Genomic DNA, 52,452 nt, shown 5'->3' on the forward strand with positions numbered 1-52,452 from the left:
CAAGCTAGGAACTATTGCTATATCTGAAACACAGAAAATCGCTCATCTAAAGCGCGACATCGTTAACTGAAGACGCCCACGCTCAACTCGAGCATTCTTCGTTCTGTCGTTTCGACATAGCAATAGTCCCTATATCCCAATTGAAGAGGATTCTATCGTGGCTCGTAAAACACCGATTGAGCGCTACCGTAATATTGGTATCGTCGCTCACGTAGACGCAGGTAAAACCACCACAAGTGAACGTATTCTATTCTACACTGGTCTTTCTCATAAGATTGGTGAGGTTCACGATGGCGCTGCTACCATGGACTGGATGGAGCAGGAGCAAGAGCGTGGTATCACTATCACCTCCGCTGCCACGACCACTTTCTGGCGTGGTATGGAAGCGCAATTCCAAGATCACCGCATTAACATCATTGATACTCCTGGACACGTTGATTTTACCATCGAAGTAGAGCGCTCGTTGCGCGTACTCGACGGCGCCGTTGTCGTTTTTTGTGGTTCATCTGGTGTTGAGCCGCAATCGGAAACGGTTTGGCGTCAAGCAGATAAGTATCATGTCCCTCGCATGGTGTTCGTCAACAAGATGGACCGTGCAGGCGCTGACTTCCTTCGTGTCGTTAAGCAAATCAAGACTCGTTTGGGCGCCAATCCTGTGCCTATCCAACTTAACGTTGGTGCGGAAGATGAGTTCCGAGGCGTGATTGATCTTATCAAGATGAAGATGATCAACTGGAACGAAGCTGACCAAGGTATGACCTTCAATTATGAAGAGATTCCAGCAGATATGGTTGATCTGGCTGAAGAGTGGCGCAGTAACCTAGTCGAATCAGCAGCGGAAGCCAGCGAAGAGTTGATGGACAAATACCTTGAAGAAGGTGAGTTGACCGAGAGTGAAATCAAGCAAGCGCTTCGCACTCGTACACTGAATAACGAAATCGTATTGGCCACTTGTGGTAGCGCGTTTAAGAACAAAGGCGTGCAAGCCGTGCTGGATGCCGTGGTGGAATACCTACCATCACCGATCGATGTACCTGCGATCAAAGGCATCGATGAGAACGAAAACGACGTTGAGCGCCATGCTGACGATAACGAACCGTTTTCAGCGTTGGCATTTAAAATTGCCACCGACCCGTTTGTTGGCACGCTTACCTTCATGCGCGTTTACTCAGGTGTCGTCAACTCAGGCGATGCTGTGTACAACTCAGTGAAGCAGAAGAAAGAGCGCTTTGGGCGTATCGTTCAGATGCATTCCAACAAGCGTGAAGAAATCAAAGAAATCCGCGCGGGTGACATTGCGGCGGCGATCGGCCTAAAAGATGTCACCACGGGTGATACGCTTTGTGATGCGAACCACAAGGTGATCCTAGAGCGCATGGAATTTCCTGCTCCAGTGATTCAGATTGCCGTAGAGCCACGCTCTGTTGCCGATCAAGAAAAGATGGCGATTGCGCTGGGTAAACTGGCTGCAGAAGATCCCTCATTCCGCGTCGAAACGGATGATGAAACCGGTCAAACCTTGATCTCGGGTATGGGTGAGCTTCACTTAGATATCATCGTTGACCGAATGAAGCGTGAGTTCAGCGTCGACTGCAACGTAGGTAAACCTCAGGTGGCTTACCGTGAAACGATCCGCGGCAGCGCGGAAGTGGAAGGCAAGTTTGTTCGCCAATCTGGTGGTCGTGGTCAATATGGTCACGTATGGATCAAACTAGAGCCCTCTGAACCGGGTGCGGGTTTTGTCTTTGTCGACGAAATCGTGGGTGGTGTGGTTCCAAAGGAATACATCAGCTCGGTAGCGAAAGGTATCGAAGAGCAAATGAACAGTGGTGTTTTAGCAGGCTACCCTGTACTAGATATTAAAGCGACCTTGTTCGACGGTTCTTACCACGATGTTGACTCTAACGAGATGGCGTTTAAGATCGCTGGCTCGATGGCATTCAAGAAGGGTTCATTAGAAGCACAACCTGTACTTCTTGAGCCGATGATGAATGTTGAAGTCACCACTCCTGAAGATTGGATGGGTGACGTTGTAGGTGACCTAAACCGCCGTCGCGGTATGATTGAAGGTATGGACGATGGTGTTGCGGGTATTAAAATTATCCGTGCCCAAGTGCCACTCTCTGAGATGTTTGGTTACGCTACAGACCTCCGTTCTGCGACTCAAGGCCGTGCGTCTTACTCTATGGAGTTTAATGAGTACGCTGAAGTACCGAAAAACTTTGCAGACAAAATTGTTGCAGAGCGAGGTTATTAATGAAGCGGCTTGATCATTGAAAAAGTGTGTGCTTTTTTTAAAGATCAAGGCGTCGAAATATTGCGCTGACGGACGTTGGCGCATAAAATAGCAATTTCTGGCGCGTCTCGATCAATTCTGATCGTGGCGAATCATAACTAGGAAGGAACACGAACGTGTCTAAAGAAAAATTTGAACGTGTAAAACCGCACGTAAACGTTGGTACTATCGGCCACGTTGACCACGGTAAAACAACTCTAACTGCAGCTATCTGTACTACTCTTGCAAAAGTTTACGGCGGTGCTGCTCGTGACTTCGCATCTATCGATAACGCTCCAGAAGAGCGTGAGCGCGGTATCACAATCGCAACTTCTCACGTAGAGTACGACACTCCAACTCGTCACTACGCACACGTAGACTGTCCAGGACACGCGGATTATGTTAAGAACATGATCACAGGTGCTGCACAGATGGACGGTGGTATCCTAGTTGTTGCTGCGACAGATGGCCCAATGCCACAAACTCGTGAGCACATCCTACTAGGCCGTCAGGTTGGTATTCCTTACATCATCGTATTCATGAACAAATGTGACATGGTTGACGATGAAGAGCTACTAGAACTAGTAGAAATGGAAGTACGTGAACTTCTATCTGAGTACGATTTCCCAGGTGATGACCTACCAGTTATCCAAGGTTCTGCACTAGGCGCACTAAACGGCGAAGAGCAGTGGGAAGCGAAAATTGTTGAACTAGCAGAAGCGCTAGACAACTACATCCCAGAGCCAGAGCGTGCAGTAGACATGCCGTTCCTAATGCCAATCGAAGACGTATTCTCAATCCAAGGTCGTGGTACTGTAGTAACAGGTCGTATCGAGCGCGGTATCCTAAACGTAGGTGACGAAGTTGCTATCGTAGGTATCAAAGACACTACTACTACAACATGTACTGGTGTTGAAATGTTCCGTAAGCTTCTAGACGAAGGTCGTGCGGGTGAGAACGTTGGTGCACTTCTACGTGGTACTAAGCGTGACGAAGTTGAGCGTGGTCAAGTACTAGCTAAGCCTGGTTCAATCACTCCACACACTAAGTTCGAGTCAGAAGTTTACGTACTGTCTAAAGATGAAGGTGGTCGTCACACTCCATTCTTCAAAGGCTACCGTCCACAGTTCTACTTCCGTACAACTGACGTAACAGGTAACATCGAGCTACCTGAAGGCGTAGAAATGGTAATGCCAGGCGATAACATCAAGATGACTGTAGAGCTAATCGCACCAATCGCGATGGACGAAGGTCTACGTTTCGCGATCCGCGAAGGTGGCCGTACAGTTGGTGCTGGTGTTGTTGCTAAGATCTTCGATTAATTCTTACGAATTAATTGAAATCTAGCACTTCTCTTCATTCGTGAAGAAAGCGCGACAAGAAAAAGGGGAGCTTAGGCTTCCCTTTTTCGTTTCTTGACGGCGAGCGAATGAGATGAGTTATAAGAAAAACATCGACGAGAAGAGATGTCGCTATTATTTTTATCGCTAGATCATTAGCTTACTGGCGGCATTGAAAATGCTTCGCTGCTAAGTGAATCAGACCCACATTTCCTCATTTCTTTTATAACCAATCGATCTATATTTTACTCATTTGAGACTGGTAATAAGAATGGTTCTCTTTTATATTCAATCTAGAAGTCGTTAGGTCAGGTAGTAAAATTATGTTCGTTTGTTTGTGTCATGGCGTCTCGGATAAAAAAATCCGCAAGTTAGTTGTCGAAGAGGGCGTGACCGATATAAAAGGAATCAAGAAATGCACAGCCTTAGGCACCCAATGTGGTAAGTGTGTGCGCACGGCGAAAGAGATCATCAACGAATCGGCAGTGAATCTGTTTAAACAAGCTAGCTAATCCACTAGCTAAAAATGTGTCGACTTTTTTGACACCTTCTCATTTGGTTCTACAGTTAAAAGAGCCAAAGAGGAGGGCTTCTGTCATGAAAGGCGATCCAATTATTATCCAGCATCTCAACAAAATTCTCGGCAATGAACTCGTTGCCATCAACCAATACTTTCTTCATGCTCGTATGTACAAGGACTGGGGGCTAAAGCACCTCGCAGACAAAGAGTACCATGAGTCTATCGACGAGATGAAACACGCCGACCATCTCATCGAGCGCATTTTATTTCTAGAGGGCATTCCTAATCTTCAAGACCTCGGTAAGTTGATGATCGGGGAAGACACCAAAGAAATGCTCGAATGCGATCTGAAGTTAGAGCTGATGGCCATACCGGATTTGAAAGACGCCATCGCCTATGCGGAAGACATTCGAGACTACGTCTCTCGCGATCTGTTCCAAGAAATCCTAGAAGATGAAGAAGAACACGTGGATTGGCTTGAAACGCAACTTGGATTGATTGATATGACCGGTATCGAAAACTATCTCCAAGCGCAATTTGTTGATGAAGATTAACTAACGTTTCACTAACGTCACTACCGAAGCTGAGTGTACGCGTTGCCTACAACGCACACTCGGCAACCTAGCCAAGTTTGTCATACCTAACTCATCTTTTCTCTTGATTAAACTGCTTTCTTTCTGTACTATTCCGGCTCCTTAAATCTCAGTCAATTATCTTTAGTTCCTTGCTTCCTCTGGACGACTGAGCCAATTGTGGAAGCTGAATAATCCGTAAGGAGCAACCCATGCGTCATTACGAAATCGTATTCATGGTGCACCCAGATCAAAGCGAGCAAGTTGCTGGCATGATCGAGCGTTACACTGGTTCAATCACTGAAGCTGGCGGTACTATCCACCGTCTAGAAGACTGGGGCCGCCGTCAACTGGCTTACCCAATCAACAAGCTTCACAAAGCTCACTACGTTCTAATGAACGTGGAAGCTGATCAAGCTGTTATTGATGAGCTAGAAACTGCTTTCCGTTTCAACGATGCAGTTCTACGTAACATGATCATGCGTACTAAAGCGGCTATCACTGAGCAATCTATCATGCTTAAGCAGAAAGAAGAGCGTGCTCCTCGTCGCGAAGAGCGTGCTGAAGCTAAGCCAGAAGCAGCGGCTGAGTAATTTCACTTATGACCAATCGAATGGAGCTCAGTGGCACCATTGCTAAGCCTCCCATTCGAAGTAAAAGCCCAAGTGGTATTGAACACTGTCGGTTTTGGTTAGAGCATCGCTCGACCATGATTGAAGCTGACCTACCGAGACAAGTCTATTGTCGTCTACCGGTCGTGATCAGTGGGCAAAGGTCACAAGCATTGACTCAGAATTTAGTACAAGGCAGTAACATTAAGGTAAGTGGTTTTGTCGCTTATCAAACCGGCCGAAATGGCTTTGGGAAATTAGTGTTACATGCCGACAACATTACTCAAATTTAAGATCAGGAGATAGCCCATGGCTCGTTTCTTCCGTCGTCGTAAATTCTGCCGTTTCACTGCAGAAGGCGTACAAGAGATTGATTACAAAGACGTAGCAACTCTTAAAAACTACATCACTGAAGCTGGTAAAATCGTTCCTAGCCGTATCACTGGTACAAGCGCTAAATACCAACGTCAACTAGCTCGCGCTATTAAGCGTTCACGCTACCTAGCTTTACTTCCGTACACTGACAAGCATCAGTAATCGGTCGTTTTATTAAGAAAGAGGATTAAGCAATGCAAGTTATTCTACTTGATAAAATCGGTAACCTAGGTGGTCTTGGTGACACTGCAAACGTTAAATCTGGCTACGCTCGTAACTTCCTTATCCCACAAGGTAAAGCAGTTATGGCAACTAAGACTAACGTTGAGATGTTCGAAGCTCGTCGTGCTGAGCTAGAAGCAAAAGTTGCAGAGCAACTTGCTGCTGCAGAAGCTCGCGCTGAGAAAGTGAACGCACTAGAAGCGGTCGTTATCGCTTCTAAAGCTGGTGACGAAGGTAAACTATTCGGTTCTATCGGTACTCGTGACATCGCTGATGCAATCACTGCAGCTGGCGTTGAAGTAGCTAAGAGCGAAGTTCGCCTTCCTGAAGGTGCTCTACGTACTACTGGTGAGTTTGAAATCAGCATCCAACTTCACTCTGAAGTATTTGCTGCTATCAACCTACAAGTTGTACCAGCTGAGTAATTCAGCCTTAAGACGAATAGCAAAACACCAGCCTCGGCTGGTGTTTTTTTATGTCTGCTATTTTGCTCAGGGTTCTTCTTTCATTTAGAACACAAACAGCAAGTTGACCGAAAACATACTATCAGCTTTGCTTAGCCCTTCTGGAACCTTATCGTGATATTGGCGATTGTGAGTGAGTTTAAGCGCAATATCCTCAGTGATGTTGTTGGTGACACTGATGTCGGTATCGGTTCGGGTGTTACTGTGGCCGCTAACCCAAGTCACGTCCGCGGAGAGACGTAGGTTTTCAAGCACTTGCCAACTGCTGTTGATGTTGCCACGAAAAATCGCTTCCCTCACAATGTTGGGAAAGATGATATCGTCATCATCAATTTCATCTAGGTTGGGTTCTTGGTAGCGATAACCCGGACCGACTTCGACTTCAAGCAAGAAGTCATCCGTGTTTGATAACTGATAACCGAGCCCTCCCGAAAGCGTGTGATCTTTGTAGTACGCGGTGTACTTTGAGTTGACCCCTTTATAACTCGAATAGAGGTAGGTCTTGGGCCCAAGTTTATAGTCACCTTGCATAGTGTAGGTGGACTGCCGCTTGTCTTCTGTCCCATCTTTGTAGAGCAGGTAGTATTTCCACTCTCCGCTGGTACGGTAGCGACCTTTAATGTACTCGGCACTTAAACGAGAGTTGAGCGATTCGGAGTCGGAGTTGCCCTTATGTGCTTGATAGCCGAATTCGACCTCTGTATCCCAGGGGGAAGGTACTTGGATATCCATTTCACTTTGATCCGTACTATCTGCGTAGGCCAAGGACGAGCCTATTAACCCCACGCACAATAACCAAAGTTTTGACACTCAGTACCTCTCGGTCGAAAAATAACAGGGCGCAATAATAAACAGGCTTTGTATTGACTTGGTCAGGGCGGAGTCAAAACTCAAATCGGATCGTTGTTCCTCGCTTGAAACGGGAGACATAGCGATGATTCTCGTTATAATGTTCGGTCAGGAACAAGTTGTTGAGTGAAATCATGGCCCAGAGCAAAGTAGAGAATCGGAACCTTAAACCACGAGACGCCCAAGTCGATGCCATCAAAGTCCCACCGCACTCATTAGAAGCCGAGCAGTCGGTCATTGGTGGCTTGCTGTTGGATAACGAGCGTTGGGATACCGTCTCTGAGCGTGTGGTCGCCAAAGATTTCTACAGTCGACCTCACCGTTTAGTGTTTCAAGCGGTACAAGCCATTTTGGAAGACAACAAGCCGCTTGATCTCATCACCTTGTCAGAATTTTTAGAGCAGCGCGAACAGCTTGATGAAGTAGGCGGCTTTGCTTATCTGGCGGACTTAGTCAAAAACACCCCGAGTGCGGCGAACATCAATGCGTACGCTGACATTGTGGCTGAGCGCGCACTGGTTCGTGACTTGATCGGTGTCGCCAATGAGATTGCCGATGCCGGCTACGATCCACAAGGACGCAGCTCAGAAGATCTGCTCGACTTGGCTGAGAGTAAAGTATTTGCCATTGCCGAGTCGCGCACCAATGAGAATGAAGGTCCGCAGAACGTCGACAACATTCTGGAAAAAACCCTCGAACGTATCGAACTGTTGTACAAAACGCCGCAAGACGGCGTGACTGGTGTCAACACGGGCTTTACCGATCTCAACAAGAAAACCGCGGGTCTACAGGGCTCTGATTTGGTCATTGTCGCAGCGCGTCCATCGATGGGTAAAACCACCTTTGCGATGAACTTATGTGAGACCGCGGCGATGGAGCAAGACAAGCCCGTGCTGATCTTCTCTCTTGAGATGCCCGCGGAACAGATCATGATGCGTATGCTCGCCTCGTTGTCGCGTGTTGATCAAACGAAAATTCGTACCGGTCAGTTGGATGATGAAGACTGGGCGCGTATCTCATCGACCATGGGGATTCTCATGGAGAAGAAGAACATGTACATCGATGACAGCTCAGGTTTGACACCGACGGAAGTGCGCTCGCGCGCTCGTCGTGTGGCTCGCGATCATGGCGGTCTGTCGATGATCATGGTCGACTACCTTCAGCTCATGCGCGTTCCTGCGATGTCGGATAATCGGACGTTGGAAATTGCCGAAATCTCTCGCTCATTGAAAGCGTTGGCCAAAGAGCTCAATGTCCCTGTGGTGGCGCTGTCTCAGTTGAACCGTTCCTTGGAGCAACGAGCCGATAAACGTCCGGTGAACTCGGATCTGCGTGAATCGGGCTCTATCGAGCAGGACGCCGACTTGATCATGTTCATCTACCGTGACGAGGTGTACAACCCAGATAGCCCGATGAAAGGGACCGCAGAGATTATCTTGGGTAAGCAGCGTAACGGTCCGATTGGTTCAGTGCGACTGACCTTCCAAGGTCAATGGTCGCGCTTTGACAATTACGCGGGTCCTGCGTTTGATATGGATGATGAATAATCGATGAGTTACATGAAAGCGGCAACCGCATCGATTAATTTGGATGCGCTGAAACACAATTTGGCTCGCATTAAACACCAAGCGCCGAGCAGCAAAATCATGGCCGTGGTGAAAGCGAACGGATACGGGCATGGACTTCGTCACGTTGCCAAGCACGCTGAAGGTGCGGACGCGTTTGGCGTCGCGCGCATTGAAGAGGCGCTGGGGCTTCGCGCTTGTGGTGTGGTGAAACCTATCCTCCTTCTCGAAGGCTTTTATTCGCCAGGGGATTTACCTGTATTAGTCACCAACAACATCCAAACGGTGGTGCACTGTGAAGAGCAGCTTCAAGCATTAGAAGATGCCGAGTTGGATACTCCTGTTGTGGTTTGGCTGAAAGTCGACAGCGGTATGCATCGCTTAGGTGTCAGGCCAGAGCAATACGAAACGTTTGTTGCCCGTTTGAAGCGCTGCCCGAATGTGGCGAAGCCGCTGCGTTACATGAGTCATTTTGGCTGCGCTGATGAGCTGGAAAGCAGCACCACGCAAGAGCAAACCGAGCTGTTTCTCTCTTTGACGCAAGGTTGTGAAGGTGAGCGTTCTCTCGCCGCGTCTGCGGGTTTACTGGCTTGGCCAGAGAGCCAGTTAGAGTGGGTGAGACCCGGCATCATCATGTATGGTGTGTCGCCATTTAATGATCAAAGCGCGGCGGATCTCGGCTATCAGCCAGTGATGACGTTAAAATCTCACCTCATTGCGGTTCGAGATGTGAAGCAAGGGGAAAAGGTCGGTTACGGCGGCACATGGACTTGCGCGCAAGACACCAAAGTCGGCGTGATAGCGATTGGTTACGGCGATGGCTACCCTAGAACCGCGCCCAATGGCACCCCAGTACTGGTCAATGGCCGCAGAGTGCCGATTGTCGGTAGAGTGTCGATGGATATGCTGACGGTCGATCTTGGCGGTGACGCACAAGACAAAGTGGGTGATGAAGCGATTCTTTGGGGGCAAGATTTACCCTCTGAAGAGGTGGCTTCCCACATTGGCACTATTGCTTATGAACTGGTGACTAAGCTCACTTCGCGCGTTGAGATGGATTACCAAAAGTCTCTGCAAAGCTATGAATAAACTGCGAATGCTGGCCCTAGTGGCCAGCTTTTTTATCGCTACCTTCTGCCACAGCGGCGAGAAAGATTCTGCGTTTTTGCCCTTTTATTTTAGTACCGAAACGCTCGGCAATACCTTCGGTGTTGCTGGGGTGGCGAAAGGCGTAGGGCAACCGCAAACCGTGCTCTTTGGCATGGGGTTGTACTCTGATAAAGCCAGTTATCTTGGTTATGTTGCGGCGTTCAATTACGCACTCTCCCCCCATTGGCTGGTCAGTACGCAGATGTACCAAGCGCGCTTTAATGACAACCCTTATTACCTTGGAGAGCAGGGGAGCAATGCGTCGCCTACGGGGGGCAGCACCATCACCAACGGTGATGAGCAGAACTACCAATTCGAGTTTAAATATTTGCTCCCTTGGGGGCTGGTTTCACAGCAAGGCATGAGTGGTGTGTTTGCGCCATCACGTCCGGTCAGCACCGCCTCACCGTACGACTCTGGCGTCACTTCCATCAGCGTGACGCCGTTTTACTCAGAGCGTCAACTGGATGTCTACACTCAGGCAGAGAAAGCCACTGGCGTTGAAGTGAGCCTAAATTGGGATAACAGAGACAGTGTCCGCAACCCAACGAAAGGCTCACACTTGGCGTTCACGATCAGCATGGGCACAGAGCAGCGTCTTAGCGATAGCTGGATAAAGTGGGAAGCGCAGAACAGCCAGTATGTTGCCCTTGGCCCTTTGGGCAGTTGGTTTGATCAGCAAGTGCTGGCGTTTGATGTCTATGCCGCAGACACGCCGACCTGGGATGCCTGTGAGGGTTGTGCGAGACCGCCAGAGCAACTTCAGGCGCGACTCGGCGGTTTATATCGCCTACGAGGCTTTACCGCTGGGCGGTATCACGGTCGCTCGGCGCTGCACTACTCGATGGAGTATCGTGTCTTACCCGATTGGCAGCCGCTAGAGAGTGTGCCCGTTCTTAATTATTACGATCTGCCTTGGTGGCAGTGGGTACTGTTTGCCGAAGCCGGTCGTGTGGCTGATGAGTTTGATTTAGCCACGCTCCACTCAGATATGCAGTGGAACCTTGGCGGAGCAGTGAGGCTTCAGGTCGAAGGCGTGGTCGTTCGCGCCGAAATCGCGAAAGGAGCGGAAGAAGGCACGTTTCGCGTGATGATCAATCAGCCGTTCTAATCACACCGATGGGCTCTACTCTCCTTGCAGGGTGGCCATAATGGTTCGTGTCCCACCGTTGTCTCGGTGTTCACCCAGATAAATCCCCTGCCATGTGCCCAGTGCTAATCGACCTTGTCGAATCGGAATCATGACACTGGCACCGAGAATCGACGCTTTAATGTGCGCGGGCATATCATCATCACCTTCATAAGTATGACGGTAGTAAGGCGCGTTTTGTGGCACAAAGTGATTAAAGTGCGCTTCCATATCGCTGCGCACGGTAGGATCGGCGTTCTCATTGAGGGTAAGACTTGCGGACGTATGTTGGATGAATAGCTGTAATAAACCGACAGAAATCGATTGAATTTGTGGCAATTGTTGCTCAATTTCATCGGTAATGAGATGAAACCCGCGCGGTTTCGCGCGCAATTGTACTTGGGCCTGAGACCACATAAAGACTCCTTATCTAGACAAACCCGTTGGCAAAATTGCTTAGGGTTAGTGCAGTGATTAACGGTGCAGCATCACCAAAATCAATGCTATTATTCCACGTGCAACGACGCAGTTGCTCGGTTTTGAAGCGGGTAACGTGACCTAACTCAAAGAGAGTGAGGGTACCCTAGGTCATAATGAGCAACTGAAAAAAAATTACAATTATTCTTCATCTTCAAATTCGGGGATTCCACCAGTTTTCGCTAGACTGAATGGAATAAAAACGGACTGTAACATCGGGATAACGACCATGTTGAAAACTATCAATCCAACGCAGACATCCGCTTGGAAAGCACTCACTGCACATTTTGAATCCGCGCAAGATATGGATCTTAAAGCGCTCTTCGCACAAGACCCAGCGCGCTTTGACAAATTTTCTACTCGCTTTGGCGACGATATGCTTGTCGACTACTCAAAAAACCTCATCAATGAAGAGACGTTAAAGCATCTGTTTGCTTTGGCGCAAGAAACGGATCTGGCGTCCGCGATTGAGGCCATGTTCAGTGGTTACACCATCAACCAAACCGAAGGCCGCAGCGTTCTGCACGTGGCGTTGCGTAATCGCAGCAACACGCCAATCATGGTCAATGGTGAAGATGTGATGCCAGCGGTGAACGCGGTTCTAGAGAAGATGAAATCGTTCTCTGAGCGTGTGATTGGCGGTGAGTGGAAAGGCTACACAGGCAAAGCCATCACCGATGTCGTGAACATTGGTATCGGCGGCTCTGACCTAGGCCCATACATGGTGACTGAAGCGCTCGCGCCGTACAAAACACACCTCAACATGCACTTTGTCTCTAACGTTGATGGCACTCACATCGCTGAAACGTTGAAGAAAGTAAACCCAGAAACCACACTCTTCCTTGTGGCATCGAAAACCTTCACCACGCAAGAAACCATGACTAATGCGCACTCTGCTCGTGATTGGTTCTTAGCATCAGCCGGTGATGAAGCGCACGTAGCTAAGCACTTTGCGGCCTTGTCGACTAACGCTAGCGCAGTGTCAGAGTTCGGTATTGATACCGACAACATGTTTGAGTTCTGGGACTGGGTCGGCGGTCGTTACTCACTGTGGTCTGCGATCGGTTTGTCGATTGTATTGGGTGTCGGTTACGACAACTTCATCGAGCTACTGACCGGTGCTCATGAGATGGACAACCACTTCAAGTCGACAGAGCTTGAGAGCAACATCCCAGTGATCATGGCGTTGATCGGTATTTGGTATAACAACTTCCACGGCGCAGAGTCGGAAGCTATTTTGCCATACGATCAGTACATGCACCGCTTCGCGGCGTACTTCCAGCAAGGTAACATGGAATCCAACGGTAAGTTTGTCGATCGCAACGGTGATGCTGTGACTTACCAAACGGGCCCTATCATTTGGGGTGAGCCAGGAACCAATGGTCAGCACGCGTTCTACCAGTTGATTCACCAAGGCACTAAGTTGATCCCATCGGATTTCATCGCGCCAGCGTTGAGCCACAACCCAACTGGCGATCACCATCAGAAATTGATGTCGAACTTCTTTGCTCAGACTGAAGCACTTGCGTTTGGTAAATCTGCAGAGACAGTGAAAGCGGAGTTCTTGGCGGCAGGCAAAACGGAGCAGGAAGTGGAAGCACTGGTGCCATTCAAAGTGTTTGAAGGTAACCGCCCAACGAACTCCATCTTAGTTAAGCAGATCACTCCACGCACATTGGGTCAATTGATTGCGATGTACGAGCACAAGATCTTTGTTCAAGGCGTGATTTGGAACATCTTCAGCTTTGACCAATGGGGTGTGGAGCTCGGTAAACAGTTGGCGAACCAGATCCTACCTGAGCTAGGCGATGACGCGCCAGTGAGCTCTCACGATAGCTCGACCAATGGCTTGATCAACGCGTTCAAAGCACTGAAAGCGTAATGATCGGCTGTTGACCGCCAAGTATGAAAACGCCAGCGATTGTCGCTGGCGTTTTTTTATCGTCTGATTTTGTTTGTCGGCCACTACACCGTGTGGTGAATGGAGGAGCTTGACGCGTCGGTATTGGCACTAAATTTCTGATTGAGGAGCGCCAACAGCTGATCGTAATACTGGGTGTTGGGCTTATTCCCCAGCAGTTTGCACAGTTCGTTGCCGGTAGGGCTAAAACGATAGTAGAGCAGTCTCACGCCTTTGCTGTGCGCTTGCAACAAGAGTTGTTTGCCTTGGTAGGTCAACGCCAGTGGTGAGTCGAGCTCAATCTCTCCCGATTCGAGCTCTGCTGAGTGCATCAGCCCCAGTTCAAACAACACCAATAAACTCGAATAGGGGAGTTGGAAGTTGCCGACATTGATGTTGTTGGTGGTATTTCGCTTGCCAAAACTAAAAATGCCCCCTTGGGCGCGGTAACCGATCAAGAGCTTGCGGCTGTTGTCTCCGCCAAAACTGCACGCCAGTGAGGATGCGCGTTGTAAGATCTGCGCCTCTTTAGGCGTCATATCTTGCAGCACTTTTAGGGCTTTCATCGACGTGGAGCCAGGGTTGGTGACTTCACGCTTCAGCACCTGAGCCCACAAACGTTGCATAGCGCTGTTGTGCACCTCTTGCGCCATATCGAAGAATCGATACAACCAATCTTGGTCAGGATCGCCTGCGGTTTCATTCTTACATGAGGTGTGAGCAAGCTTTAGGATCTGCTCAAGGTTTTTCTGTCTGAGCTCTTTGCGTTTACGCTCGCGCACCAAAGCGCGTTCGAGCGCCGTTTTTTCCGGCGTTTGCGCTTGCAGCATGGCATCCAACCCATATTGCTGGGCGATGGTGAGAATACGGCTGGCGCTGTCTTTGACGTAGCTGGATTTTTTTTCTTGCTTATGGGTGTGGGTGGCGTCGTGCTCAATCACAACCGGCTTATTTGGCTCAGACATGATGATATTCCTTAGCAGTCATATCGTTATTAAATCATATTGCACGCCGATGCCGGATGCTACCCGCCATAGAGTGTGATGCTTATCCGAATAAGATTATAAAAATATCACTATCACGAATGATAATAAGTTGTTAAAATTGTTGCTATTGTTTTGGAGGGCTTTATGAAGTTTTCAAGTGATGAAAAACTGAAAAAGCACCTGCTAATCGCCTTTTTACTCCTGACTTATCTCGGGATCCTAGCGTATCTCTCTCGATATCTGACCTAAGCTGGGCGTTTAACAGGTTGCTTTATTGTTAATGGATTCGAGGGGTTACTGATCGTCGTACTCAGTAATCGCGGTGCCTTCAATCAGGTAACCCGTTTCGGCCAGCTCATGACTCATGGTTTCTGTCTTGAGCGTACCCACCACATAAATCACGTCCCACAGCTGTTGCACTGGTGCCCCTTGAGGGAACTTCACGTAAATGATCTGGTTTGGTGGCGGTGGCGGTACGTGAATACAGGCACCAAAGTAAGGTACAAGCAAGAATTCGGTGACCTTCTCTGCATCCCCTTCTAAAGGAATGACAAAGCCAGGGATTCGCACTGTGCTGCCGTTAAGATCTTGGCGCACGCCGCCAATCTTTGATTGCTCCATCGTGCCACCTGAGTGGTCTACGTTTGGATCCGGCATACCGAATGAGTCAAACTGGTTGCGTTCATTCTCTGGTACGAGATCGATCCACTCTAAGGTTAATGGCTCCGAGGCGTGGCTGAAAAAGCTGGTCATTACCATGCTCATTACCAGCATAAATATAGAAACGATTTTGGTCATAATTACACTCTAATTGTCATTCCATCACTGAGAGATTGCCTGTAGGCGCGCAACGCGGGGATAAAGCCAATGACGGTTCCCGCCAGTTGAACAGCACCAAGTAGCATCAGTTCATACTGGGACAATATCTGCATTTGTAGGTTGATGCCATAGCTTTGTTGGATAATCGGTGCGGCAATGGCGAGCGCGAGATACAAGAAAGCGGTGCCGGTTAAGATGCCGATGAACGTCAGCGTACTGGCTTCTAAGATCAGCAAACTAAAGACATGGCGCGGTCTTGCGCCCATCGCGCGGAGAATCGCCATCTCTCGGCGGCGCTCTTGTAAGCTGGTTAACAGGCTCGACAGCATCCCCAATAACCCGGCGACCACCACAAAGCCAGAGACGGCCATCAGCGCTTGCTCGGCGACTGACATCATGCTCCACAACTCATGCAGAGCGATCCCCGGCATGATCGCGCTGAGCGGCTCTTTTGGGTAGGTGTTGATGGCACGCTGCAAGCTGAAGGTCTGAATTTTAGACTTTAGCCCGATCAGCATCGCGGTGATTTGTTTCGGCTGGAAGTCCATGCTGGCCAACTGATCCGCGTCTGGGTTGTTGCCCATATTGGCGCCGCTTTCCCATCCCACATGAATGGCTTCAATCGCCTCTAGCGAGACATGCACCGTTTTGTCTACGGGTGTGCCAGTAGGCGCTAAAACACCGACGACAGTAAAAGGGGCATTCTCATGACGGTTAAACGCTACGTCACTGATGCCATGCGCAATGATGATCTCTTCACCAACTTTATAGTCAAGCTCTTTGGCCACATCGGCGCCAATCACGGCTTCCAGTAAGGATTCAAACTCGCGCCCTTGCTTGATGACCAGCGGCTGCTTTTGTCCGTATCGATAGTGTTCAAAATAGCTGTGGTTGGTGCCCATCACGCGAAAACCTCGGTGCGAGTCACCTAGCGAGATAGGAATGGCCCAGTCGACCGCGCGATGTTGGCTAAATTCTTGGTAACTTTGCCAATCGATATTATTGGTCGCATTGCCAATGCGAAACACGGAGTAAAGCAGCAGATTGACCTGCCCAGAGCGTCCACCAACAATCAAATCTGTGCCCGAGATAGTGTTGGCAAAGCTGGATTTGGCTTGGGTTCGAATCCGCTCGACACCCAGTAGCAGCACGACGGAAATGGCCACGGTCAAAATGGTCAAGATGGCCGTCATTTTTCGGTTGCGTACACTTTTAAACGCAAGGCTGAGAGTCGGGGTCATACCTGGGCTCCTGCTTGATTGATCTGTTGTAAGTCGAGCGTGCGATCAAATTGCGCTTCTAAGGTCGGGTCATGACTCACAAACAGCAGGGTAGAGTTGGCGTGGTTGACTTGCTCAAGCAACAGTTCAATAAAAGCGCTGCGGTTGTTGTAATCGAGCGCAGAGGTCGGCTCATCGGCAATAATAATTTGTGGCTGACCGATCAAGGCTCTAGCGGCTGCGACGCGTTGCTGCTGACCAATACTCAGTTCAACCACAGGTTTATTGATCAGTGCCTGTGGCAGACGTAATTTATCCAATAGCTGTTTGGCGTTCTCTTGCAATGATGGGGTTACTTGGCTGCGTCTTAGCGCTGAAAACTGGCACGGCAGCATGACATTTTCCAGTACGCTCAAATAGGGCAGCAAATTGAACTGCTGGAAGATGTAGCCTATTTGGTCGGCGCGAAAACGGTCACGAGCACTGCCTGAAAGGGCAGACAGATCATGGCCAAGAACTCGAACTTGACCATTTGAGGTGCTATTGATGCCAGTGAGTAAGCCAAGCAGAGTTGATTTCCCGCAGCCACTTGGGCCTTTGATAAACAGATGTTCGCCGCGATTCACGGTTAACGACGGGATGACTAATGTTGGCTCACTGTTGCCAGGCCAGGTGTAATTTACTTGGTTTAACTCGACAACGGGATGCGCTTCTTTTGTCGCCATGAAGAGTCCTTGAGCTTGAAGGGGCGGCCCAACAGTTGGGCCGCGAATGAGGGTTAATGCTTAAACATCAACGATTAAAATGCAATACGAGTTTGACCTTGACCGAGTTTCAATGCGGCTTGCGTTTGATCGGTCAATAGGTTCACGCTGATCGCTTCCGTTGATGGGAAGTGGTTAAACCATTGCGTGTCGATGCTGTTAAGCGCTTGAATGCTTTCACACTCATAGTGGTACTCGATGGTGAATTCACCGTGACCACCGTGCGACTCGTGATCGTGTGAGTCATGATCGTGCTTATCATGGTCATGGCTGTCGTGGTCGTGCGAGTCATGATCGTGCTTATCATGGTCATGGCTGTCGTGGTCGTGCGAGTCATGATCGTGCTTATCATGGTCATGGCTGTCGTGGTCGTGTGAGTCATGATCGTGTGAATCATGATCGTGGTCATCGTGCCCCTCTTCACCGAGCGTATGAGAGACAGAGCGATGCTCAAGGCGACAGTTGGCCTGTGAGGCCAGCGTGAAAATGGTGCTTGCATCGTTGAGTGTGGTGACGGCGCGGCTTAGCGTCTCTTTTTGCTCATCGGTGTTTGGTGCGTGTTCAAAACCGACGACATCGGCGCCGGGAGCGGTAATTTCGATCAATAGCTCTTTGCCGTCTTGGGCAATATTAAACTCCACTTGACCATGGACGTGGGCATCGTGCTGACGAAATGTCTCTTCGGCAAAGGTGGTGGTTGAGAAAGCAAGCGTCATACCCAGTGCGATTGGTGTGAATGTGTTCATGTTAATTCCTGTGATGATTCATTAAAGGTTTGCCCAACATCGGGCGTTAAAAGGTGCATGAACCTAAGGTGGGTGGCGAGCGAGCTAGGTACGCAAAGGTGCCGAGTTGACGAGAGTAACGAGGCAGCGCCGTCAATACCGAAAAGCGGCTGGGTAACAGGACAACGATAAGCAGCGCGGCCATGATGCCGTGATGCAAAGCGTGAAACAGCTCGCATTGATGATGGGCGTGGTGATCAGGGTGATGATCTAAGGCGTGTTCCACAGACGCGAAGCTGAGCCATAAGGTCAGCAAGATCGTGGTGAACACGATCAGAGTTCGGTGTGGCGTCGAGAAGAACAATCGCATTATCGGCACATCATCAAAAGCAAACAGGAGCTGTTATAATATAACAACTCCTGTCAGCCGAACAATCGAAACTGTATTACAGATTGTCACGCACAAGATTGAGTACCGTCTCAATCTCAGTCTCAGAGAGAGTGCCTTCTTTGACAAACAGTACTTGGCCTTGCTTGTCTTGCACTATGATCGCCGACGATTTCTCTGCCAGTGCCCATGCGTTGGCCACTGCCCCTTCTTCATCTAACACCATGGAAGACCAAGGAAAGGACTGCTTGCTGTCTTCAGCCGAGGATTTGACGAAAGAGCCCGTCCCCCAAATCGCATCATCTTGGTTAATGATTGAGGTCGTTTGATACTGATCCTCTGGAAATTTTGCCGCCGTAATGGCCGCCATCAGTGGGGCGTTCATCTCTTTGGCGCTGCTACGACCCGCGATCGCTTGGATCACTCTGACCTTGCCCACCAGGTCAGCCGATGACCAAGGGGCAAAGCGGGTTTGGTCACCATCAAGCAAAATTTCACCGTGACTGCTGACGTCCACCGCGGGTACGGCTTGGCCAACCGTCAGGTTGTGTGCAAAGGAGAGCGCTGGAGAGCAAGCCAGCATGAGAGCGAGTAGGGTTTTGTTTTTCATTATGTTCTTCCTTTTATGGTTGCGGAAAAAGTATATACCCTAAATAGACAAAGGGTAGGAATTGTCCTTATTCCTACCCTTGAAAATGTGAATGAGGCAAAATTCGCCACTTAGATAAAGCAGACGCCCGTTCCACCTAGTCCACAATAGCCGTCTGGGTTTTTGGCTAAATATTGCTGGTGATACTCCTCGGCGAGATAGTAGGCACCCGCGGGTAAAATGTCGGTGGTAATGGCGCCAAACTGATCGCCGAGCAATGCTTCGTAGCGCGCTTTTGAGGCGATGGCGGTTTGGTATTGTTCATCGCTAAATACGTAGAGTGCCGAGCGATACTGAGTGCCGATATCATTGCCTTGACGCATGCCTTGAGTCGGGTCGTGACGCTCCCAGAATTTCTCCAATAAGGCGTCAAAGCTTAAGCGACTGGGATCAAACACCACGCGTACCACTTCAGTGTGGCCAGTGTTGCCGGTACACACTTCATCGTAAGTGGGGTTGGGAGTAAAACCACCGGAGTAGCCGACCGAGGTGGTGATCACGCCATCAAGTTGCCAAAACAGGCGTTCGGCGCCCCAGAAACATCCCATGCCGATCAATACTTCCTCGCAACCTTGTGGCGCTGGCGCGGTCATATTGGATTGATTGACGAAGTGAGTGGGGTTGATGACCATTGGTGTTTCTCGACCGGGTAGGGCAAGATTGGGGTCGATCATGGTCTGTTTGCCTGCCATTGAATTGTCCTTTGTCAGTTATTTGAAAATAGAGCCGCTTATCTGCTGTTTTCGTACAGACTTATGAATTCACTGGCGCTATTATTTTGGTCATTACGTTTGGGTACCTAATTAAGCATGATAAGAACCTCTTTACCAGCACTGTTAACGCTCTTTCTCTCTACAGGGGCACTCGCGCAAGAGGTCTCTTTGTCGATTCTTGGTTTGGACGGCGAGTTAGAAGATAACGTCGAGGCGTATTTATCTTCGATCCCCGAAAAGGAATACAGCACCGGTCTTCGCTTTCAAGCTCGTCTCGAGCGCACCATCACCGAGGCGTTGAATGCGCTTGGTTATTATCACCCAGAGTTTACGTTTCAAGTCGGAAAAGAGAGCACAGAGCTGAGCGTTACGGTGCAGCCCGGCGAGCCGATCTTGATTGAGAAAGTTGATATCCAAATCGCTGGTGAAGCGGCCAATGATGCCGACTTCAACGCCTTGATTGCCCAAAGCGGTTTGGTCGAAGGTGCTAGGCTCAATCACAGCCAATACGACGCGCTGAAATCTGGGATTCGCAATTTAGCGCTGCGCAAAGGCTACTTTGAAGGCGATTATCAAGTCAGCCGCCTAGAGATTGCCCCTGAGTTGAATCAAGCTTTTATCCGCCTCTACTACGACAGTGGCATGCGCTACGCGTTTGGTCGAAATACTATTAGCGGCAGCCAAATCCGCGAGGACCGTGTGGCGTCCTTATCTCCCTATGAAGAGGGCGAGCCCTATTTGGTCTCCAAAGTGGGGGAATACAACCAAAATCTCTCCAATACCGATTGGTTTTCATCGGTGTTTGTCGAGCCTGATCTGAGTTACCTAGGTCAAACTCGTGAACTGCCGATGAAAGTGTCACTCGCCCCGCAAGCGCGCAATCAAATCGAGACGGGTATTGGCTACTCGACTGACGTGGGCGTGCGCGGCACGCTCAAATGGAAAAAGCCTTGGGTGAATGACAAGGGCCACAGCTTTGACAGCAGTTTCTCTTTGTCGATTCCAGAGCAGACCATCACCGCAGGCTATAAAATTCCGCTGCAAGACGCGCTCAATGAGTACTACCGGATTCAGTATGGGATGAAAAACCTCGACCAGCGCGATACGCAAAGTCTCGAGTCCAACTTATCCGTTGAACGCCATTGGGTGCTTGACAGCGGCTGGCACCGAACCGTGTATGTGCGCTATTTGCTCGAAAGTTACGAGCAAGGCTTGCAAGACGATACCGGACACTTCCTCCTACCGGGCATCTCCTTCTCACGCAGCCGTGTTCGTGGCGGCACTATGCCCATGTGGGGGGACAGACAAAGCGTCACCATAGAGTATGGCGACCCGAGCGTGATTTCCGAAACGCGTGTGACGCGCATTATGGGCGGTACCACCTGGATTCGTGGCATTGGTCAGAACCATCGCGGCATTTTACGTGTGGATGGCGGGGCGAACATCGCCGAAGAGTTTGACAAGCTGTCGCCGTCACTGCGTTTCTTTGCCGGTGGTGACAATAATCTGCGCGGCTACGGGTATGAGTCGGTCTCTCCCGTGGATGAAAGTGGCGCCCTGACTGGTGCCAAGTACATTGCTACCTCCACTTTAGAGTATCAATATCGCGTGCACGGCAACTGGTGGGGCGCGCTGTTTTTCGACTACGGTGATGCGTTTAATGACACACCCGATTTCAAACGGGGGACGGGTTTTGGCGTTCGCTGGGCGTCGCCGGTTGGGCCTGTGAGACTGGATTTTGCTTGGGGATTGGATGCGGATCCGGGCGATGAGTTCCGTGTCCATTTTACTCTGGGGCCTGATCTATGAAAAAGCGCATTCTCACTTGGACAAAATGGCTAACGGTACTGACGACAGGGCTGCTTACTGTGCTGCTGGTGCTTGTCGGGGTCATCCTCTTTACCAATCCTGGGCTCAATGTGTTGGTCTGGGCGGCGAATGTGTTTGTGCCGCAGTTGACGATCGAAGGGCACAGTGGAGCGCTCTTTCCACGTTTTAGTCTCCATCAAGTGCGCTATGTGGATGAGGATTTATCTCTTGATGTTGCCGCCAACAAACTCACGTTAGCGATCAATCCCAACTGTTTTACTGAGCCGTCGGTCTGTATTGATGAGATAGCGATGGATGGATTGGACTTTCACATGCCGACGCTGCCGAGCAGTGAAGAGCCCGCCGCCGCAGAGGAAGAGGGTGAGCCACTGACGGCGATCACCGCGCCTGTACCTATTCAAATCAGCCGCATTGCGCTGTCCAATATCCATCTGGATATTTTGGGCAACCAGATCGCATGGCAGCGTTTCTCGTCTGGAATAAGCTTCCAAGGCAACCGACTGGTATTGAGCAAAACGCAGCTTGATGGTACTCGCGTGGCTTTGGCGCCGAGTGATCCTCAAGCGCCACAGGCTCAAAGCGCCGCGCCAGACAGTGACGCCTCCTCACCGATCGTCTTGCCGGACATTACCCTGCCGCTGCAAATCCAACTTTCTCGCTTAGACATCAACGACTTTAGGCTAGAGCAAGAGACACCGCTGGTGGTCAACCACCTAGGGCTTTCAGCGACCGCTCGTGGATCGCGGATACAGGTGGCAACGCTGGAGCTTGATATGCCACAAGGAGAGGCCAACTTGCGCGCCGATGTCACCCTAAAAGGTGATTACCCGCTGAGTGCTTCACTTGACGCTGTGGTGAAAGACCCGATTGCTAATGGCCAAGTTATTGCGCTTAACCTTGAAGGCAGTGTGCGTGACTTGGCATTGGACGCCGAGTTATCGGGTTTGGCACTGGGCCAAATTGAAGCGAATTTAGCGAGCTTAGATCCCGATTTACCGTTTGAGCTTCACCTGCGTGATGTCGATGCCAGCTGGCCGCTCAGCGGGGAGTCGGATTATCGTGTGGTGTTGCCAGAGTTTTCTGCCCAGGGCTCGTTGCAAGGTTTTCACCTCAATCTGCAAGGGGTGTTGAGCGGAAAAACCATTCCAGAGCTCGACCTGGCGCTTAAAGGGCAGGGGGATATGGGTCAGATTGAATTGACCGACTTTCTGCTCAAAACGTTAGGCGGTGAAGTTGAGGGATCACTGCGTGCGGGGTGGCAAGAGCAAGTGAGTTGGGGCGCAAACTTAGCCCTTAGCCATATCCAACCCGGTTTGCAGTGGCCTCAAGCGGAAGGTGACATCAGTGGCACGCTTGAAACCGCAGGCGGTCTGACGGCCCAAGGCGGTTGGCGTGTGGAACGCACCGACCTCAACATTGATGGTCTACTGCGCGGCTATCCGCTTAATATTGCTGGTGATATCGAGGCGTCGGACGCGGCAGGAGATGGCAATGTTCGCGCTAAAACGTCGGGCTTAGTGCTCTCTCATGGCCCTAACAAGATTGCCGCACAGGGCGAGTTGGATAAGCAGTGGGATATGTTACTGACATTGACCTTGCCACAACTTTCGAAAACGGTGCCTGATCTCAAAGGCCAGATTCTGGGGCAAGTGGCGTTGAGTGGAGCGATGACTGAGCCAACCTTAGGGCTAGACATCAACGCCAACCGATTAGCGTGGCAAACCTTAGCGCAAATTGGCAGCGCGAGCATCAAGGGCAAGGTGACCCCACTGCCTGTGCCGCAAGGCGATCTGCAATTGAACGTTAAGCAGGCGACGGTTCAAGGCGAGCAGATTGAGAGTGTCGCACTGACCTTTTCTGGCTCGCAACAGCAACATAAGCTCAGCTTAGATCTACTATCTGAGTTGGTGACGAGCCATATCGACTTGCGTGGTGCATTGACGTTAGAGCCGCAGCTGAAGTGGCAGGGCGAACTAGAAGAGGTATCGTTCTCCACCCTGCAGGGCGAATGGATGCTGGCTGACACCACCGCACTGGGCTTTGACGCTGAGCGTAACCAAGTGATGGTTGCGGCGCACTGTTGGCTGCAGTCGGATTCCGCGTTGTGTTTGGATGAGGATATTCAAGTGGGGGAAAGCGGTGAAGCCGCGCTCTCTTTGTCGCAGTTTAATGTCAATCAACTGCATGCCTTTATCCCACCCACCACTCAGCTCAAAGCTGAAGTGAATGCTAATGTGTGGGCGAAATGGTCGCCAGAGACACCGCCTGAAGTAAAAGCCTCGGTGTCTATGCCTGCCGGTCAAGTGACGCAAAAGCTCGAAGAAAATGTCACCTTGGCGTGGCATGCGGTGACACTGGAGGCCGCGCTAGCAAATAACCGTTTGGATGCCGACTGGCTGATTGATGTGCGCGACAATGGCGACCTTTCTGGCCAAGTGAGTCTCCCTAACGTATTGGACGCCAACCCCAAGATCGACGCCAAGCTCGCGTTAACTCCGTTCCACATTGATTTTCTTGCGCCATTAATCGGCGATTTTAGTGAGCTAAAATCGACCATCAGTACCGATCTCGCCATCAGCGGTGCGGTAACGCAACCGAAAGTCGAGGGGCAACTGCTGATCGATAAGATGTCGCTGAAAGGGGAGCTCTCTCCGGTAGAAGTGGATTCAGGTCGAGTGAGCCTCGAACTCAACGGTTATGATGCGCTGCTCGCGGCAAAATTGACCACGCCAGATGGCGATTTGGAACTCTCCGGTGAAGCCGAGTGGCGTGAGCTAAGTAACTGGAACGCGCAACTGCGAGTGTACGCTGAAGAGCTGCTGGTCAATGTGCCGCCTATGGTGGCGCTGAAAGTGCAGCCGGATATGACGATATCGGCCTCGCCTAAATTGGCGCGCGTGGATGGAAGCATTCATCTGCCTTGGGGGCGTATTATCGTCGAAGAGCTACCGCCGAGTGCCATTGGTGTCTCAGATGATCAAGTGTTACTTGATAAAGATCTCCAACCGGTTGAGAACGCCACCGAAGTGCCGTTTAATCTCGAAACCAATATTAATATCAGCATTGGCGATGACTTCAAGCTGGTGGCGTTTGGGCTTGAAGGCGGACTGAAAGGCAACTTGAATGTGGCGCAAAAAGACAAAGGTCCGTTTGTCCAAGGTGAAATCAACATTGTCGATGGTTCGTATCGCTCCTTTGGTCAAGATTTGGTCATTAGTGAAGGTAAGATTTTGATGAATGGGCCAGTGGATCAGCCCTATGTGCAGATCACCGCGATCCGAAATCCCGATAACACCCAAGACGACGTGACGGCCGGGGTCAAAGTGACTGGACCGGCCGATGAGCCATCGGTCACCATCTTCTCAGATCCCGCCATGCCGCAAGCGAATGCGCTATCCTATCTATTGCGTGGTCAAGACATTGATGGCGAAGCAGGCGGCAACGCGATGACCACCACACTCATTGGTTTGAGCCTAGCGAAAAGCGGCAAAGTGGTGGGCGAAATTGGCGAAGCCTTTGGCGTTCAGGATCTGCAGTTGGATACCGCGGGCTCGGGTGATGATTCTCAGGTCACGGTGAGTGGTTATATTCTCCCTGGCTTGCAGGTTAAATATGGGGTCGGCATTTTTGACTCGGTGGGCGAGTTTACGGTGCGTTACCGCTTAATGCAGGATCTTTATTTAGAGGCGGTCTCTGGTGTGAGTAGCGCTGTGGATCTGCTCTATCAATTTGAGTTTGATTAATAGTGGCTCTAACACAGAGCCGACGTTGAGACACACTCAGGCAGAGAAAGGAAATAGGGGCGGGCAGTGCAACATCTATTGTTTGTTTATGGCACCTTGCGCAAAGGGGAGTCGAACCAAGATTTTTTAGCTGGCTCGCAGTGTTTGGGTCACTTTGATACACCGCCCTTTTATGCGCTGTATGATTTGGGGCCCTATCCGGCGGTGATTGAAGGACATGATTCGATCTCAGGTGAAGTCTATTTGATCGATGATGTCACGCTCGCACGTATAGATGAACTAGAAGATGTGCCGGTAGAGTATCGCCGAGAGCGCATAGATACGCCGTTTGGTCAGGCTTGGATTTACCTCTACCAAGATGTCAGCCAATTGGATGTGTTGATTGCGTCGGGCGATTGGTGCCAGCGCGTCTAGCGCCACTTTATGGTGAGAATAAGTGTTCAATAAGGAGAGCCCTATGTCAGCGCTGAAACGTACCATCACACCCGTCGGGGTGTGTATCGCCCTGCTACTCACAGGCTGTACCACTGTCACTACGCCAACGTCTAACGTCGATCAAGATTGGTATCAGTTCGGTGTTGATCGCGGTGAAAACGGCTTACTGAACTTGTCGCAATCCAAGTTAGCCAAAGCGGATCAAGCTGGCTATTTGAACGACGACCGTTATGCCGCCTATTTGACAGGGTATGAGCAAGGTCGCGGTCAATATTGTCAGCAAAACGCCTACATGCTTGGGGTGATGGGCAAACCCTATTATGGGGTGTGCGACCGTCTTGACCCCTTCTTCCAGCAAGACTATGTCTCAGGGCGTAATTCCACGGCAGGTTCGGGTTTTTAATGGTTGAATGCCGATAAAGAAAACGGCCAGAGTTTCGCTGCTCTGGCCGTTTTCTGTTATTTAATGAGTCACGGCGGTTGGGTGAGGATTACTTACTCGCGCGCTCAAACGACTCCAGAATCTCTTGGCGCGCGGCAGCGACGTCTTCCCAGCCCTCCACTTTGACCCATTTGCCGCTTTCGAGCTCTTTGTAGCGCTCAAAAAAGTGGGTAATTTGCGCTTTGAGCAGCTCAGGAATATCACCGACATCTTGGATGTGCTCGTACTCTTTGGAGATTTTACTGTGCGGCACGGCGAGCACTTTGGCATCTTCACCTGATTCATCGGTCATTTTCAATACACCGACAGGGCGACAGCGAATCACACTACCTGGCATCAAGGGATAAGGGGTCGGCACTAGGACATCAACCGGGTCACCATCTAAAGAGAGTGTGTGATTCACATAGCCATAGTTACATGGATAGAACATAGGCGCGGACATAAAGCGGTCCACAAATACCGCGCCAGAATCTTTGTCGACCTCGTACTTGATCGGATCGGCATTGGCCGGAATTTCGATGACGACATAAATGTCATCCGGGAGTGATTTCCCTGCAGGGACGTGATTAAGACTCATGGGCAAGCTTCCTTGTTATTGGTCGATATGTAGGCAAATACCTTACCGCTAAACTTGGTTTTTTGTAAATGACGGACGATGAGAGCTTGGTCAAGAAAACACCGATTGTGAAGCGCAGCGACTGGGGAAGCGATGGAAGTTCATAAAAAACAAGGCGCTCAGTGAGCGCCTTGAAGAGAATAGCTGAGCCTTATTGGTCTTTGTATTCTGCGAGGAAAGATTCGACTTTCTTGACCATGTTTTTTGAGCCAACAAAGAAAGGCACACGTTGGTGCAGCTCTGTGGGTTCAATATCCATGATGCGTTTCTCACCGTCTGAGGCAATACCGCCCGCCTGCTCAATAATGAACGCCATTGGGTTGCACTCATAAAGAAGACGCAGTTTGCCGTTCGGGTGGCTTTGCGTGCTTGGGTACAGGTAAATGCCCCCTTTCAGTAGGTTACGGTGGAAGTCCGACACCAAAGAGCCAATGTAGCGAGACGTGTACGGGCGACCGTCATTCGGTTCGTTCTCTTGGCAGAATTTGATGTACTTTTTCACGCCCATTGGGAAACGGAAGTAGTTACCTTCGTTAATTGAGTAGATGCGGCCATCTTCTGGCACCATCATATTCTCATGAGACAAGCAGAACGTACCGATCGATGGATCGTAGGTAAAGCCATTGACGCCATTGCCAGTGGTGTAGACAAGCATGGTCGATGAACCGTAAATCACATAACCGGCCGCGACTTGCTTGTTGCCTGGTTGAAGGAAGTCTTCTTCTGTCGGTGGGGTACCGATAGGAGAGACGCGGCGATAGATAGAGAAAATCGTTCCGACAGAGACGTTAACATCGATGTTAGAAGAGCCATCGAGTGGATCCATCAATACCACGTATTTGGCATTTTTGTTCAGTTCTTTATTGAACGCGACCGCCTCATCTTCTTCTTCACTTGCTACGCCACACACTTGATCACGTGCTTCAAGTGCTGCTTTGAACTTCTCGTTCGCGTAAACATCCAGTTTTTGTTGGGCTTCGCCCTGAATGTTCTCACTACCAACGGCACCGGTGATATCACCAAGGCCCGCCGCGTTAATTTCGCGGTTGACGATTTTAGCCGCAAGGCGAATCGACGACAGTAGGGATGATAGATCACCGCTAGCGTGGGGGAAGTCCGTCTGTTTTTCAACAATGAACTCGCCAAGGGTGCGCATTCCAGACATGTTTATTCCTTAAAATCGCATAAGTTTGGGGGGAGTTGGGCAACCTCTTGCCATTTTATTATTGGGGCACAAGAGGGACGAAGCTATGCGTGAGCTTTTGTTTTTGCCTTGAGCAATTGTAAAACCATGATCTTATTATTGGTAACGAACTAACTGTCTAACCTCTCAATTTTTTTGGTAATTATTCAAATATTTTCACGGTTTTTCATCTTGAACAAACTTTGCTCGATTGTGCCAAGATTTCACATCCCAAGGACAAAGAGGTTCGCTTTTCAAGCCATTATCGCCATAATGAGCACTTCAAATTAGCCTTTTCAGGATCACTCTATGCATATTCATATCTTGGGAATTTGTGGCACCTTTATGGGAGGAGCGGCAATTTTAGCGCGTCAATTGGGGCACAAAGTCACCGGCAGTGACGCCAATGTGTACCCGCCCATGAGCACGCTACTTGAATCGCAAGGTATTGAAATTATAGAAGGGTTTGATCCGGCGCAGTTAAATCCGGCGCCCGATTTGGTGGTGATCGGTAATGCGATGAGCCGTGGTAACCCGTGTGTCGAGCATGTGCTTGATAGCAACCTGCGTTACACCTCCGGCCCGCAGTGGCTGCAAGAGTTTCTGCTGCATGACCGATGGGTACTGGCGGTCGCGGGAACGCACGGCAAAACCACCACATCGAGTATGCTCGCTTGGATTCTGGAAGATTGCGGTTATGACCCCGGTTTTCTCGTGGGGGGCGTGCTTGGCAACTTTGGTTTGTCGGCAAGATTGGGCAACAGCCCGTTTTTCATAGTTGAAGCTGATGAATACGACAGCGCTTTTTTCGACAAGCGTTCTAAGTTCGTTCATTACCATCCACGTACCTTGGTCATGAATAACCTTGAGTTCGATCATGCAGACATCTTCGATGATCTGGAAGCGATTAAGCGCCAATTCCACCATTTGGTGAGAACCGTACCGGGCAATGGGCGTCTGTTTACTCCTCAATCGGACCAGGCGCTGCAAGACGTTATTGCCCGTGGCTGCTGGAGCGAACAAGAGTACACAGGGTGTGAATCTGGCTGGCAAGCGCAAAAACAGGCCCAAGATGGCAGTGTCTTTGATGTCTTATTGGCGGGAGAAATAGTGGGTCGAGTGACGTGGGATTTAGTCGGCGATCACAACGTCAGCAATGCGTTGATGGCCATCGCGGCGGCGCGTCATGTGGGGGTCACTCCGGATCACGCTTGTGAGGCGTTAGGGCGCTTTATTAATACCAAACGCCGCTTGGAGTTAAAAGGGCAGGTCAATGAGATCACTGTGTATGACGACTTTGCTCATCATCCAACGGCGATTGAACTGACATTGGGCGGCTTACGTAATAAGGTGGGTCAATCCCGAATCCTTGCGGTGTTGGAGCCGCGCAGTGCAACCATGAAACGCGGGGTGCACAAAGAAACGCTTGCGGCCTCATTGCAGGCGGCCGATGAAGTGTTCCTCTTTCAGCCTGAGTCAATTACTTGGTCGGTGAGTGAGATTGCCGAGCAGTGCGCGCAACCCGCTTATGTCTCTGACGACATCGACGACTTGGTGCGCAGCATCGCTCGGCATGCTCGCCCCGGCGATCAGATTCTGGTGATGAGTAACGGCGGGTTTGGCGGAATTCACGACAAACTGTTAGCGCAACTAGCCCAATAATAAGAGATACGCACAATGGCTGAAAAATCCATCACCCTCGCTTTTACCGGAGCCTCAGGCGCGCCTTATGGGCTGCGTCTGTTGCAGTGCTTGTTGGCCGCGGACTATCAGGTTTATCTACTGGTTTCATCGGCGGCGCGAGTGGTGTTGGCCACCGAGCACGGATTAAAACTGCCTGCCAACCCAGACAGCGCCAAGCAAGCCTTGGTCGCCCATCTCAGCTGCGACCCGGCTAAATTAGTGGTGTGCGGCAAAGAGGACTGGTTCTCGCCCGTGGCCTCTGGCTCAGCGGCGCCCAAGCAGATGGTGGTTTGCCCTTGTTCGGCGGGCAGCGTCGCAGCGATTGCTCATGGTATGTCCGATAATTTGATTGAACGGGCCGCCGATGTGGTGATGAAAGAGCGTGGTCAATTGCTGCTGGTGGTTCGAGAAACGCCTTTCTCAACCTTGCACCTTGAGAACATGCACAAGCTCTCGCAGATGGGCGTCACTATTATGCCGGCCGCGCCCGGTTTTTATCATCAACCCAAATCGATAGACGATCTTATTGATTTTATGGTCGCGCGCATTTTGGATCACCTCGGCATCGAGCAATCCTTGGTGGCGCGCTGGGGCTATGATCAACGTAACGATTCGTGATTGCGCCTTGGCGGGCCGTCACGCAAGTATGGCTATTGTCGGGCAGACCTATTACAATCAAGCCGAACCTCATCGGGGAGCTATTCATTCACTGAATGACGCTGAGATCGAGCTTTGCTCGGGACCCGTAGACCTGAACCAGATAATGCTGGCGTAGGAATTGAGCGAGGACATCAGGCGTCTGTTTGTCCCTCAGACCTGCGTGGCTCAACAAGGAGAGCGAGCAGTGAAATCCACTTTTATCCCTTCATTTATGCCACTTTGTGCCGCCGCGGCACTGACGTCTTTTTCTGCAACCGCAGCCGATACGTTAACCGTTTATACCTATGACTCTTTCGCTGCCGATTGGGGCCCAGGCCCAGTGGTAAAAAAAGCGTTTGAAGCACAGTGCGACTGTACGTTGAATTTTGTAGCTTTGGATGATGGCGTCTCTATCCTCAATCGCTTGAGACTGGAAGGCGACAATAGCAAAGCCGATATTGTGTTGGGGTTAGACAACAACTTGATGGCAGAAGCGCAGCAGACCGGTTTGTTGGCTGAGCATAGCGTCGATACGTCATCCGTCACCTTGCCAGGCGGCTGGTCCAATACGACCTTTGTGCCGTACGACTACGGTTACTTCGCGTTTGTCTACAACAAAGAGACCTTGGCTGAGCCACCGACTAGCCTCAAAGCGCTGGTGGAATCAAATGACGACTTAACAGTCATCTACCAAGACCCGCGTACCTCAACCCCGGGTCAAGGTTTGATGCTGTGGATGAAATCTGTCTATGGCGACGAAGCGCCGCAGGCGTGGAAAGCGTTGGCGAAAAAGACAGTGACGGTCACGAAAGGGTGGTCAGAAGCGTACTCGATGTTCTTAAAAGGCGAGTCTGACATGGTGCTCTCTTACACCACGTCACCTGCGTACCATCTGATTGCCGAAAATGATGCTAAGTTCGCTGCGGCGAATTTCGCGGAAGGTCATTACACTCAAGTAGAAGTGGCGGCCAAAGTCAAAACGAGCGCGAACAGCGAGTTGGCGGATGCCTTTATGCAGTTTATCTTCAGCGATGACTTTCAGTCGGCCATGCCCACAGGGAACTGGATGTACCCAGTCACTGACGTTGCGTTGCCAGAAGGGTATCAAAGCCTGACGAAGCCAAGCCAAGCCTTGAGCTTTAGCGCTGAAGAGGTGGCTACCCACCGCAAAGCGTGGATTCGTGAATGGCAAAACGCGTTGACCTTCTAAGGTTGGGCGTTCGTGCAATCTGTCCCTAAATTAGGCGTATGGGTCGCGATCTTGATCGCGGCCTTTGTCGTTTCTGCGCTGCTGGCATTGCTCAATCAAGCGCCTTCCCTCGATCTGCGTGTCATTTGGCAAGATCCTTATTACCGCCACGTTACCCAATTTAGCTTCTATCAATCCTTCCTCTCAACGCTGCTCAGTGTCGGCTTGGCGATCCCCGTTGCTCATGCTTTGTCGCGGCGGCAGTTTATCGGCAAAGCCTTGGTACTTAAGCTGTTTACGACCACTTTGGTGCTGCCTGTCTTGGTGGGGGTGTTTGGCTTGCTTGCGATTTATGGGCGCAGTGGTTGGCTGGCGATACAGCTTGCGCAGTGGGATCTTTCGTTGCCATTTAATATTTACGGTTTGCATGGGATTTTGCTCGCACACCTCTTTTTTAATCTTCCTTATGCGGCGCGTTTGCTGCTGCAATCACTAGAGTCGATTCCGGCGGAGCAACACAAACTGTGCGCCCACTTAGGCATGGGCCATTGGCAAAAGTTTAAGTGGGTCGAATGGCCGCGGATGAGGCAGCAATTAGCGCCTGTTTGCGGGTTGGTGTTTATGCTCTGCTTTACCAGTTTTGCCACTGTTATGGCATTGGGCGGCGGGCCCAAATCGACCACCATTGAGCTCGCGATTTACCAAGCGATCAAGTTTGATTTTGATTTGCAAGCGGGCGCGTTACTGGCAATTTGGCAAATGCTGCTATGTGGCTTAATGGCGTTATCGATTCAACGTTTCGCTCGACCTATTGCCATTTCGATGGGCAGCGACGCACCAACTGCGTTGGTGGTGAAAGACAGTCTATTCTCTAAGTGCTGGGATGGCGCTTGGATAGGTTTTAGCTTGCTGTTAGTGTTGCCGCCTCTTGGGATGGTACTAGCCAGTGGTATGAATTCTCAGGCGCTGAATGTGCTGAGTGATGGCCGATTTTGGTCCGCGCTTGGCGCGTCACTGAAAGTGGCGAGCATGGCGAGCGTTATCGCTGTCAGTGCGGGCACGGCGATTTTATTGTCGAGCCGAAGACTGCGCCTCAATCAACGTGAGAAAACCGCGGATAAGATAGAGCTGCTAGGGACCATCATTCTGGTGACCCCAGGATTAGTGATCTCGACCGGGCTCTTTTTGCTGCTCCGTTCGTGGACGGATGCGCTCAGCTACGCCTTGGTCGTTGTTGTTGCGGTCAACGCGTTAATGGGGCTGCCTTATGTGATCAAAACCTTGGCTCAGCCGATGTTGCAACTCGAGCAGCAGTATCAGTACCTTTGTGCAACCCTTGGAATCCGCGGTTGGCGCCGTTTACGAGTGGTGGAGTGGCGCGCATTAAAACGGCCGCTGGCGCACGCGTTTGCCATCAGCTTTATGTTTTCTATGGGCGATCTCAGTGCCATCGCGCTGTTTGGTAGTCAGGAGTTTCGTACGCTGCCGCTCTACCTGTTCCAACTGCTCGGCAGTTACCAAATGGACGCGGCGGCGGTCGTATCGGTCACTTTACTGCTTTTGAGTGTGGGTTGTTTTGCGCTGATGGAACGCCTATTTCGCTCTCGCTCTGCTTCTACCCCCACCAATAGGAGTCACTATGCTCACTCTCAGTGACCTGCATTACGATTATCATGCCGAGTCATTTCAGTTTGATCTGCACGTTGAGGCAGGGCAAATCGTCGCGCTAATGGGACCCAGTGGCGCAGGGAAGTCGACCTTACTCGCCTTGATGGCGGGCTTTATTGAACCATTAAGCGGTGAAATTTTAGCGCAAGGTCAAACGCTCAACGGGCTGGCGCCTTACCAGCGCCCGTTTGCGATGTTGTTTCAAGAGCACAACTTGTTTGCTCACCTTACCGTGTCGGAAAACATCGGCCTTGGATTGGATCCCGGCTTGAAGTTGTCTGCAACGCAGAAACAGGCGGTAGTGCAAGCGGCACAGCAGGTGGGGGTGGCGGAGTATTTGTCTCGATTGCCGCATGAGCTCTCTGGTGGCCAGCGTCAACGGGTTGCGTTAGCGCGCTGCTTTGTACAGTCTGCGCCGATATGGCTGCTCGACGAGCCCTTTTCAGCGCTCGATCCTTTGCTCAGGTTAGAGATGCTATCACTGGTCAAACAGTTGGCGAGTGAGCGTGATATTACGGTCGTGATGGTGACGCACCACTTAGGTGATGCCAAAGCGATCGCAACGCATTTTGCGTTTGTATCACAAGGTCATGTCGCAGCGACTGGGCCGATTTCAGAGCTAGCGGCGACCCACTCGGACCCTAGCCTCGGCGCATTTGTTCAGGCGGCCACCACGGCGCACAACTGAGCGCTATAACAATGGGCTAGAAAGCAGAGATACAAAAAAGCGGATAAGTGTGCACTTATCCGCTTCAATCATCACTGAGTAAGAGCGTGTTATTGTGGCTCTTCACTGCTCAATGCTTTGAGGATCTGGAAAATCTCTCGATACGCTTTAGCTGGCTTGTTGGCTTGCTTTTCTTTGTTCGCCTGACGAGCAAGCTGACGTAAACGCTGACGGTCCGCATCCGGATACAGCGTCAATACCTCTTCAATGGCGCTGTCGCCCTCTTCCACCACACGGTCACGCAGTTGCTCTAGTTTGTGCAGAAGCGCCGTGGTTTGAGAGTGCTTGTTACGGACTTTATCCAGCGCCGCTTGAATTGGCTCTGGGTCTTCGTGACGCATCAATTTGCCGATAAACTGCAACTGACGACGGCGCGCTTCGTTTTTAAAACGCTGCGCATCGCGAATCGCATCGGCCAAGTCTTCGCTGAGTGGAAATTTTTCCAACACAGAGGGCTTGAGGTTAACGAGCTCTTCACCCAGTTTCTGCAGCTCTTCCATGTCACGCTTCAACTCGGATTTACTTACCCAGATGATCTCTTCTTCTGGTTCCCATGGCGCTTTTTGATTTTTGCGAGCCATTTTCATACCTTCATTTGAACGTCTATTTCTCTATTTTAACAAGAATCATGGGGAGAAAGCGAAATTCTTGTTATCCTAGCGACAAAGCAACGACTGATGAAGAGAATATGGACGTAAAAAAGCAAGTGGCACAGCAGCGTATCGAGCTTGAAGCTGCCGTCGCGAAAGCGTTAGAGATGGCGGGTGAAAAAGCGGATGCCGCGGAAGTTGCCATCAGTAAAACCACAGGTTTAAGCGTATCGACTCGCATGTGTGAGGTCGAAAATGTGGAGTTCAACAGTGACGGTGCACTCGGTATTACCGTCTACCGCAATCAGCGTAAAGGCAGCGCCTCAACGTCAGACTTAAGCGAAAAAGCGATTCAACAAACGGTATTGGCGGCACTCGATATCGCTCAATACACATCAGAAGATCCGTATGCAGGCCCAGCACCGGCTAAGTTGATGGTCAAAGATATTCCCGATTTGGATCTGTTTCACCCCGATACGCCTGACCCTGACTACGCGGCAGAAATGGCGATTGAAGCGGAGCAAGAAGCGCTCAGCTACAGCGATAAGATCAAGCAAAGTGATGGCGCCAGCTACGATAGCCACTATGGCGTCAAAGTGTACGGTAACAGCCACGGCTTACTGGCGAGTTATGCCTCAAGTCGCCATAGCATCAGTTGCTGTGTGATTGGTCAAGGCCAAAACGGTGAAATGGAACGCGACTACAGCTACACAGTGGCGCGTCACAAAGACGACCTGTGGACGCCGAAATCCGTGGGCCTGAGCGCAGCGGAGAAAACCGTCAGTCGTTTAGACGCGCAGAAGCTCAAAACCGGTCAGTACCCGATTATGTTTGCGGCGGATGTCGCAACGGGTCTACTCGGTCACCTTGTGATGGCGATCAGTGGTGGCAACTTGTACCGCAAATCCTCGTTTCTTCTTGATCATCTTGGTCAGAAAATTCTACCCAGCTGGTTCCAAGTCGACGAGCGTCCCCATGTGTTGCGTGGTCTGGCGTCAAGCCCGTTTGATAGCGAAGGCGTTGCTACGCAAGATAGACAAATTATCACTGACGGCGTGTTATCCACTTACCTATTGACCAGTTATGCGGCGCGTAAAATGTCGATGACGCCAACCGGTCATGCGGGTGGCATCCACAACTGGTACGTACGATCCACAGGGCAAGATTTTGAGCAAATGCTTAAGGCGCTAGGCACCGGATTTTTGGTCACAGAAGTGATGGGGCAGGGTGTGAATATCGTGACAGGCGATTACTCGCGCGGCGCAGCCGGTTTCTGGGTTGAGAATGGTCAAATCCAATTCCCCGTCTCGGAGGTGACCATCGCAGGTAATCTCAAGCAGATGTTCAACCAAATAGTGGCTGTCGGCAGTGATGTGGAAACCCGTTCGCAGATTCAAACCGGTTCTATCTTGCTTGAGTCAATGAAAGTGGCGGGCGAATAAGCCTCACTATTTGACGTAGCAATGCATCAGCGACGAAACACGAGAGTGCTTCGTCGCTGATGTGTATTTATAGTGCTGTTAGCGCTCAAACAGCTCGACATGCAACTTCTGAATCGCTTGTTTGGCTTCTGATTCACGCAGTAAGAAACAGAGGTTGTGCTGGCTAGCGCCGTAACAAATCATTCGTAAGTTAAAGTCTTCAAGCGTACCAAATACTTGTTTTGCGTAACCTTTACTCTCGCTCATGTTGTTACCAATCAAGGCGACGACGGAGAGGTTGTGTTCCACTTTCACGCTGCACAGCTCTTCAAGCTCTTCACGCGCGGCTTGAGGTAACGATGGCGCACCGCCAGAGGTACCTGTTTGATCAAGCGTTAATGAGACACTGATTTCAGAGGTGGTGATCAAATCGACCGAGACCTTATGCTTGGCCAAGATCTCAAACACTTTGGCTAGAAAGCCGTAAGCATGGAACATTTTCGCGCTGCGCAGCGTCACCATGGTTTGGTTGTTCCGTAGGGCTAGGGCGCGAAACAGCGGTGAGCTTTCCACTTGATGACGAATCCAAGTACCACCTTGCTCTGGCGCTTTCGAGGAACCGACAAACACCGGAATATCATGGCGCAGAGCAGGGACTAGGGTCGAAGGGTGCAGGATCTTGGCGCCAAAATTCGCCATCTCTGACGCTTCGCTGAAGCTAATTTCTGCAATCGGTGCCGCATTCGGGGCAATACGCGGGTCCGTGGTGTAGATTCCCGGTACATCAGTCCAAATTTCTAAGCCAGAGGCTTGCACTGCCTCGGCAATCAAAGCCGCACTGTAATCACTGCCACCACGGCCAAGGGTAGTGGTGTTGCCTTCTTCATCGGAGCCAATAAAGCCCTGTGTCACCACAACGTGCTCGCGGCACAGTGGCAGCAAGGTGTCACTGGCAAGCTCACGAATGGCGGCAACATCCGGTTCTGCGCGGCCAAAGTGGCTGTCAGTGCGCAGTACATCACGAATATCAAAGCGTACCGCGTTGATGCCGCGCTCAATCATCAGTTGGGTTAAAATGTGGGTCGACATCAGTTCACCACACGCAACAAGGTGATCAGTCAACTTATTGCTGGCTTGAATCGAGGCCGCTTCCGCAAGGCTGGTGACCGTATCAAGCAGACTGTACACTTCACTCGCCGCATGGGTTGGATCATTGAGTTGATTAAGAATCGCATCATGAATCTCAGCGAGCTGAGTCAGAATATCGCTGCGTTGCTGCTGATCTTGTACGCCGTTCGCCAGCGCGACCAATAGATTTGTTACCCCTGAACAGGCACTGCTGACCACCAGTTTTGTCTCTGGATTGTTATCAACGATCGCCGCACAACGGCTCATCGCTTCAAAGTTTGCAACACTTGTCCCACCAAATTTAGCAACGTTAAAATTGCTCACGGCATTTCTCCCACAACTTCCTGAATATTGAGTCTTTCCTTTGCGTGAGGTGAGGATGAGCGAGAGTAGAGGTAGGTATGGAGTACGACCTCAGAAGCTCATCACCAGACGGCGCTGATGACAGTTGATGGGACTCAACCCAAGTCAACCGACAGACTTAAACCACAATATAAGCCTACCTCGGCACTACTCCCCCTCAGAATGTTGTTTTGGAATTGTGGCTCCACAACATACCTACCTGGGTAGTGCTCCTCTTCTGCAAAAAGCATAATTGTTTGTACAACAGGGTGACGAATTGTCTTGCCACCGCTTTCGCATTGAACGTGTTTATCCTCTTAATGTCAATGCGAAATTTACGGGTTAAAGACGATAGGTTCGGTTTGTGAGGCTGGTATGACCTGTCGACTTTTTGCGCATTGCTGCGCTGGATGAATTCGATTATGGTGAAGAGATAACAACAAGAACACCCTCATGATTCAAAAGGAGTTGCCAATGACTTACCAAAGTTTTATCCCCCCTCGCCGTATTTTGATGGGCCCTGGTCCATCCGATATTTCCCCACAGGTACTGCAAGCTTTGAGCCGCCCGACGGTGGGCCACCTTGACCCGCTTTTTATCCAGATGATGGACGAACTCAAGCAGCTGCTTAAATACGCCTTTCAGACCAACAATGAGTTTACGATTGCCGTCTCGGCACCAGGCAGTGCAGGTATGGAGACCTGCTTTGTTAACTTGATTGAGCCGGGGGACAAAGTCATCGTCTGCCGCAATGGCGTGTTTGGCGAACGCATGCGAGAGAACGTGGTACGCTGCGGCGGTGAAGCGGTGCTGGTCGATGATGACTGGGGAGCGCCGGTTTCGGTAGAGAAAGTTCGTGATGCATTGCAGGCGCATCCTGATGCCAAGCTCCTCGCGTTTGTCCATGCGGAGACATCGACAGGGGCATGCAGCGATGCGAAGACGCTGGGCGCGCTTGCTAAAGAGTTCAATGTATTGTCGATTGTCGATGCGGTGACGTCATTGGGTGGTGTGCCGCTCAAAGTCGATGAGTGGCAACTTGATGCGGTCTACTCGGGCAGTCAAAAGTGCCTCTCTTGTACGCCGGGCCTCTCTCCTGTGACCTTCTCCAGTGCAGCGATTGAGAAAATCACCGCCCGTCAAACACCGGTGCAAAGTTGGTTTTTAGACCAAAGTTTGGTACTTGGTTACTGGAGTGGAGAGGGCAAGCGTAGTTACCACCACACAGCGCCCGTCAACAGTCTCTATGCACTGCATGAAGCTTTGCTGATGCTCAAAAATGAAGGGTTAGAAAACGCGTGGCATCGCCATCAGCAGATGCACAACAAGCTCAAGACCGGCTTATTGGCGCTCGGCTTTGAGTTTGTGGTGGAAGAGTCCGCACGCTTGCCGCAACTGAATGCGATTTATGTTCCTGAGGGGATTGATGAAGCCCAAATACGCAGTCACCTTCTTGATACGTACAATCTGGAAATTGGTGCCGGGCTTGGCGCATTGGCGGGCAAGGCGTGGCGGATTGGCCTAATGGGCTATGGTGCGCGTGAGGAGAACGTCGCACTCTGTTTACAAGCGCTTAAAGAGTCGCTCGGATAGAGTCGCTCGGATAGAGTCGCTCGGCGAATAATTTGCCCTGTTAATCATTGCAGATGGCTCTCCAGTTCGGAGAGCCTTTTCTTATCTACTTTTTGTTTTCTTTTTATTCTTCGTCTGTACGAAGCAGTGCGTCCGTTGTCGGTGGCACGTATTGCACGTCTGAGAAATCGCGCCGCGGAAACAGAAACTGCGCTTCGGCTCGGATTTGCTCCGCCTTTTCACTGTCATTCAAACCTTGGTAGGCCAGAATCAAGTTGTTGTAGAATGCCGGTCTTGGTTTGTGGGTAATCACGCCCAGCGACCAATCCACGTACGGTTGAATAAATTCAGGGTTTTGCTGGTGCAGGCCAATATTGAGATAGGTGCTGTAGATGTCCCAGTCAAAGCGCTCCTGCCAGACAATCGGGTTACTGACTCGGTTAAGGATATCCGGATCTTTCGGTTTGGAGAGCTCAAACTGCGTCAATATGTAGTTGGTGTGCAACGTGGTGACCATGTAAAACGACGTCACCAGCGGCAAGACCAAACTTGCTACGCGCAGTCCAGTCTGCGATACGATGCTCAATTGCGCGTATCGGTAGGCGCGCTTACGTTGGTCGACCCAGTAAATCAATAAGATAAAGGTTAGCCAATGAATCGCTGAGTGATAAAACGGATATTCTAATTGGGTGTGGAGCACGATGGGGATAAAGAGCGAGAAAATCGCCAAACGTGTACCATTCTTCGCTGCGTAGATGCGATACAGCACCAAAATGGCCGCGATCAACATAGCCAAAATCGGCAGCACGCCCCCCTCTACGCCCCAATATAAGGTTTCGTTGTGTGGGTGATCCATTGATGCAAGCCCAGGCGGGTAACTGGCGTTGAGCTGATGTTGACGCGCCGTATAGACCAAGTATTCAGCTTCAAAGCGTCCGTAACCATAGCCAGTAAATGGCTTTTCAATCAGCATATCGAGCGTCTGAGGGAAGGTGTATTGTCTGGGCCCTTCTAGATTCACCTTTCGCTCTGCCAGGGTGTTGTTCTCACCGACTAACGTGGTTCCTAAGCCAATGGTGACGCCAATAAGCACAGAGACGAGCCAACCGACGGCGCGTTTTTTGGTGGCAAAGCGCATCAAATAAGGGATCAGCAGCACGACGACCAGTAGCGCACTGAGCCAACCCGTCCGAGAGGCGAGCACTACCAGTAGGGGCAGCACGATGGCCGGTACCAGATAGAGCAGCGCCACATGGCTGACTTTGCGTTGATATTTAATGGGTTGACGGGTCAGCAAATAGCCAGACAGCGCAAGCCCTGTGGCTAAGAAGCTCGCCATGACGTTCGGTTGCTGAAATATGCCGTAAGGACGATTGGCGTCGGTGTTGTAGCCAAAGGGATTGCCGGGTTCGAGTACTAGGTACTGTACCCAGCCAAACAAGGCCTCAATGAACACGGCGATAACCACAAACCACAACAGCCTTTGACGCTGAGGGTTACTAAAACGAAATTGTTGCAGCACGGCAAACAGCAAAAAACCGGCCCACAATCCGCTTAATCGCGCGACCGACAACGACAGCTCAGAGTGCGGATAGAGCACGGGCACGGTCATGATTACACAACAAAGAAACAGACCTATGGTCAATTTGTTGTAACGAATTTGGCCACGTGTCCCAACTTGATAAAGCCCAAGAGCGATAGCGACTGAGCTCAGCAGCCAAGTGGGTGGGTTAAAGGCAAGTGCCAAGCCTGAACCGCCTGGGTTCGGCATGAAGAAATGCATCGCGACAAGGTAGACTAGGCCAATCATAGCCAAGAAAGGTTTCGTTATAGGGCGAGCTTGTGTGCGTGCTTGAAGCTGCGTGCCTGCCACGTGGGTGGTTGCCATAGTGTTCCTTTCCAGCAAATAAAACGGGCTGGCACTAAGAAGCACGCCAGCCCGTTTACTTTACTATTTTTTTATTCACTTTTACTACTATTGCTTACTTTAACATAGGCTTAAGGAAGCGCGCCGTGTGTGAGCCTTCGACTAAGGCCACATCTTCCGGTGTTCCGCTTGCAATAATTTCACCGCCGCCTTGTCCCCCTTCCGGCCCCAAATCGACGATCCAGTCTGCAGTTTTAATCACATCGAGGTTGTGCTCAATCACCACAACGGTATTGCCGTGATCACGCAGGCGGTGCAACACGGCTAACAGCTGCTCGATATCGTGGAAGTGCAAACCTGTGGTCGGCTCATCGAGAATGTAGAGTGTTTTGCCGGTATCGCGCTTAGAGAGCTCACGCGCCAATTTAACGCGCTGCGCTTCCCCCCCGGAGAGGGTTGTGGCCGCTTGACCTAGGCGAATGTAAGACAAGCCCACATCCATCAAGGTTTGCAACTTGCGAGCAATCACAGGAACTGGATCGAAGAAGGTTCGTGCGTCTTCGACCGTCATCTCTAACACTTCGTCAATGGTTTTGCCTTTGTAGCGCACTTCTAAGGTTTCGCGGTTGTAGCGTTTGCCTTTACAGACGTCACAAGGGACATACACATCTGGCAAGAAGTGCATTTCCACCTTGATCACACCATCACCTTGGCAAGCTTCACAACGCCCGCCGCGCACGTTGAAACTGAACCGGCCCGGTTTGTAACCACGAGAGCGTGACTCCTGTGTGCCAGCAAACAGCTCACGAATGGGGGTAAAAATACCGGTGTAGGTCGCTGGATTTGAGCGCGGAGTGCGACCAATCGGGCTTTGATCGATGTCGATCACCTTATCAAAATGTTGTAGCCCTTTGATGGTTTTATACGGCGCGGGTGTGGCGGTCGTCGCACCATTGAGCTCGGTGTGGGCAATTTTAAAGAACGTATCGTTGATCAAAGTCGACTTGCCTGAGCCAGACACCCCGGTGATGCAGCTAAACAGCCCGACAGGGAGCTCGAGCGTAACGTCTTTGAGGTTGTTGCCCATCGCGCCAATGAGTTGCACGACTTTTTTCGGATCCTTAGGCGTGCGCTCCGTTGGAACTCGGATCTGCTTTTGACCGCTGAGGTATTGGCCCGTGAGAGAGTTCGGATTGGCAATGATCTCTTCCATAGTGCCTTCTGCCACTACATTGCCGCCATGAACGCCCGCGCCCGGACCGATATCAATCACGTGATCCGCCATACGGATGGCGTCTTCATCGTGCTCAACGACGAGCACGGTGTTGCCAAGATCGCGTAGGTGAGTCAACGTCTTGAGCAGGCGCTCGTTATCACGCTGATGAAGACCAATAGAAGGCTCATCCAACACATACATCACGCCAACTAAACCGGCACCAATTTGACTGGCAAGACGGATCCGCTGCGCTTCACCACCGGAGAGTGTCTCGGCGCTGCGGGATAGGTTGAGGTAGTTGAGACCGACATTGACCAAAAACTGCAAGCGGTCGTTGATCTCTTTCATCACTTTTTCGGCAATTTGTGCGCGCTGACCTTCCAGAGTCAATTCATGGAAGAAGGTCAGTGCATCGGCAATGCTGAGTTCGACAATTTCCGGCAGCGTCGTATCGCCAATGAACACATTGCGCGCTTCAAGGCGCAGTCGGCTACCGTCACAGCTGCTACAGGTTTTGGTTGAAATGTACTTGGCCAAATCTTCGCGTACCGAGTTAGATTCAGTATCGCGATAGCGGCGTTCCAAGGTATTGAGAATGCCTTCAAACGGATGACGTTTAACGCGAATATCCCCGCGATCATTGATGTAATTAAACTCCACTTCCGTTCTGCCAGAGCCGGTTAGAATCACATCGCGAATTTTCTTTGGCAGAGACTGAAAGGGTGCGTTCAGGTCAAACTGATAATGGTTGGCGAGCGACGTCAGCATTTGGAAATAGTAGTAGTTTTTCTGATCCCAACCTCGGATAGCACCCTCTGCCAAACTGAGTGACTCATCCAAAATCACGCGTGCAGGGTCAAAGTATTGCTGAACGCCAAGGCCATCACAGGTATGACAGGCGCCGGCTGGGTTGTTGAACGAGAACAAGCGCGGTTCAAGCTCTTGCATGCTGTAGCCACAATGGGGACAAGCAAAGTTAGCAGAGAACACGATCTCCTCGTCATTGCCCTCCATCGGCGCGACCACTGCAATCCCGCCCGACAGCTCTAGGGTGGTTTCAAACGATTCGGCTAAGCGCTGCTGCAGGTCGGCTCTCACTTTAAAGCGATCGACCACGACCTCGATGGTGTGTTTCTTGTGCAGTTCTAGCGTTGGTGGATCGGATAAATCGCAGGTTTCCCCATCAATACGGGCGCGGATAAACCCTTGCGCTGCCAAGGTTTCCAGCGTTTTGACGTGCTCGCCCTTACGCTCTTTGACAATCGGCGCCAGCAGCATCAGTTTTGTCCCTTCTGGCATCGCCAACACTTTATCGACCATCTGTGAGATGGTTTGCGCGGCGAGTGGAACATGATGGTCAGGGCAGCGCGGCTCACCCACACGTGCGTAGAGCAGACGCAAGTAATCGTAGACCTCAGTGATGGTGCCGACGGTTGAACGAGGGTTGTGTGAGGTGGATTTCTGCTCGATGGAAATGGCAGGAGAGAGACCTTCAATGTGGTCGACGTCGGGCTTTTCCATCAAGGACAAAAATTGACGCGCGTACGCCGAGAGTGATTCCACGTAGCGTCGTTGCCCTTCGGCATAGAGCGTATCGAACGCCAGCGAGGATTTACCTGAACCGGATAGGCCTGTGATGACAATCAGCTTATCGCGTGGGATGGTGAGGTTGATATTTTTTAAGTTATGGGTGCGCGCACCGCGGACTTCTATCTGATCCATTGTTATCACTCAGGGCAAAAAATAGTGGCACAAGTATTACATAGTGTGAGCAATGTGCAAATAAAATACTGGATGGAAGAACAGTGTTTGGGTGATGGGTGATGGGTGATGGGTGATAGGTGGTGGGGTGGGAGATTAGTAGAGAAGGCGAGTAGGTGGGGGCCTACTCGCACTGAATCTAGAGAGATTAGCTCTCTTTGGTTGTAGCTTGTTTACCTAGCTCAGAGGTTTTGGTGTCTTTTAGGTAGAGGTTTTCGAAGCAGTAGTTGGTCGCTTCGATGTAACCTTCGACGCTACCACAGTCAAAGCGTTTGCCTTTGAATTTGTATGCCAGTACGCAGCCTGCTTTGGCTTGTTTGAGCAGCGCGTCGGTGATTTGGATTTCACCGCCTTTGCCTGGCTCAGTATTTTCGATCAACTCAAAGATGTCTGGAGTGAGAATATAGCGGCCGATGATGGCAAGGTTGCTTGGCGCTGTGCCTTTTTCTGGTTTCTCTACCATGTCGTCAACGCGGAAGATGTCGTCTTTGATCATTTCACCAGAGATAACACCGTATTTGTGGGTTTCATCTTCTGGCACTTCCTGTACAGCAACAATTGAGCAGCGGAACTGCTTAAATAGCGCGACCATTTGTGCCAGTACGCCTTCTTGCTCATTGACACACAAGTCATCCGCGAGAACAACGGCAAATGGCTCATCGCCAACCAGCTCACGCCCGGTGAGGATCGCGTGGCCAAGGCCTTTCATTTCACGCTGGCGAATGTAGGTGAAGTTAGCACTGTCGATGATGTCACGAATATCGACCAGTAACTCTTCTTTGTTGGTGCCGCTGATTTGGTGCTCAAGCTCATAGTTCTTATCAAAGTGATCCATGATGGAATGCTTGCCACGGCCTGTCACGATGCACATGCCATTCATGCCGGCCTGAATCGCTTCTTCCACACCGTATTCGATCAGTGGCTTGTTCACCACTGGCATCATCTCTTTTGGCATGGACTTGGTGGCAGGAAGAAAACGCGTCCCATAGCCCGCTGCGGGGAAGAGGCACTTTTTAATCATGAGTAATACCCTTTTTTAATTTTTTAACCCAGTGAGCGCCGTAAAAACTGACGTGAACGACGTAATCACACTTTGCGATGTGATTGATGGCCGATACCTTACCATGACTGTGGGAAATGGCGAATGAAAGCGTTCCTTGTCGGCCTTAAAATGTGCGGGTGTGAGCTCATTTGTGTTTGTATAAACGATAGCGGTATCAGAGATTGGCTTTGGCCCACTCCATCGCTTGGACTCGATTTCGCACCTTGAGTTTTTTGTAGGCTTGATAGAGGTGCGATTTTACCGTGAATTCGCTGATGAACAGGTCCTCGGCGATCTGTGCATTGGACGCGCCACTCTTAAGGCAGCGCAGAATTTCTAGCTCGCGCATGGTGATGTCGAGCACCACTGTCGCCGTTTGGCTGCTCATCACCGTGCGATAGTGATAGAGCAATTGTGCAGTGACTTTGCGAGGTAACCAATTTTCACCATTAATGATTGCCGCGCAGCCTTTGGCAATGACCTCTGGGGTGTCGTCGCAGTAAAACAGACCCTTGAGATGTCCAAACGTCAATAATTCATCGGTGGAAAGGCGCTGATACAAGTTAATCAAAATCACTTCAAAGTGTTTGTTCAAAAGCGGTAGCGCTTCGATTTGCGCTTGTTGTTGATGCACAAATTGGTAGTCAAATATCAAAATCCGATGGCGTTCTTGTTGCAGGGCCAACATTAGCTCTGATGGCTCCATACGATGGATGGTCATTCGTAGCGCCCGTTGGATATCATCGATATGCGGGTGTGGGTCATTTTTGTTATTGCAAATAAAATGCAGTGTGCGAGCGTAAGACGATTTGGGCATGGCAGACCTATGAGTCGGTGAATCGAGTCGTTAGCGTGGTACAAAACCGCATCAAGTGCGATTTAAGACCGTCGCTTTGCGTCTCGCTTCAAGTGCAAAAGTAATCGATGGATAGCTCAGCAGCAATCTGACGTGAGTTTGCTCGAAAGAATATCGGCGTGGGATTGGCGCGGGCTCGCAGTGTGTCCATCTTGATAAGGAATTCTTGATGAAGGATTCTTGTGAAGAGAAGCTGAGAAGAGAATCTTGGGATAGAAATTTATCAGCGCGTCAAAGCGTGTTATTCTAATGCGCTATTTAGGTATCAACACTCAAATTTGGACGGAGCGAATCATGGCGACCCGCGGAGTAAACAAAGTAATTTTAGTCGGTAACCTGGGCGGTGACCCGGAAGTACGTTACATGCCTAGCGGTGGCGCAGTGGCAAACATCACAATTGCAACGTCTGAAAACTGGCGTGATAAAGCGACCGGTGAGCAGCGCGAAAAAACGGAATGGCACCGCGTGGCACTGTTTGGTAAGTTGGCAGAAGTCGCAGGTGAGTACCTGCGTAAAGGCTCTCAAGTCTATATTGAAGGTCAACTGCAAACACGTAAATGGCAAGATCAAAGTGGTCAAGACCGTTACACGACGGAAGTGGTTGTACAAGGCTACAATGGCGTGATGCAGATGCTAGGTGGCCGTGCTCAAGGCGGTGCGCCAGGTCAAGGTATGGGCCAGCCACAGCAGCAAGGTTGGGGTCAGCCGCAACAACCGGCACAGCAAGCGAGCCAGCCTTCTCAGCAATACGCTCAGCCGCAACAAGCCCAACAGCCAAAACCTCAGTACAATGAGCCACCGATGGATTTTGATGACGACATCCCGTTCTAAGTCATTAGTTTTAGAAAAAAGCCGCGAATGTCGCGGCTTTTTTGTATAGTGACTAAAATCAAGCTATTACTTGCTGTCATTGATGGTCATCGAGCCTTGTTGGTCGGGATCGATGCTCACTGTTAGGAAAGGAACTCCGAACGCATGAGGTACACCCCTACCTTAAAATTGAGCACTCGCTTAGTCGCTTTTGTCACCATGATAGTGATCATTGCGATGTTCATTCTATTTCTCGGTGGTACGCTCTCGTTTCGCAGTCTAGGTCAGCAGTATCTCGATCAATCCTTGCAGGGAATCGTTGAGGTCGTGGACAAGGAGATGGAAGACCCTGACGCTGCCTACTCTCTCCAACGCTGGATGCCTAAAATGCTCCAAGCGTCGAATGTCGTCGAAATGGAACTCTCCTCCTCGTACGGCGTGATTTACCGTTTCAAAGACACGTCGTCCAAAGTCGAACCCGCACTTTTATATCAGCAATCGTATCCGCTCGAGCGCAATGTCGGGTATCAGATCGATTTTAAAGCGGTGCCTCCTTATATTGGCTATGGCTACTCGCTGCAAGCCATGTGGTCAATCACCATGGCGATTGGTTTGGTTATTTTCTGTTTGATGCAAGGGGTGAAATGGCTGAAAGAGCAACTTTCGGGCAGCGAGCGGCTTGAAGAGCGCGGGCGGATGATTTTGGCGGGGCGAGTGGAAGAGTACGCGAAAGGTGACCCCACAGAGTGGCCTTACACCGCCAGTCAGGCGCTCGATACCTTAATTGAAGAGTTGCAAGATGCGCGTCAAGAGCGCAGTCGATTTGATGCCTTTATTCGTACTCAGACGTTTCTTGATCAGCTGACCGGAACGGCAAATCGTGTCCTCTTTGATAGTAAATTGGAGTCAGCATTATCTGAAAGTGGCTCAAGAGGTGGCATTTTGCTGCTCAGAGTTGATGATTGGGCGCTGATTCGAGAAGAGTACGGTGAAAAGCTTGCGAATGACTTTCTTATCGAGGTCGGAGAGGGGCTGAACAATGTGATTCAACGCTATCCTGATCTGATTTTGTCGCGCTACTACCAGTCAGACTTCGCGATTTTTGCCCCGCATTTGTCGAATAAAGAAGTGGCGAACTTGGCGAGTGCCGCGCTCAAACAATTGGCGAAATTAACTCCGCCCAACCCGCTTGATAAAGACAACTGGGTTCATATTGGCGTGAGTATGTATCACGAGGGAGAAAGTCAGGGCAGAATCATCGACGAGGCGGAAACCGCGCTGAAAAGTGCTCAGCTGCAAGGCAATAATACTTGGAGCCGATTCAACAAACATACCTCTCCTGAAGAAGACCGAGGTAACGTTCGTTGGCGAACCTTACTCGATATGGCATTGGCACCCGATAAGCTGCTGGTGTTTGCGCAGCCTTGTTATTTGCTGACGGAACAGCAAGAGACCCAGCTCGATCATTTTGAACTGTTCGCGCGCATTAATGATCCCGAAAAAGGGGTACTTAAAGCGTCGCGTTTTATTTCTGCCGTAGAGTCAGTGGGTTATGGCGCCACTTTAGACAAATCCATGTTGACCTTGGTGATAAAGAGAATAAAATCTCAGCATTCTTCAGTATGTTATTCTCTTAACCTCGATGTGACGCCGTTCGCGGAGCGAGAGTACTTCAAGTGGTTTCGAGATGAGTTGTTACAATTGACTATTGCTCAGCGCGGCCAGTTGATGTTTGAGTTTTCTGAAGCTCGTCTGGTTAAGCATTTAGATTATATGCGCCCGGTGATCAAAGTGATGTCTGGCTTAGGGTGTCGGGTGACGGTCGGTCAGGCTGGGCGCTCCATTGTGAGTACACACTACTTAAAAGATCTCTCTATCACCTATTTAAAACTGCATCGCGGTTTGGTTAAACAGATCGAGCAACGGCATGAAAATCAGCTTTATATCCGTAGTATGCTTGGTGCGTGTGCGGATAAGGAAACGCAAGTCATCGCCGTTGGGGTAGATAACAAATTAGAATTTAGAACCTTACTTTCTCTTGGCGTCGAGGGTGTACAGGGGCGGCATTTTGAGGAAGAGCGTCAGCTTATTCCGGAAAGATCGGCGACTCAGTCCATCTCACCTCCACCCAAAGTGCAAGTAGGCCGTAGAAATCGTTGGCGGAAAACAAGCAGCTAAATGGACATTAAATCACTGATTGGTCACTTCAAACCAAAATCAAAAAGCGCGCCCAGTTTGTCGGTGGTGGTGCAGCCTAGTGCGCTGCATTTGTCGCTGCCCGAGCATGCGGAGCAAGTCGTTGAGCTCGCTTGTGATAGCCAAAATTGGCAAGAGATACTCCTTAATGCACTTAAGCAACATAAGGTGTCTCAAGGGGCGGTCAATGTCGTGCTTCACTCTGGCTTGTACCAAACCTACCAGATAGAAAAACCGAAAGTGCCTGAAGAGGAGCTCAGCGCCGCCCTACCGTTTTTGATTAAAGATCTGATTTCTGAAAAAGTGACCGATGTGTTGGTGGACTCCACACCGATGCCAACCAGCAGCAAGCTGCAAGTGTATGTCACGCAGAAAAAAATGGTGCTCGGACTCTATCAATCACTCAAATCGCTAGGGTTAACGCTCAATGCTGTGGCCGTGGAAGATGAGTTGTGGGCGCATAGCGCAGGTGAACTGACGCAATTTCTCTTGCTGCAACGTGCCAAGCAAGGACAATTTAAGATCAGTGCATTCGTTGATGGGCACAGCGTGTTTCAGCGCACCATTCGCGGTATCACGCCGCCTTTGACTGGGGTGGCCAGCAGTTTATTGCAGCTAGATAGCATCGCACTGGAATTACAACGTTCGGTGGATTACCTCTCTTCACAGATGCGCTCGCTCTCTTTGCATCAGATGAAAGTGTGTTGTGATGAAGAGGATCAGCAAGAGATCGCCGATGCGCTCTCTGAGCGCCTGAGCGTTAAAGTTGCGCCACTGAATGATGAGTCGGTGGAGTCGGCCCATGTGCTGCTGCGTGCTGCGCAGCAAACGGTCACTACGGTTAACCTCTTCCCTGACAGCCTCAAACCGAAGAAACAGCGCTTTACCTTAACCAATGTCGCCATCGTGTGGGCGGCGTTACTGGTGGTTTGTGTGTTGCTCTACGGTTATGAGACCATGCAGCAAGGCCAACTCGGTAAAGAGTTGGCACAGTGGAAACAACAAGAGAGCAGTTTGGACGTCGAAGCGAAAGCGCTGACAGAAAAGCTCGCCAAGCACAAACCTGATGCTGCCAAAGTGGCAGCGGTAGAGCGGCTGAAGCAAGAAATTGCCGCCACGCGAGATTCACTCCATGCGGTCCGTCAATTTGATCAGTCTGCGCAAGTGGGCTACTCCGGGGTGATGCGTTCGCTATCCGAATTAGCCAGAGACGATATCTCACTCGACTCGATCGCTATCTCATCCTCGTCACTCGATCTTAAGGGCTTGGCAAGAGAAGCTGCAGCGATTCCAAGCTGGGTGAGAGAATTTAAATCCGAACTCAATTTGGTCGGGCGTTCGTTTGAGCAGTTGAGTATCGGCCGTAATGAGCAAGACATCATTACGTTTGAGCTGAAAACAAAAGGAGAATCCAAATAGTGGCTAAGGTATGGATTCAATGGAACGATAAGTTTGCCAAGCTCAGCGCAAGAGAAAAGTGGCTGATCACTTTGTGTGGCGTGGTGTTGATCGTCATGGTGATGTTTGTCTTGTTGATAGAGCCTACGATCAAGGCCAACGAGCAACTGAATCGTCAAGTGATGACCAGTAAAGCCAACGCGCAGCGCCTCGAAGGGGAAGTGCTGCTCATGACGGCGAAGCTCAAACAGGATCCTAACCAAGCGATCAACCAAGAGTTTGAGCGTTTGTCTATCGAAAGTCAGGCGCTGTCAGAGGAGTTGGCGAAAACCATTGAGGGATTGCTAACCCCAAACCAAATGGCGCAAATGCTTGAAAGCGTGTTAGCCAGCAGCAAAGGTCTACGATTGGTCTCTTTGCAGTCGCTCAAAGCGGAGCCGATTATGCGTAAAGGCAATCAAGGTGAGTCGGGCTACTATCTTCACCCTGTACAAATTGAGCTCACTGGCGACTTTTTCTCTATCGTCACCTATCTCGAGACATTGGAGTCCATGCCAAGCAAGTACTATTGGCGACGCTTTCACTATTCGGTCGAAAGTTACCCAACCGCGCGCTTGGTGATGGAAGTTTACACCCTAGGGACAAGGCAGGAGTTTATTGGTGGTTAAGCAGCTTGTTTTGGCCGCCATCGCGGCATTTGTTGGCATCGCGTTGCCCTCACAGGCATCCGATGATCCTACCGCGCCCCTTGGCTGGGTGAAACCCGCAGAGGTGGCGGTGGCCACCAAACCGAAACGCCCACCGTTGCCCAAAGTGCAAAGTATTGTCTGCCATGAAATGAGCCCATGTCAGGCGGTATTAAGCGGGAAAGTGGCGCAGCGTGGAGATACCGTGAACGGGTATCGAGTCAGCCGTATCGAGCCAGAACACGTGGTGCTCGCTCGCGGGAATCAGCAGTGGACACTGTCGATGTTCACACTAGATATTAAGCAATAAGGTCAGTGGAAGGATATGCGTAAACTTGCCATAGCAATAACAATAACATCTCTGGTGGGCTGCTCGATGGGCCATCGCGATCCGGTTGAAGTCAAAGCGGCCTTGAATGAATCCATCAATGAATCAAACAGTCGCGCCTTGACCGATTTGCCTCCGGAAGTGAGTGCAGACTTGATGCCTGAACTGAGTGACAGCGGAGCCAATCGCGCCAAAACCTTAAAGCGTTTTCGCGTTAAAGCGGACGGTGTTGATGCGAAAGCGTTTTTCACCAGTTTAGTGGTAGGGACAGAATTTAGTGCCGCCATCCATCCAAGTGTTGCAGGTAATATCACTCTGAATTTAACCGATGTGACCATGGATGAAGTGCTGGCGGTGGTGCGCGACCTCTACGGCTATGAGATCAGCAAATCGGGCAATGTGATTCAGGTTTACCCTGCGGGGCTTCGAACCGTGACCATTCCTGTCGATTACTTGCAGTTTACGCGTTCAGGGCGCTCGTTGACCTCGATCACGACGGGAACCATTACCAATACAGACACCAACTCATCGAGCAGCTCCTCCAGTTCGAGCTCCTCGTCGACTCGTTCGGCAAGTTCAACTAAAGGTGGAACGGAAATTGAAACCACCAGTGAAAGCGATTTCTGGCCACAGCTGCAAACCGCCGTCTCACAGCTGATCGGTAATGATCGTGGCCAAAGTGTGGTTGTCACGCCGCAAGCCAGTGTGATTACCGTACGCGCGTATCCTGACGAAATTCGAGAAGTGCGTAATTTCATCGGCGTCTCACAACAGCGTATGCACCGCCAAGTGATCTTGGAAGCCAAGATTTTGGAAGTCACCTTAAGTGATGGCTACCAGCAAGGGATCAATTGGTCGAAGGCGTTTTCATCCAACGGCACCGATTTTAGTTTAGGTCAAGGGAGTATTAGTGGGGATGGAAGTGTCTCAACTTTACCTGGACTTGATGCCATTGGAACCTTGTTGGGGGGACAGACTAATTTGGTGATTTCTAGCGGGAGTTTTGATGCTGTGATCAGCTTTATGGCTACACAGGGAGATTTGAATGTCTTATCTAGCCCACGAGTAACGGCATCAAATAACCAGAAAGCGGTCATTAAAGTAGGTACTGATAGTTACTTCGTCACCGATTTTTCGACAGATACCGATTCGAGTAGCTCTACAACAACTACTTCAACGGATGTTGAGTTAACGCCTTTCTTCTCAGGTATTTCATTGGATGTTACGCCACAAATTGACGATCAAGGCAATGTATTACTCCATGTCCACCCTGCTGTGATTGATGTCAGTGAGGAGACTAAAGAGATAACCTACGGCAGCAATAGCCTCACATTACCTCTTGCCACTAGTTCCATTCGAGAGTCGGATTCGG

At 50.5% G+C, this 52,452-nt stretch carries 47 protein-coding genes and 2 riboswitches; of the genes, 29 read left to right on the forward strand and 18 right to left on the reverse strand.

Going from position 1 to position 52,452, the window contains the following annotated elements:
- Positions 1–157 precede the first annotated feature (157 nt).
- The 8 genes from fusA (at position 158) to rplI (ending at position 6,340) form a co-directional block, all read left to right on the forward strand.
- Positions 158–2,257, forward strand: coding sequence for an elongation factor G (gene fusA / locus AC6R0R_RS02900; protein WP_487903602.1), 2,100 nt, complete (start codon positions 158–160; stop codon positions 2,255–2,257).
- Between the two features lie 155 nt (positions 2,258–2,412).
- Entirely contained in the window at positions 2,413–3,597 is a 1,185-nt protein-coding gene (tuf, locus tag AC6R0R_RS02905; RefSeq protein WP_500625637.1) for an elongation factor Tu, read from the forward strand.
- 341 nt (positions 3,598–3,938) lie between these two features.
- Positions 3,939–4,127, forward strand: coding sequence for a (2Fe-2S)-binding protein (locus tag AC6R0R_RS02910; protein WP_334554990.1), 189 nt, complete (start codon positions 3,939–3,941; stop codon positions 4,125–4,127).
- An 85-nt stretch (positions 4,128–4,212) separates the two neighbouring features.
- Positions 4,213–4,689: a bacterioferritin gene (bfr, locus tag AC6R0R_RS02915; RefSeq protein ID WP_334554991.1), complete on the forward strand. Its 477-nt coding sequence runs from the start codon at positions 4,213–4,215 to the stop codon at positions 4,687–4,689.
- A 230-nt stretch (positions 4,690–4,919) separates the two neighbouring features.
- Positions 4,920–5,300, forward strand: coding sequence for a 30S ribosomal protein S6 (rpsF, locus tag AC6R0R_RS02920; protein ID WP_004747103.1), 381 nt, complete (start codon positions 4,920–4,922; stop codon positions 5,298–5,300).
- A gap of 8 nt (positions 5,301–5,308) precedes the next feature.
- Complete coding sequence (gene priB, locus AC6R0R_RS02925; protein WP_500625638.1) at positions 5,309–5,611, forward strand: primosomal replication protein N; 303 nt, start codon at positions 5,309–5,311, stop codon at positions 5,609–5,611.
- 16 nt (positions 5,612–5,627) lie between these two features.
- Positions 5,628–5,855 (forward strand): 30S ribosomal protein S18, encoded by a 228-nt coding sequence (gene rpsR / locus AC6R0R_RS02930; protein ID WP_000090472.1) that lies wholly within the window; start codon positions 5,628–5,630, stop codon positions 5,853–5,855.
- 32 nt (positions 5,856–5,887) lie between these two features.
- Positions 5,888–6,340 carry a 50S ribosomal protein L9 gene (rplI, locus tag AC6R0R_RS02935; protein WP_487901818.1) on the forward strand — a complete coding sequence of 151 codons (453 nt, stop codon included), beginning with the start codon at positions 5,888–5,890 and terminating at the stop codon, positions 6,338–6,340.
- Positions 6,341–6,424: 84 nt separating this feature from the next.
- Here rplI and AC6R0R_RS02940 read toward each other — a convergent pair whose 3' ends face one another.
- Positions 6,425–7,189, reverse strand: coding sequence for a DUF481 domain-containing protein (locus tag AC6R0R_RS02940; RefSeq protein WP_500625639.1), 765 nt, complete (start codon positions 7,187–7,189; stop codon positions 6,425–6,427).
- Positions 7,190–7,362: 173 nt separating this feature from the next.
- Between AC6R0R_RS02940 and AC6R0R_RS02945 the strand changes: the two genes are divergently transcribed.
- Genes AC6R0R_RS02945 through AC6R0R_RS02955 form a run of 3 tightly spaced genes read left to right on the forward strand, consistent with a single transcriptional unit; the run spans position 7,363 to position 11,053 of the window.
- Positions 7,363–8,775 carry a replicative DNA helicase gene (locus AC6R0R_RS02945; protein WP_500625640.1) on the forward strand — a complete coding sequence of 471 codons (1,413 nt, stop codon included), beginning with the start codon at positions 7,363–7,365 and terminating at the stop codon, positions 8,773–8,775.
- A gap of 12 nt (positions 8,776–8,787) precedes the next feature.
- The gene (gene alr / locus AC6R0R_RS02950) at positions 8,788–9,882 is read left to right on the forward strand and encodes an alanine racemase (RefSeq protein ID WP_487901822.1); all 1,095 of its coding nucleotides are present in this window, start codon (positions 8,788–8,790) and stop codon (positions 9,880–9,882) included.
- On the forward strand, positions 9,875–11,053 hold the full coding sequence (locus AC6R0R_RS02955) for a BamA/TamA family outer membrane protein (protein ID WP_500625641.1): 1,179 nt from the start codon (positions 9,875–9,877) through the stop codon (positions 11,051–11,053). Before alr ends, AC6R0R_RS02955 begins: the two co-directional genes overlap by 8 nt.
- A 15-nt stretch (positions 11,054–11,068) precedes the next feature.
- Here the strand turns inward: AC6R0R_RS02955 and AC6R0R_RS02960 are convergent, their stop codons facing one another.
- Positions 11,069–11,488, reverse strand: a complete 420-nt coding sequence (locus AC6R0R_RS02960; RefSeq protein WP_500625642.1) for a secondary thiamine-phosphate synthase enzyme YjbQ — start codon at positions 11,486–11,488, stop codon at positions 11,069–11,071.
- Positions 11,489–11,777: 289 nt separating this feature from the next.
- Between AC6R0R_RS02960 and pgi the strand changes: the two genes are divergently transcribed.
- Positions 11,778–13,430 carry a glucose-6-phosphate isomerase gene (gene pgi / locus AC6R0R_RS02965; RefSeq protein WP_500625643.1) on the forward strand — a complete coding sequence of 551 codons (1,653 nt, stop codon included), beginning with the start codon at positions 11,778–11,780 and terminating at the stop codon, positions 13,428–13,430.
- 83 nt (positions 13,431–13,513) lie between these two features.
- Here the strand turns inward: pgi and AC6R0R_RS02970 are convergent, their stop codons facing one another.
- The 8 genes from AC6R0R_RS02970 to msrA all read right to left on the reverse strand — a co-directional run bounded on the left by AC6R0R_RS02970 (position 13,514) and on the right by msrA (position 19,691).
- Entirely contained in the window at positions 13,514–14,413 is a 900-nt protein-coding gene (locus tag AC6R0R_RS02970; protein WP_334554998.1) for a TIGR03899 family protein, read from the reverse strand.
- A 315-nt stretch (positions 14,414–14,728) separates the two neighbouring features.
- Positions 14,729–15,193, reverse strand: coding sequence for a DUF3299 domain-containing protein (locus AC6R0R_RS02975; RefSeq protein ID WP_500625667.1), 465 nt, complete (start codon positions 15,191–15,193; stop codon positions 14,729–14,731).
- Positions 15,194–15,234: 41 nt separating this feature from the next.
- Complete coding sequence (locus AC6R0R_RS02980; protein ID WP_500625644.1) at positions 15,235–16,494, reverse strand: ABC transporter permease; 1,260 nt, start codon at positions 16,492–16,494, stop codon at positions 15,235–15,237.
- A complete protein-coding gene (locus tag AC6R0R_RS02985; RefSeq protein ID WP_500625645.1) occupies positions 16,491–17,198 on the reverse strand; it encodes an ABC transporter ATP-binding protein in 708 nt (235 codons plus the stop codon). Before AC6R0R_RS02985 ends, AC6R0R_RS02980 begins: the two co-directional genes overlap by 4 nt.
- A 74-nt stretch (positions 17,199–17,272) precedes the next feature.
- On the reverse strand, positions 17,273–17,983 hold the full coding sequence (gene zrgA / locus AC6R0R_RS02990) for a zinc uptake protein ZrgA (RefSeq protein ID WP_500625646.1): 711 nt from the start codon (positions 17,981–17,983) through the stop codon (positions 17,273–17,275).
- A 46-nt stretch (positions 17,984–18,029) separates the two neighbouring features.
- A complete protein-coding gene (locus AC6R0R_RS02995) occupies positions 18,030–18,293 on the reverse strand; it encodes a DUF2607 family protein (protein ID WP_500625647.1) in 264 nt (87 codons plus the stop codon).
- 115 nt (positions 18,294–18,408) lie between these two features.
- On the reverse strand, positions 18,409–18,960 hold the full coding sequence (locus AC6R0R_RS03000) for a YtfJ family protein (protein ID WP_334555005.1): 552 nt from the start codon (positions 18,958–18,960) through the stop codon (positions 18,409–18,411).
- Positions 18,961–19,070: 110 nt separating this feature from the next.
- A complete protein-coding gene (gene msrA, locus AC6R0R_RS03005) occupies positions 19,071–19,691 on the reverse strand; it encodes a peptide-methionine (S)-S-oxide reductase MsrA (RefSeq protein ID WP_500625648.1) in 621 nt (206 codons plus the stop codon).
- 117 nt (positions 19,692–19,808) lie between these two features.
- Between msrA and tamA the strand changes: the two genes are divergently transcribed.
- The 4 genes from tamA to AC6R0R_RS03025 all read left to right on the forward strand — a co-directional run bounded on the left by tamA (position 19,809) and on the right by AC6R0R_RS03025 (position 26,123).
- A complete protein-coding gene (gene tamA, locus AC6R0R_RS03010; protein ID WP_500625649.1) occupies positions 19,809–21,521 on the forward strand; it encodes an autotransporter assembly complex protein TamA in 1,713 nt (570 codons plus the stop codon).
- Positions 21,518–25,285, forward strand: a complete 3,768-nt coding sequence (gene tamB / locus AC6R0R_RS03015; RefSeq protein WP_500625650.1) for an autotransporter assembly complex protein TamB — start codon at positions 21,518–21,520, stop codon at positions 25,283–25,285. The genes tamA and tamB overlap by 4 nt, the downstream gene beginning before the upstream one ends.
- Positions 25,286–25,351: 66 nt before the next feature.
- Positions 25,352–25,699: a gamma-glutamylcyclotransferase family protein gene (locus AC6R0R_RS03020; RefSeq protein ID WP_334555009.1), complete on the forward strand. Its 348-nt coding sequence runs from the start codon at positions 25,352–25,354 to the stop codon at positions 25,697–25,699.
- 43 nt (positions 25,700–25,742) lie between these two features.
- Positions 25,743–26,123 (forward strand): DUF2799 domain-containing protein, encoded by a 381-nt coding sequence (locus AC6R0R_RS03025; RefSeq protein WP_500625651.1) that lies wholly within the window; start codon positions 25,743–25,745, stop codon positions 26,121–26,123.
- An 88-nt stretch (positions 26,124–26,211) separates the two neighbouring features.
- Here the strand turns inward: AC6R0R_RS03025 and ppa are convergent, their stop codons facing one another.
- Together ppa and fbp are read right to left on the reverse strand one after the other, a co-directional pair.
- A complete protein-coding gene (gene ppa / locus AC6R0R_RS03030) occupies positions 26,212–26,739 on the reverse strand; it encodes an inorganic diphosphatase (RefSeq protein WP_334555011.1) in 528 nt (175 codons plus the stop codon).
- A gap of 190 nt (positions 26,740–26,929) precedes the next feature.
- Entirely contained in the window at positions 26,930–27,943 is a 1,014-nt protein-coding gene (fbp, locus tag AC6R0R_RS03035; protein ID WP_334555012.1) for a class 1 fructose-bisphosphatase, read from the reverse strand.
- Between the two features lie 327 nt (positions 27,944–28,270).
- Between fbp and mpl the strand changes: the two genes are divergently transcribed.
- The 5 genes from mpl (at position 28,271) to thiQ (ending at position 33,828) form a co-directional block, all read left to right on the forward strand.
- A complete protein-coding gene (gene mpl / locus AC6R0R_RS03040) occupies positions 28,271–29,623 on the forward strand; it encodes a UDP-N-acetylmuramate:L-alanyl-gamma-D-glutamyl-meso-diaminopimelate ligase (protein WP_500625652.1) in 1,353 nt (450 codons plus the stop codon).
- Positions 29,624–29,638: 15 nt separating this feature from the next.
- Positions 29,639–30,262: a flavin prenyltransferase UbiX gene (locus tag AC6R0R_RS03045; RefSeq protein WP_500625653.1), complete on the forward strand. Its 624-nt coding sequence runs from the start codon at positions 29,639–29,641 to the stop codon at positions 30,260–30,262.
- A 63-nt stretch (positions 30,263–30,325) separates the two neighbouring features.
- Positions 30,326–30,439, forward strand: a riboswitch (TPP riboswitch).
- Between the two features lie 76 nt (positions 30,440–30,515).
- Positions 30,516–31,493, forward strand: coding sequence for a thiamine ABC transporter substrate binding subunit (gene thiB, locus AC6R0R_RS03050; RefSeq protein ID WP_500625668.1), 978 nt, complete (start codon positions 30,516–30,518; stop codon positions 31,491–31,493).
- Between the two features lie 12 nt (positions 31,494–31,505).
- Positions 31,506–33,128, forward strand: a complete 1,623-nt coding sequence (thiP, locus tag AC6R0R_RS03055; RefSeq protein ID WP_500625654.1) for a thiamine/thiamine pyrophosphate ABC transporter permease ThiP — start codon at positions 31,506–31,508, stop codon at positions 33,126–33,128.
- Entirely contained in the window at positions 33,112–33,828 is a 717-nt protein-coding gene (thiQ, locus tag AC6R0R_RS03060) for a thiamine ABC transporter ATP-binding protein (protein WP_500625655.1), read from the forward strand. Before thiP ends, thiQ begins: the two co-directional genes overlap by 17 nt.
- 89 nt (positions 33,829–33,917) lie before the next feature.
- Here thiQ and yjgA read toward each other — a convergent pair whose 3' ends face one another.
- Positions 33,918–34,448 (reverse strand): ribosome biogenesis factor YjgA, encoded by a 531-nt coding sequence (gene yjgA / locus AC6R0R_RS03065; protein ID WP_334555017.1) that lies wholly within the window; start codon positions 34,446–34,448, stop codon positions 33,918–33,920.
- Positions 34,449–34,555: 107 nt separating this feature from the next.
- On the opposite strand from yjgA, the gene pmbA reads away from it, so the two are divergent.
- Positions 34,556–35,899, forward strand: coding sequence for a metalloprotease PmbA (gene pmbA / locus AC6R0R_RS03070; protein ID WP_500625656.1), 1,344 nt, complete (start codon positions 34,556–34,558; stop codon positions 35,897–35,899).
- 78 nt (positions 35,900–35,977) lie between these two features.
- Here pmbA and lysC read toward each other — a convergent pair whose 3' ends face one another.
- Complete coding sequence (gene lysC, locus AC6R0R_RS03075) at positions 35,978–37,330, reverse strand: lysine-sensitive aspartokinase 3 (protein WP_487901800.1); 1,353 nt, start codon at positions 37,328–37,330, stop codon at positions 35,978–35,980.
- Between the two features lie 86 nt (positions 37,331–37,416).
- Positions 37,417–37,594: riboswitch (Lysine riboswitch) on the reverse strand.
- Positions 37,595–37,822: 228 nt separating this feature from the next.
- On the opposite strand from lysC, the gene AC6R0R_RS03080 reads away from it, so the two are divergent.
- Complete coding sequence (locus AC6R0R_RS03080) at positions 37,823–38,941, forward strand: pyridoxal-phosphate-dependent aminotransferase family protein (RefSeq protein ID WP_500625657.1); 1,119 nt, start codon at positions 37,823–37,825, stop codon at positions 38,939–38,941.
- Positions 38,942–39,044: 103 nt separating this feature from the next.
- Here AC6R0R_RS03080 and AC6R0R_RS03085 read toward each other — a convergent pair whose 3' ends face one another.
- The 4 genes from AC6R0R_RS03085 to AC6R0R_RS03100 form a co-directional block, all read right to left on the reverse strand.
- Positions 39,045–40,808 carry a PglL family O-oligosaccharyltransferase gene (locus AC6R0R_RS03085; RefSeq protein WP_500625658.1) on the reverse strand — a complete coding sequence of 588 codons (1,764 nt, stop codon included), beginning with the start codon at positions 40,806–40,808 and terminating at the stop codon, positions 39,045–39,047.
- Between the two features lie 94 nt (positions 40,809–40,902).
- Entirely contained in the window at positions 40,903–43,725 is a 2,823-nt protein-coding gene (uvrA, locus tag AC6R0R_RS03090) for an excinuclease ABC subunit UvrA (RefSeq protein ID WP_500625659.1), read from the reverse strand.
- A 187-nt stretch (positions 43,726–43,912) separates the two neighbouring features.
- Complete coding sequence (gene galU / locus AC6R0R_RS03095; protein ID WP_500625660.1) at positions 43,913–44,785, reverse strand: UTP--glucose-1-phosphate uridylyltransferase GalU; 873 nt, start codon at positions 44,783–44,785, stop codon at positions 43,913–43,915.
- A 196-nt stretch (positions 44,786–44,981) separates the two neighbouring features.
- Positions 44,982–45,623: a LuxR C-terminal-related transcriptional regulator gene (locus AC6R0R_RS03100; protein ID WP_500625661.1), complete on the reverse strand. Its 642-nt coding sequence runs from the start codon at positions 45,621–45,623 to the stop codon at positions 44,982–44,984.
- Positions 45,624–45,956: 333 nt separating this feature from the next.
- On the opposite strand from AC6R0R_RS03100, the gene AC6R0R_RS03105 reads away from it, so the two are divergent.
- From AC6R0R_RS03105 to AC6R0R_RS03130, 6 genes are all read left to right on the forward strand, one after another.
- Positions 45,957–46,493: a single-stranded DNA-binding protein gene (locus tag AC6R0R_RS03105; RefSeq protein WP_500625662.1), complete on the forward strand. Its 537-nt coding sequence runs from the start codon at positions 45,957–45,959 to the stop codon at positions 46,491–46,493.
- 144 nt (positions 46,494–46,637) lie between these two features.
- Positions 46,638–48,650, forward strand: a complete 2,013-nt coding sequence (gene csrD, locus AC6R0R_RS03110; RefSeq protein ID WP_500625663.1) for an RNase E specificity factor CsrD — start codon at positions 46,638–46,640, stop codon at positions 48,648–48,650.
- Positions 48,651–50,087 carry an MSHA biogenesis protein MshI gene (locus tag AC6R0R_RS03115; protein WP_500625664.1) on the forward strand — a complete coding sequence of 479 codons (1,437 nt, stop codon included), beginning with the start codon at positions 48,651–48,653 and terminating at the stop codon, positions 50,085–50,087.
- Complete coding sequence (locus AC6R0R_RS03120) at positions 50,087–50,734, forward strand: type II secretion system protein GspM (RefSeq protein WP_334555028.1); 648 nt, start codon at positions 50,087–50,089, stop codon at positions 50,732–50,734. The genes AC6R0R_RS03115 and AC6R0R_RS03120 overlap by 1 nt, the downstream gene beginning before the upstream one ends.
- Entirely contained in the window at positions 50,727–51,062 is a 336-nt protein-coding gene (locus AC6R0R_RS03125; RefSeq protein ID WP_500625665.1) for an MSHA biogenesis protein MshK, read from the forward strand. The genes AC6R0R_RS03120 and AC6R0R_RS03125 overlap by 8 nt, the downstream gene beginning before the upstream one ends.
- 15 nt (positions 51,063–51,077) lie before the next feature.
- Positions 51,078–52,452: pilus (MSHA type) biogenesis protein MshL (locus AC6R0R_RS03130; RefSeq protein ID WP_500625666.1), on the forward strand; the 1,375-nt coding region annotated here is incomplete at its 3' end.

The organism is Vibrio sp. R12-SW3-ISO1 (assembly GCF_059834005.1).

Excerpts from the sequence above, each read along its gene's own strand:
- AC6R0R_RS02960 (WP_500625642.1), bottom strand. The coding sequence starts at position 11,488 with ATGTGGTCTCAGGCCCAAGTACAATTGCGCGCGAAACCGCGCGGGTTT.
- tamA (WP_500625649.1), top strand. The coding sequence starts at position 19,809 with ATGATAAGAACCTCTTTACCAGCACTGTTAACGCTCTTTCTCTCTACA.
- AC6R0R_RS03000 (WP_334555005.1), bottom strand. The coding sequence starts at position 18,960 with ATGAAAAACAAAACCCTACTCGCTCTCATGCTGGCTTGCTCTCCAGCG.
- fbp (WP_334555012.1), bottom strand. The coding sequence starts at position 27,943 with ATGTCTGGAATGCGCACCCTTGGCGAGTTCATTGTTGAAAAACAGACG.
- rpsF (WP_004747103.1), top strand. The coding sequence starts at position 4,920 with ATGCGTCATTACGAAATCGTATTCATGGTGCACCCAGATCAAAGCGAG.
- tamB (WP_500625650.1), top strand. The coding sequence starts at position 21,518 with ATGAAAAAGCGCATTCTCACTTGGACAAAATGGCTAACGGTACTGACG.
- msrA (WP_500625648.1), bottom strand. The coding sequence starts at position 19,691 with ATGGCAGGCAAACAGACCATGATCGACCCCAATCTTGCCCTACCCGGT.
- AC6R0R_RS02945 (WP_500625640.1), top strand. The coding sequence starts at position 7,363 with ATGGCCCAGAGCAAAGTAGAGAATCGGAACCTTAAACCACGAGACGCC.
- alr (WP_487901822.1), top strand. The coding sequence starts at position 8,788 with ATGAAAGCGGCAACCGCATCGATTAATTTGGATGCGCTGAAACACAAT.
- pgi (WP_500625643.1), top strand. The coding sequence starts at position 11,778 with ATGTTGAAAACTATCAATCCAACGCAGACATCCGCTTGGAAAGCACTC.
- csrD (WP_500625663.1), top strand. The coding sequence starts at position 46,638 with ATGAGGTACACCCCTACCTTAAAATTGAGCACTCGCTTAGTCGCTTTT.
- priB (WP_500625638.1), top strand. The coding sequence starts at position 5,309 with ATGACCAATCGAATGGAGCTCAGTGGCACCATTGCTAAGCCTCCCATT.
- ppa (WP_334555011.1), bottom strand. The coding sequence starts at position 26,739 with ATGAGTCTTAATCACGTCCCTGCAGGGAAATCACTCCCGGATGACATT.
- AC6R0R_RS03105 (WP_500625662.1), top strand. The coding sequence starts at position 45,957 with ATGGCGACCCGCGGAGTAAACAAAGTAATTTTAGTCGGTAACCTGGGC.
- rplI (WP_487901818.1), top strand. The coding sequence starts at position 5,888 with ATGCAAGTTATTCTACTTGATAAAATCGGTAACCTAGGTGGTCTTGGT.
- AC6R0R_RS02985 (WP_500625645.1), bottom strand. The coding sequence starts at position 17,198 with ATGGCGACAAAAGAAGCGCATCCCGTTGTCGAGTTAAACCAAGTAAAT.
- zrgA (WP_500625646.1), bottom strand. The coding sequence starts at position 17,983 with ATGAACACATTCACACCAATCGCACTGGGTATGACGCTTGCTTTCTCA.
- mpl (WP_500625652.1), top strand. The coding sequence starts at position 28,271 with ATGCATATTCATATCTTGGGAATTTGTGGCACCTTTATGGGAGGAGCG.
- AC6R0R_RS03115 (WP_500625664.1), top strand. The coding sequence starts at position 48,651 with ATGGACATTAAATCACTGATTGGTCACTTCAAACCAAAATCAAAAAGC.
- AC6R0R_RS03025 (WP_500625651.1), top strand. The coding sequence starts at position 25,743 with ATGTCAGCGCTGAAACGTACCATCACACCCGTCGGGGTGTGTATCGCC.
- bfr (WP_334554991.1), top strand. The coding sequence starts at position 4,213 with ATGAAAGGCGATCCAATTATTATCCAGCATCTCAACAAAATTCTCGGC.
- rpsR (WP_000090472.1), top strand. The coding sequence starts at position 5,628 with ATGGCTCGTTTCTTCCGTCGTCGTAAATTCTGCCGTTTCACTGCAGAA.
- AC6R0R_RS02980 (WP_500625644.1), bottom strand. The coding sequence starts at position 16,494 with ATGACCCCGACTCTCAGCCTTGCGTTTAAAAGTGTACGCAACCGAAAA.
- yjgA (WP_334555017.1), bottom strand. The coding sequence starts at position 34,448 with ATGGCTCGCAAAAATCAAAAAGCGCCATGGGAACCAGAAGAAGAGATC.
- uvrA (WP_500625659.1), bottom strand. The coding sequence starts at position 43,725 with ATGGATCAGATAGAAGTCCGCGGTGCGCGCACCCATAACTTAAAAAAT.
- thiB (WP_500625668.1), top strand. The coding sequence starts at position 30,516 with ATGCCACTTTGTGCCGCCGCGGCACTGACGTCTTTTTCTGCAACCGCA.
- galU (WP_500625660.1), bottom strand. The coding sequence starts at position 44,785 with ATGATTAAAAAGTGCCTCTTCCCCGCAGCGGGCTATGGGACGCGTTTT.
- AC6R0R_RS02975 (WP_500625667.1), bottom strand. The coding sequence starts at position 15,193 with ATGGTAATGACCAGCTTTTTCAGCCACGCCTCGGAGCCATTAACCTTA.
- AC6R0R_RS03045 (WP_500625653.1), top strand. The coding sequence starts at position 29,639 with ATGGCTGAAAAATCCATCACCCTCGCTTTTACCGGAGCCTCAGGCGCG.
- AC6R0R_RS03100 (WP_500625661.1), bottom strand. The coding sequence starts at position 45,623 with ATGCCCAAATCGTCTTACGCTCGCACACTGCATTTTATTTGCAATAAC.
- AC6R0R_RS02955 (WP_500625641.1), top strand. The coding sequence starts at position 9,875 with ATGAATAAACTGCGAATGCTGGCCCTAGTGGCCAGCTTTTTTATCGCT.
- AC6R0R_RS02970 (WP_334554998.1), bottom strand. The coding sequence starts at position 14,413 with ATGTCTGAGCCAAATAAGCCGGTTGTGATTGAGCACGACGCCACCCAC.
- AC6R0R_RS03080 (WP_500625657.1), top strand. The coding sequence starts at position 37,823 with ATGACTTACCAAAGTTTTATCCCCCCTCGCCGTATTTTGATGGGCCCT.
- pmbA (WP_500625656.1), top strand. The coding sequence starts at position 34,556 with ATGGACGTAAAAAAGCAAGTGGCACAGCAGCGTATCGAGCTTGAAGCT.
- thiQ (WP_500625655.1), top strand. The coding sequence starts at position 33,112 with ATGCTCACTCTCAGTGACCTGCATTACGATTATCATGCCGAGTCATTT.
- AC6R0R_RS03085 (WP_500625658.1), bottom strand. The coding sequence starts at position 40,808 with ATGGCAACCACCCACGTGGCAGGCACGCAGCTTCAAGCACGCACACAA.
- AC6R0R_RS02910 (WP_334554990.1), top strand. The coding sequence starts at position 3,939 with ATGTTCGTTTGTTTGTGTCATGGCGTCTCGGATAAAAAAATCCGCAAG.